We start from the raw sequence: 57,671 nt of genomic DNA on the forward strand, positions 1-57,671 counted from the left end.
GTGAATTGCTCCATGGTAAGACCAAGACCATTAATCAGGCGAACCGGCGCTGAGGTGACGTAAGCCAAAATAACTGACATCGCCAACATGCAAAGCACAGCGTGATACACAAACACTGGCTCTTTCAAAACCTGCCAATAACGAGAAGGGCTCAGCAGTTTGCCACTGCTGTCCGTGTCTGCCGGACGGGTTTCACGGAACAGAGTCAATACAAGTACCAAGGCCACCAGCGCATACGCCATCATAAAGCTGAAATTTGAACGCCAGCCAAACTGCGCCGTCAACCATGCGCCCAAAAGCGGCGCCAGCGCAGGAATGAAACAGATAGCGCCGTTAAGGTAGCTGATCATCTGCCCGCTTCGTTTACCGCCAAAACTGTCACGCACGGCAGCGAATGCACACACAGAAGTTGCACAAGCGCCTGCACCTTGCATCAGACGGGCAAAAAGCAGCGCATCCAGCGAGCTTGCAACCCAGGCAAAGCCCGAGCTCAAGCTGTAAATCACGATACCAGCTATCGCGACTGGCCGGCGACCATAGCGGTCTGCCAAAGGTCCTGCTAGAAGCTGGCCAAGACCCAGACTCACCATAAACCAGGAAATAGTGTCCTGAATTCGGGTAGAGGCCACATCAAACTCTGCCGCCATCAGTGGCATCGCAGGCAAGTAAATATCGATTGCCAGTGGGCTAAACAGCACCAGCAGGACCATGAGCGCCACAAGTCGGCTATCAGGCTTGGAAGAAGGGGTAGACATAAAGAACTCCTGATGATTTAAGGCGGAGTGTAGTGGGATTTTGATATGAACAAAAATGGTTTATATTCAGGTCAGACATTCCCATTAGGAATAATGCTTAATGAATCTTAACCAACTGCTGCGTTACGATCTCAGCCTGCTGATCTGTCTTCATGTGTTACTGGAAGAGAGCAACGTCACCCGCGCTGCGCAGCGTCTTCATCTCAGTCAATCGGCCGTCAGTAAAAACCTCGCCAAGCTTCGCGAACAGTTTGATGACCCCTTGTTTAACCGCACTTCCCGAGGCCTTTACCCAACGCCGAAAGCCTTGTCCTTAAAACCGGGACTGAAAAGCCTACTTGGGCACATTGAAGGGCTGACAGTCTCGGATGAATTCAACCCGGCAACGAGCGATCGCCGTTTTCACTTCTCACTGGTCGAAAGTGCCTATCCCCTGCTTCTTCCCCGATTTTTAGGTGAAATCCTCGACGCAGCTCCCTCAATCACGCTGGATACTCAGGCATGGAGCGGGCAAACTTTCGACGCCATGGCACGTGGTGAGGTAGATTTTGGCATTACGGGAAAAGACCTTAACCCTGCTGACGCCATGCTGACGATGATGCCGCCGAAAGGCATCATCTATGAGGAGCTTTATCAGGATGAGCAACGGGTGATTGTGAGAAAAGATCACCCCGTGCTAAATGAAGCAAGATGGGATTTGGATACCTACCTGAAACAGCGACATGTTCAGGTCAGGTGTGATGGCAGCGATCGCTGGCTGCTTGACTATAAACTTGCAGAGCGGGGCATTGAGCGCGACATCGCGATGTATGTACCGGATTTCAACAGCGCTGCGAGCCTTTGCACCCATACCGACTTGGTGTTTACCGCGCCGGCGCATTTTGCAGCAGCCGTCGCTAAGCAACTCAATTTACACGTGTTGTCATTGCCAACACCTTTACCACCCATGGCATATACCCTGTTCTGGCATCAAAGTCAGCAATCCGATCCTGGTCATAGCTGGTTACGGCAGCTGATTATTTCACGTTGTCGACATATGACAGAAATTGCAGCGGCAGATGAAAACAGATAGCTTAGACAACCAAAGACCCCTATACGATCACCCAAATAAGGACGAAGAATGCACGCCATTATTGCGCAGCGCGTCGATGCATTGAGACGCTGGCTGGAAGAACAGGCACTGGACGCTCTGATCATTCCTCATGAAGACGAATTTCTCGGCGAATACATCCCCGAGCACAATGAGCGCCTCCACTGGGCGACAGGTTTTACTGGCTCAGCGGGCGCGGCTGTTATCGCGCGAGATAAAGCCGCGATGTTTGTTGATGGCCGCTACACGGTACAGGTACGCAAGCAAGTGCCTGGTGACATTTTCGAATACCGTCATCTGATTGAAGAGCCTGCCCTGCAATGGCTGCAAGACAATCTGCCTAAAGGCAGCAAAGTGGCCGTTGACCCGCGCCTTCACAGCGCGAACTGGCTGGCATCTGCCGAGAAACTGGTCGAGGGTAAGCTGGACTTGGTGTGTGTAGATACCAACCCGGTCGATACTGCATGGCACGATCGTCCTGCACCCCTGCTGACCGATGCAAGGCTGATGGGTACCAACATTGTGGGTCAAAACAGCGAAGATAAACGCCGTGTAATCGGTACTGCGATTGCTAAATCCGGCGCTGATGCAGCGCTTTTAAGTCAGCTCGATAGCATCTGTTGGCTCCTGAATATCCGTGGTGGTGATGTATCACGTCTGCCTGTGGTGCTAGCCAGCGCTATCGTCAATGCCAAAGGCGAAGTCACCCTGTTTATCGACCCTGCGCGCCTGGCAGAAGGTTTCTCATCACATGTGGGCGAAGGCGTATCGGTCAAAGCCCCAGAAGCACTGGAATCGGCTCTGGCGGCACTCTCGGGCCAATCTGTGTTAGTCGACCCGCAAACCAGCAATGCCTGGGCAAGTCAGGTACTGAGTCAAAACGGTGCCATTATCGTTCACGCTGCAGACCCATGCATGCTGCCAAAAGCAGCCAAAAACGCGGTCGAGGTTGATGGCATGAAAGCAAGCCATATCCGCGATGGCGTGGCAGTCAGCCGTTTCCTTGCTTGGCTGGATAAAGAAGTCGCTGCGGGCAATCTGCCAAACGAAGCCGAGCTTTCTGACAAGCTCTACAGCTTCCGCAAACTGGATGAAACACTCGCTGATTTGAGCTTCGATACTATTTCAGCAGCAGGTGGCAATGCAGCTATGTGCCACTACAACCACCTGAATCAGCCAGAGCCGGGCGAGCTTGAACTGAACAATGTGTATCTGGTGGACTCAGGTGGTCAGTATCCGGATGGCACGACAGATATCACCCGCACGGTTGCGATTGGTGAGTGTGCTGATGAAGTGAAGCAAGCTTTCACTCTGGTACTGAAAGGCCATATCTCTCTGGCAACTGCACGTTTTCCGAAAGGTACCGCTGGTAGCCAACTGGATGCCCTAGCGCGTCAGCACCTGTGGGCTAACGGCTTTGACTTCGACCATGGCACAGGCCACGGCGTAGGTCACTTCCTAAGCGTCCATGAGGGCCCGCAGCGTATTTCCAAAGCCCCTAGCACAGTCGCACTACTGCCGGGCATGGTGCTGTCGAACGAGCCAGGTTATTACCGCGCAGATGCCTTTGGTATTCGTATCGAAAACCTGGAGTTGGTGGTAGAAGTGCCAACCCAGGGCGACATGACTGTGCTTGGTTTCGAGTCATTAACCCGCGCTCCAATTGATCGCCGCTTGGTGGATGTGTCTTTATTGACTGACAGCGAGATTGCATGGTGGAACGATTACCACCAGAAAGTGTGGCAGGACGTTAGCCCAGCACTGGAAGGTGATGACTTGGCGTGGCTTGAACAAGCAACTGCAGCACTTTCACGCTAGATGGTTAAACACCAAAGAAAAGAGCGCCGATTGGCGCTCTTTGTTTATACAATAACACTGTTTATTATCCAGAATATCCCTGCTCCCAATCCTTCCAAACCACCTCAAAACCTGCCGCCTTCACTGCAGTTGCAACGGCACTCGCACTGCGCTCGTCAGAGACGGAAAACTGCTCCAGCTCAGGTTCATCATCGGCGTAACCTCCAGGCTGGGTTTTAGAGGCTGCTGACATCGAAGTGATCCCAAGCGGCAATACTTTATCCCGAAATTCAGGCGACTCTCGGGTCGATAGAGAAAGCTCCACTTCTGAGTTGAGCAACCTATAGGCACAGATAAGCTGAACCAGTTGTCGGTCCGTCATCACCGACTTTGGCTGTACCGCCCCCTCACAAGGACGGAGCCTTGGAAAGGAAATCGAGTAGCGGCTTCGCCAGTAGGTGCGTTCCATGTACTCAAGGTGACTGGCGACAAAGAAGCAATCCGTTCGCCACTCATCCAGTCCAATCAGAGCACCAATGCCAATCTTGTCGATACCAGCCCGAGCAAGTCTATCCGGCGTATCAAGACGGAAAGCAAAATCCGTCTTGTTGCCACGCAGATGATGTTCGGCATAGGTCGAGCGATTATAGGTTTCCTGATAGACCATCACTGCGTCTAAACCCAGACCTTTAAGCTCAGCATAGTCCGCCGTTTCCATCGGCTGGACTTCCATAGCGAGATAGCTGAAATGCTGCTTAATGGCAGGCACTGAGGTTCGAAAGTAGTCCATCCCCACTTTGGTTTGATGCTCACCAGTTACCAAGAGAATGCTGTCAAAGTTCATTGCTTTAATCGCTTCGCACTCGCGCTCAATGTCATCCAGCGATAGGGTACGACGCTTGATACGGTTTTCCATTGAAAAGCCGCAGTAGGTACAAGCATTGGCGCAAAGGTTCGACAGATAAAGCGGCACGTAGAAATTGACCGTATAGCCGAATCGACGTCTGGTCAGCGCTGCAGCTTGCTGCGCCATCGCTTCAAGGAAGGGCTCCGCAGCGGGCGAGATCAGCGCCTTGAAGTCTTCCAAGTTACGCTTTGGCTTAGCCAATGCCCGCTGAACATCCGCTTCCGTTTTGCTGTAAATCGAGAGACGGATATCATCCCAATTGAGCGTCTGCCAATGATCAGAAAAAGCCATATCTCCTCCCGTCACGCCAGCTCATCAAGAAAAGCAGTGAGTGGGCTGGAGGCGACAGCTTGTTTTACCTGACCTGCTAAGCCTGACTCATGCGCAATGCGTCCTGCTTCTATGGCTAACTTGAAGGCCTTAGCCATCGCGACAGGGTCGGCTGCCGCAGCAATGGCTGTATTCACCAGCACCGCATCTGCACCTTTTTCCATCGCTTCAGCTGCATGGGAAGGGGCGCCTATCCCAGCATCTACCACCACTGGCACTTTGGCCTGATCGATGATGATGTCGAGAAAATCCCTTGATGCCAGACCCTTATTGCTGCCAATAGGCGCACCGAGCGGCATCACTGCAGCACAACCAGCTTCTTCCAGATGCTTACAAAGCACAGGATCGGCGTGGCAATATGGCAGCACCACAAAGCCTTCTTTGACCAGTGCTTCAGCCGCTTTCAAAGTTTCAATTGGGTCAGGCATCAGGTATTTAGGATCAGGATGAATTTCGAGCTTCAGCCAGTTAGTTCCCAACGCCTCACGGGCAAGTCTTGCGGCAAAAATGGCTTCCTTCGCTGTTTTTGCACCCGACGTGTTAGGTAACAGATTCACGCCCGACGCAATCAGCGGTGCCAGAATGTCATCATCACGCTTTTGGATATCGACACGTTTTAGCGCCATGGTAACTAACTCGGAGCCACTTTCGGCGATGCTCTCTGCCATCATCTGGGTGCTTGAGAACTTTCCTGTTCCGGTAAACAGGCGAGAGGAAAATGTTTTATCTGCAATTTTCAACATGGTTAACCTCCGGCAATGGCCTGAAACATAGCGACCTGAACACCCTCAGTCAGTGGTGTAGATTGCCACTGGCTACGTGGGATAATTTCACCGTTCAGAGCGATCGCCACCGACTGTTCAGGCAGAGATAATTCACTCACCAATGCCAGCAAATCGCTGGAAGTTTTTGGCGAGTAGGCTTCATCATTAAGCCAGATCTGCATGTGAGATCTCCTTATTTGGAAGTGCGCGAGGCTGACAAATGGCACATTCAGGATCGCGAGCAACCAGCATCTTTTTGAGCGATAGTGACTGTCCATCAAGCTGATAAAAGTTCGCAGGTAGAGATTCACCCATCAGCAACTTCAGCGCTTCTAAAGCCTGAAAGTTGCCAATGACGCCTACTACCGGCCCCACGACACCTGCACTCTGACAACTCCTCAAATGAGGGTCCTGATGGGAGGGAAATAGGCAGTGATAACAAGGCGAAGAAGAGGCTCTGAAATCGAAAGTCATCAGCTGACCTTGCCAACCAATAGCAGCACCGGTAATCAATGGCTTGCCCAGTTTCACACAGGTGGCATTCACCGCCTGCCTGGTTGCCATGTTGTCGCTGCAATCAAGCACGATATCGGCAAGGGAGACTTCAAGCTCCAGCGCCATTCCATCTAACTGACGAGTGACGGGACGACATTGGATGAGGCTATTCAACGCGTTGAGTTGTTCACTCAGCGCTTTCGCCTTACCTTTGCTCAAGTCCTTTTCACGATAAGCAATTTGCCTCGGCAAGTTTGAACGCTCCAGCACATCGCCATCAGCCAGCACTAACTGTCCGACTCCTGCCCCAGCCAAATACTGCGAAGCCGCAGTTCCAAGACCACCACATCCCACTATCAGTACTTTGGCTTGGGAAAGTTTCAGTTGCGCCTCTTCGCCCCAGTTATCCAACATGATTTGGCGACTGTAACGGTCAAACTCACAGTCTGACAGACTAGCTTTGTTCGACGACGATACGCTCATTTCTCGCCTCCTCTGTCAGCACCTCAGAGAATGATTGAAGCGTTGCCGCCAAGTCACAAGACTGGGTGACTGCCCGCACAACGGCGATCGCATCCACACCGCTTTGCCAGACTTCTGGGGCTTTAGCGAGATCAATACCACCAATAGCCACTGTCGGTACTTTCCCTGCTACTGTCGCTAAATGCTTCGACAACTGCGCCACACCTTGGGGAGGCGTAGGCATCTGTTTGGTGGGTGTTGGGAAAATATGGCCGATAGCTAAATAGCTTGGGTTAAGAGATAAGGCTAATTTCAGCTCATCAGATGTTCGGGTGGACACACCAAGGCGAATGCCAGCAGTAGCTATCGCATCTAGGTCAGCCGATTTCAAATCGTCCTGACCGAGGTGAACCCCATATGCGCCTGCATCGAGAGCCTTTTCCCAGTGATCGTTGATAAATACCTGAGCCTGACAAAGACGGCCGCAAGCAACAGCCTCTTTGATCATGGCATCAAGGTTAGGATGGTTAGCGTCTTTAACCCTAAGCTGAACCGTACGCACACCAAACGCCAGCAAACGCTTCAACAGGGCAATATCATCAACCACCGGATAGAGAGGGCCAATGCCCCCGTCCATCCTTGGAAACACGGGAGAGGTGTTCATAGCACCTCCTACGCTTTTTGATGATAGAGTTCGCTGCCTTTGGCGAGAAATTCCGCCGATTTTTGTTTCATGCCTTCAAGTGGATCTTCCAGCATTTTCACTTCAATGCCTTCGCCTAGCTCAAGGCCTTTTGCATAATCACGAACTTCATGACTGATTTTCATTGAGCAGAATTTAGGGCCACACATGGAGCAGAAGTGCGCCACTTTGCCCGACTCCTGCGGGAGAGTTTCATCGTGGTAAGCGCGTGCAGTATCTGGGTCGAGCGCCAGGTTAAACTGATCTTCCCAACGGAATTCGAAGCGCGCTTTAGACAGGGCATTGTCACGTACCTGAGCACCAGGATGTCCTTTCGCCAAATCAGCCGCGTGAGCACAGAGCTTGTAGGTAATCAGGCCGACTTTCACATCATCTTTATTCGGAAGCCCTAAATGTTCTTTCGGTGTCACGTAGCAAAGCATGGCACAGCCAAACCAGCCGATCATCGCCGCACCAATACCTGAAGTGATGTGGTCATAGCCCGGAGCAACGTCTGTCGTCAAAGGTCCAAGAGTATAGAAAGGTGCTTCGTGGCAATGCTCTAACTGCTCTTCCATATTTTCTTTGATCATGTGCATTGGCACGTGGCCAGGGCCTTCAATCATTACCTGAACGTCGTACTCCCAAGCTACCTTGGTCAACTCACCAAGAGTACGAAGTTCTGAGAACTGGGCTTCGTCGTTAGCATCGGCAATAGATCCCGGACGCAGACCATCGCCCAACGACAATGCCACGTCATACTTCGCACAGATTTCACAAATCTCACGGAAGTGGGTGTAGAGGAAACTTTCCTGATGGTGTGCTAAACACCACTTGGCGATGATAGAGCCGCCACGGGAGACAATGCCGGTAACACGTTTAGCTGTCATTGGTACGTAGCGCAGCAGCACACCAGCGTGGATAGTGAAGTAATCAACACCCTGCTCTGCCTGTTCAATAAGGGTGTCACGCATCACTTCCCACGTCAGGTTTTCAGCGATACCATTTACTTTCTCAAGTGCCTGATACATAGGAACAGTACCGATTGGCACAGGGCTATTTCTCAAGATCCACTCGCGAGTTTCATGGATGTTTCGACCGGTCGATAAATCCATGACCGTATCTGCGCCCCAGCGGGTAGACCACACCAACTTCTCGGTTTCCTCTTCAATCGATGAGGTGACTGATGAGTTACCAATATTCGCGTTCACTTTCACCAAGAAATTGCGGCCAATGATCATTGGCTCAGATTCAGGGTGGTTAATATTGGAAGGAATGATCGCGCGGCCTTCCGCCACTTCTTTACGAACAAATTCCGGCGTAATTTCTTTTGGAAGGTTAGCACCAAAGTTCTGACCCGAATGCTGACGGTTCAGTTGCTCATCTGCATATTGCTGGCGACCCATGTTTTCACGAATCGCGATGTACTCCATTTCAGGAGTAATGATGCCCCGACGTGCATAGTGTAGCTGGGTAACACACTGCCCATTTTGGGCTCGACGCACGGACGGCAGATTACCAAAGCGAAGCTCATCCAGTGTGTCATCATCCAAACGTGTCTTGGCAAAGTCTGACGTCACTCCATCAAGGAGTTCAGTATCACTGCGCTCTTCTATCCAGCGCTCTCGTAGCTTTGGCAGACCCGCATATATGTCAATTTCGTAGTCTGGATCGGTATACACACCAGATGTGTCGTAAACACGAACCGGCTCATTTTCTTCAAACTGGGGATTATCTTTAGTGCCACCGATGAGGCTTGGTGCTAGGGAGATTTCACGCATGCCCACCCGAATATCTGGACGGGAGCCCTCTAAATGAACTTTAAGAGAATTAGGAAAGGGTTGTACCGACAGGTTATCGATAAAGGCTTTTGCTTCGTTTCTGGCTTGTTTACGGTTCGACATAGCATTACTCCAATATATTTTTGGGAATAAATGCTTGCCGGATTTGCTGAGCAAGAGGTGTGGTGAAACTTATAGATATCAATATCCCAGAACACCACAATTGTTGTTCTCTTGTTCCCTTCGCAGGTATTAGCCTGATCAGGTTCAACGGATCCTGCTTTCGCAGTCTCAGCCAAATGGCACTCCGACAAGTATCAGCGAACGAGTATAGGGAATGCTTTCCGTTATCTCAACCACTCAAAGTGATTAACCGCGCATTAACAACTGAAAGCCTGCCCAAGCTGCAAAAATACAGATAACGACATTAAGCACAACATTCAGTCCCATTTTGAACCACTCACCCTGCTGAAGGAGCAAAACGTTATCCATAGAAAACGTAGAAAACGTAGTGAGCGCCCCAAGGAAGCCAAGTCCGATAAGATGGCGCCAAGGACCTGGAGAAAAGACTTCCTGCTCTAAGGCTGCAACTAATAGTCCCATGATAAACGAGCCAACGACATTAACCGTTAAAGTACCATAAGGAAAACCACGCCCTAGTAACACAACACAGAGCTCAGAAATCAGGTAACGAGAGCAAGCACCAAATGCTCCACCAATGGCTATATAAAAAAGTAGAACTGCTTGATTCATGGTGTTTAGGTCCATGTTGTCCAGAAACCAAGCTGACATGATACGCCTTAAAATGCGTATTCGCTAAGGCGATCTCTTAGCCAATTCAAATGTTGAACTGATTGAAAGAACAGTAGATACGAAAAAGCCTCAGCATTTCTGCTGAGGCTTTGAATTTGGCAGGGGTGGAGGGATTCGAACCCCCAACACGCGGATTTGGAATCCGCTGCTCTGCCAATTGGAGCTACACCCCTATACGCAGGCTATTTTAATGGTTCTCTGTCAAATAGCCAGTATTGATTGGGGAAAGCCAAATCAAGTGGACAGATTTCATACAAGGTTATGATTCTTCTGCTTATACTTATTAAATACCAACAATGCGATCACTGCAGGCCCTGCGACTAAAGCTGCAATAGCGCTACAAAGCAGAGTCATTTGAAGTAAAGCTGACAAATCATTCATCTGATGATTCCTTTATCCTTTTTAGATAAGCCGATCATACCGTGATGGTATACAAAATACGTCTCAATGATAAGAACCAAAGAGAGTAACTCTAACAGTTGCATAAATAAAAATGAGAGAAGTGTATGACGATCACTAAATGTATGCATTTCAATACATCAGATGTAGATGTAGTTTCCAGACAAATCAAATTATTGGCGTTTACCTATTCATAAAGTGTGGTCAGTCTTATGTTTTAACTTCAAGACAGCAATAGAGTGAGAAGTTTGGTGGTATGACGGATAGCAAAAAACCTCAGCCTTTCGACTGAGGTTTCTTTAAGAAGTGGCGGAGCGGACGGGACTCGAACCCGCGACCCCCGGCGTGACAGGCCGGTATTCTAACCAACTGAACTACCGCTCCACACTTAAATTGGAAGCCTGGCGATGTCCTACTCTCACATGGGGAGACCCCACACTACCATCGGCGCTGTTACGTTTCACTACTGAGTTCGGCATGGAGTCAGGTGGGTCCATAACGCTATGGTCGCCAAGCAAATTCTGCTAAGTCTTCACCTTTTTAAAAAAGGTAAAAACCAAAATCTTGGAAAGTGACTGTCTTTGTTCTCGTTCTTACACATTCAACGTTCTTATTCGAGTCCGTCAAAACCCCTTGGGTGTTGTATGGTTAAGCCTCACGGGCAATTAGTATCAGTTAGCTCAACGCCTCGCAGCGCTTACACACCTGACCTATCTACGTCGTCGTCTCCAACAACCCTTTAGAGGACTTAAAGCCCTAGGGATGACTCATCTTGAGGCTCGCTTCCCGCTTAGATGCTTTCAGCGGTTATCGATTCCGAACTTAGCTACCGGGCAATGCCACTGGCGTGACAACCCGAACACCAGAGGTTCGTCCACTCCGGTCCTCTCGTACTAGGAGCAGCCCCTCTCAATCATCCAACGCCCACGGCAGATAGGGACCGAACTGTCTCACGACGTTCTAAACCCAGCTCGCGTACCACTTTAAATGGCGAACAGCCATACCCTTGGGACCGACTTCAGCCCCAGGATGTGATGAGCCGACATCGAGGTGCCAAACACCGCCGTCGATATGAACTCTTGGGCGGTATCAGCCTGTTATCCCCGGAGTACCTTTTATCCGTTGAGCGATGGCCCTTCCATTCAGAACCACCGGATCACTATGACCTGCTTTCGCACCTGCTCGAACCGTCATTCTCGCAGTCAAGCGGGCTTATGCCATTGCACTAACCTCACGATGTCCGACCGTGATTAGCCCACCTTCGTGCTCCTCCGTTACGCTTTGGGAGGAGACCGCCCCAGTCAAACTACCCACCAGGCACTGTCCTCAACCCCGATAAGGGGCCTAAGTTAGAACATCAAACATACAAGGGTGGTATTTCAAGGTCGGCTCCACACAAACTGGCGTCTGTGTTTCAAAGCCTCCCACCTATCCTACACATGTAGGCTCAATGTTCAGTGCCAAGCTGTAGTAAAGGTTCACGGGGTCTTTCCGTCTAGCCGCGGGTACACAGCATCTTCACTGCGATTTCAATTTCACTGAGTCTCGGGTGGAGACAGCGTGGCCATCATTACGCCATTCGTGCAGGTCGGAACTTACCCGACAAGGAATTTCGCTACCTTAGGACCGTTATAGTTACGGCCGCCGTTTACCGGGGCTTCGATCAAGAGCTTCGACCGAAGTCTAACCCCATCAATTAACCTTCCGGCACCGGGCAGGCGTCACACCGTATACGTCATCTTTCGATTTTGCACAGTGCTATGTTTTTAATAAACAGTTGCAGCCACCTGGTATCTGCGACTCTCAATAGCTCCATCCGCAAGGGACTTCACCGTCGAGAGCGTACCTTCTCCCGAAGTTACGGTACCATTTTGCCTAGTTCCTTCACCCGAGTTCTCTCAAGCGCCTTGGTATTCTCTACCCGACCACCTGTGTCGGTTTGGGGTACGGTTCCTGATAACCTGAAGCTTAGAGGCTTTTCCCGGAAGCATGGCATCAATGACTTCACTACCGTAGTAGCTCGACATCGTGTCTCAGTGTATAGCGTCCCGGATTTACCTAAGACACCCACCTACGCACTTGAACCTCGACAACCGTCGCGAGGCCCACCTAGCCTTCTCCGTCCCCCCATCGCAGTTATCAGCAGTACGGGAATATTAACCCGTTTCCCATCGACTACGCCTTTCGGCCTCGCCTTAGGGGCCGACTTACCCTGCCCCGATTAACGTTGGACAGGAACCCTTGGTCTTCCGGCGAGGAGGTTTTTCACCCCCTTTGTCGTTACTCATGTCAGCATTCGCACTTCTGATACCTCCAGCAGCCCTTACAGACCACCTTCAACGGCTTACAGAACGCTCCCCTACCCAGATATAAATATCTGCCGCAGCTTCGGTGTATCGCTTAGCCCCGTTACATCTTCCGCGCAGGCCGACTCGACCAGTGAGCTATTACGCTTTCTTTAAATGATGGCTGCTTCTAAGCCAACATCCTGGCTGTCTGAGCCTTCCCACATCGTTTCCCACTTAGCGATAACTTTGGGACCTTAGCTGGCGGTCTGGGTTGTTTCCCTCTCCACGACGGACGTTAGCACCCGCCGTGTGTCTCCCGGATAGTACTTACTGGTATTCGGAGTTTGCAAAGGGTTGGTAAGTCGGGATGACCCCCTAGCCTTAACAGTGCTCTACCCCCAGTAGTATTCGTCCGAGGCGCTACCTAAATAGCTTTCGGGGAGAACCAGCTATCTCCGAGTTTGATTGGCCTTTCACCCCTAGCCACAAGTCATCCGCTAATTTTTCAACATTAGTCGGTTCGGTCCTCCAATTGATGTTACTCAATCTTCAACCTGCCCATGGCTAGATCACTCGGTTTCGGGTCTACGTCATGCAACTCATTCGCCCAGTTAAGACTCGGTTTCCCTACGGCTCCCCTATGCGGTTAACCTTGCTACATAACGTAAGTCGCTGACCCATTATACAAAAGGTACGCAGTCACCTAACAAGTAGGCTCCCACTGCTTGTACGTACACGGTTTCAGGTTCTATTTCACTCCCCTCACAGGGGTTCTTTTCGCCTTTCCCTCACGGTACTGGTTCACTATCGGTCAGTCAGGAGTATTTAGCCTTGGAGGATGGTCCCCCCATCTTCAGACAAGATAACACGTGTCCCGTCCTACTCGTTTTCACGTTAAATAAGCCGTCGTGTACGGGGCTATCACCCTGTATCGCGCCACTTTCCAGAGGCTTCCACTAACTCATAAAACGCTTAAGGGCTAATCCGGGGTCGCTCGCCGCTACTGCCGGAATCTCAATTGATTTCTTTTCCTTCGGGTACTTAGATGTTTCAGTTCCCCGAGTTCGCCTCCACACACCTATGTATTCAGTGTGGGATACTGGCTGATGCCAGTGGGTTTCCCCATTCGGAAATCCCAGACTCAAGCGGTTGTTACTACCTAATCTGGGCTTATCGCAAGTTACTACGTCCTTCATCGCCTCTGACTGCCAAGGCATCCACCGTGTACGCTTAGTCACTTAACCATACAACCCCAAGAGGTTTCGTATGTTTAAACAACCAAGGTGTTCTAATAAGAACATGTTCACCCTTTTTGCCTCTGCTTTTTCTTAAAAAGCGGAAACATAAAGTGATGAACGATTTCGCCGGACTCAAATATTGTTCATCACTTCCGAAGAAGTGATGAAACCAAGAACACTTGAATGTGTTTGGTGTTAATTCCGAAGAATCAACATTTGAGAACTTTTACAAACAAACTGAATCAGTTTGTTTAGTCAGCTTTCCAGATTTTTAAAGAGCATGTGATGTGTTCTAGTGAACAACCACTTTTTAAGAACACTCATCATTCTCTGTTCGAAGAGAAGTGTGCTTAAAGAGTGGTGGAGCTATGCGGGATCGAACCGCAGACCTCTTGAATGCAAATCAAGCGCTCTCCCAGCTGAGCTATAGCCCCACATCGATACTTAGTGCCACCAACCGAATTGATTGGTGGGTCTGAGTGGACTTGAACCACCGACCTCACCCTTATCAGGGGTGCGCTCTAACCACCTGAGCTACAGACCCATCTAAGTATGTTCTTTATCTTTTTGACCGTAGCAATCTGTGTGGACACTAGCATTAATAGTATCGTTAAGGAGGTGATCCAGCCCCAGGTTCCCCTAGGGCTACCTTGTTACGACTTCACCCCAGTCATGAACCACACCGTGGTAAACGCCCTCCCGAAGGTTAAGCTATCTACTTCTGGTGCAGCCCACTCCCATGGTGTGACGGGCGGTGTGTACAAGGCCCGGGAACGTATTCACCGTGGCATTCTGATCCACGATTACTAGCGATTCCGACTTCATGGAGTCGAGTTGCAGACTCCAATCCGGACTACGACATACTTTCTGGGATTCGCTTCACATCGCTGTCTCGCTGCCCTCTGTATATGCCATTGTAGCACGTGTGTAGCCCTACTCGTAAGGGCCATGATGACTTGACGTCGTCCCCACCTTCCTCCGGTTTATCACCGGCAGTCTCCCTGGAGTTCCCGACATTACTCGCTGGCAAACAAGGATAAGGGTTGCGCTCGTTGCGGGACTTAACCCAACATTTCACAACACGAGCTGACGACAGCCATGCAGCACCTGTCTCAGAGCTCCCGAAGGCACCAATCCATCTCTGGAAAGTTCTCTGGATGTCAAGAGTAGGTAAGGTTCTTCGCGTTGCATCGAATTAAACCACATGCTCCACCGCTTGTGCGGGCCCCCGTCAATTCATTTGAGTTTTAATCTTGCGACCGTACTCCCCAGGCGGTCTACTTAACGCGTTAGCTCCGAAAGCCACAGTTCTAGACTACAGCCTCCAAGTAGACATCGTTTACGGCGTGGACTACCAGGGTATCTAATCCTGTTTGCTCCCCACGCTTTCGCATCTGAGCGTCAGTCTTTGTCCAGGGGGCCGCCTTCGCCACCGGTATTCCTTCAGATCTCTACGCATTTCACCGCTACACCTGAAATTCTACCCCCCTCTACAAGACTCTAGCCTGCCAGTTCAAAATGCGGTTCCCAGGTTAAGCCCGGGGCTTTCACATCTTGCTTAACAGACCGCCTGCATGCGCTTTACGCCCAGTAATTCCGATTAACGCTCGCACCCTCCGTATTACCGCGGCTGCTGGCACGGAGTTAGCCGGTGCTTCTTCTGCCGCTAACGTCAAACACTGCACGTATTAAGTACAATGCCTTCCTCACGGCTGAAAGTGCTTTACAACCCGAAGGCCTTCTTCACACACGCGGCATGGCTGCATCAGGCTTGCGCCCATTGTGCAATATTCCCCACTGCTGCCTCCCGTAGGAGTCTGGACCGTGTCTCAGTTCCAGTGTGGCTGATCATCCTCTCAAACCAGCTAGGGATCGTCGCCTTGGTGAGCCTTTACCCCACCAACTAGCTAATCCCAACTGGGCCCATCCGGTAGCGAGAGGCCCGAAGGTCCCCCTCTTTGGTCCAAAGACATCATGCGGTATTAGCCACCGTTTCCAGTGGTTATCCCCCTCTACCAGGCAGGTTCCCAGCCATTACTCACCCGTCCGCCGCTCGCCGCCCAATAAATCATCCGAAGAATCTTTATTGTCGCTGCCGCTCGACTTGCATGTGTTAGGCCTGCCGCCAGCGTTCAATCTGAGCCATGATCAAACTCTTCAATTAAAGTTTTTGGCTCGATGAAATACTGTTGTGTTCTAACCCCTCTCTACAAAGTAAAGAAAGAGCAGAACGAATTGACTGTGCCGATAACTCCGTAGAGTTTTCGTTTGGTCACTCAGTAAACATCGATAAATCTTTTGTCTATCAATCACGAGTGCCCACACAGATTGCATAGGTCAAATTGTTAAAGAACGTTGACTTGAAGAAGCGCTGCTTCTCACCGTCAGGGCTGCGAATTTTACGCTGCCGGGCGATGAAGTCAAGAAGAAATTTTGAGATTTTTCAGCCTTGCTTTCGCAACCCTCAAAACACCTTGTTGACTTGCCTCTCGGGGTGAATTTCCCTTCGAAGCGGGCGGCCATTCTACTGATTCGAAACAGCGCGTCAAGCGTTTATTTCAACTCAATTTTTGAGGCCTTCGCCGTACCGATTTGAGGGGGCGTTTCCGCGGTGGGAGCCGCTCTCCGTGTCGGTGAGGCGGCATTATAGGGAGGTCTGAAATTCTGGCAAGGCCTTTTTTGAGGTTTTTTATGAAAAACGGTGCGTTCGATTATTTTTCGCCCAAAACGGTATTAAAGTGCATTAAAACGAACAAGAATTGCACTCTTTTCCGCATCAAGATAGTCTGTTTTCAATCATCCTTATTTGGAATTCTCTATGTCTTCTGTACTTCGCAGTTATAAAGGTATCTTTCCAACAGTCGGTGAACGCGTTTACCTCGACCCTTCTTCTGTATTGGTTGGCGATATTACCCTTGGTGATGACGCAAGCATTTGGCCTTTGGTTGCTGCCCGCGGTGACGTTAACCATATCCGTATCGGCCAGCGGTCTAACATTCAGGATGGCTCTGTTCTTCATGTCACCCACAAGAACAAAGAGAACCCAGGAGGCTATCCGCTGATCATCGGTGATGACGTGACTGTCGGACACAAAGTCATGCTGCATGGCTGCACTATCGGTAATAAAGTGCTTGTCGGCATGGGCGCGATTGTTCTCGATGGTGCTGTAATAGAAGATGAAGTCATGGTGGGTGCGGGCAGTTTGGTTCCGCCTGGTAAACGTTTAGAGTCTGGTTTTCTCTATGTGGGCAGTCCGGTAAAACAAGCGCGCCCTTTGAAAGAAGCAGAACGCGCTTTTTTGCAGAAATCGTCTAATAACTATGTTGTCACGAAAAATGAGTACATCGCAGAGCTCGAAGGTTAACGCACCCAGATCTCACCGGACGCATTGAAGTCTTCCTCTTCAATGGCTTCTTCTGCTAACTCTTCCAGATCGAAGCGATTCCCGGCAAACGCTGCCAGAATCGCTTCTTCTGTATTCAAAGCTACTCGCTCTCTCTTTTCCAGATCAACAATCGAGATAAAGCAGGCAATCAAGGAGCCTGCTTGCTGCGCATCAAAGCGGACAGCGCATTTTTCAGTATCGACCTCTTGGAGGTCAGGGAAAAGGATGTTCTGGTTCATCTGCACTTCATCTATTCAGCAAGATTACTGCGAAGCTCTCTCAGCACCTGTCCAGTTCCCGGCCTGATACCACGCCAAATCGTAAAACTCTCCGCCGCTTGTCCCACCAGCATACCCAATCCATCAATCACACGAGCGGCACCGTTATCCAGAGCCCACCGGTTACTGCTGGTCACGCCTGAACCATATACCATGTCATAAACTACGGTTTGACTGCCAAACACAGTCGCTGAGATTTGTGGGTGTTCTCCTGAAAGGCTGGCAGATGTAGAATTCACCACCACATCAAACTCTCCTTCCAGCGATTCAAAGCTGGTTGCCGACACACTGCCATTATCCGCAAATAGTGATGCCAGCATCTCGGCTTTACTTGCAGTGCGGTTAGCAATCACCAATTGTGCAGGCTCGTGAGCCAGTAAGGGAAGAATCACTCCCCTCGCTGCGCCACCTGCACCAAGCAATAAAATTTTAGCGCCTTCGAGTTGGACATGGTGACTCAGCAGATCTTGCACCAGCCCTTCCCCGTCCGTGTTATCGCCGAGTATGCCGCCATCATCGAGCTTTTTCAGTGTGTTCACCGCCCCAGCGAGCTTAGCCCGCTCGGTCAGCATGGTCGCCAACTTAAACGCCTCTTCTTTAAAGGGCACAGTGACATTACATCCTTTGCCGCCACTATTAAAAAAGGCAGTTACCGCTTCCTCAAAACCACCGATTGGCGCTTCGAGCGTTTCATAATCCATTGCCTGCGCAGTATGGCGCGCAAACAAGGTGTGTATAAAAGGAGACTTACTGTGTGAGATCGGGTTGCCGACAACGACATATTTATCCACGACTTTGTTTTCCTTGAATTACCATTCCCTTGGTTTCAAAAACTCTTTGTAGAGCTTCTCTTCAGCAGACCCTGGCTCAGGCTCGAATCCATACTCCCAGCGCACCAGTGGTGGCATAGACATCAGGATTGATTCTGTTCGTCCGCCGCTTTGCAGACCAAACAGAGTGCCACGATCGTAGACAAGATTAAACTCAACATAACGCCCGCGGCGATAAAGTTGGAATTCACGCTCATGTTCACCGTAAGCGGCGTCTTTGCGTTTCTGCACGATCGGGAGGTAAGCATCGAGGTAACCCTCACCCACGGCTTTTATATAATCGAAAGACGCGTCGAATCCCCACTGGTTCAAATCATCAAAGAAAAGACCGCCGACACCACGGGTTTCGTTACGGTGAGGCAAGAAGAAATAACGATCACACCAGGCTTTGTGCTCAGCATATACATCAGCGCCAAAGGGTGCACAAATAGACTTCGCCGTTTGGTGCCAATGAACACAATCTTCTTCTACTGGATAGAAAGGCGTGAGATCGAAGCCACCACCAAACCACCAAACCGGGGCTTCCCCTTCTTTTTCGGCAATGAAGAAACGGACATTGGCGTGGGAAGTCGGAACATTCGGGTTTTTAGGATGCACCACCAAAGACACACCCATGGCTTCAAAGCCTCTGCCTGCCAGTTCAGGACGGTGCGCCGTCGCCGAGCCCGGCATTTTGTCCCCAAACACATGGGAGAAATTCACGCCAGCCTGCTCAAATACATTGCCATCGCGAAGCACCCGGCTTTTACCACCGCCGCCCGCAGTTCTCTCCCAGGCATCTTCCTCAAATGTCGCACCGCCGTCTTCTTTTTCCAGCGCCGCACATATCATGTCCTGCAACGACAGTAAAAAGCGCTTAACCGCCTCTTTATCAACCTGCTGAGGAAGGTTCTGATTCTCCACGTGATTTCCTTGTACTTTTATTTAGCCCTGACGAAGCACCTTACCAGAACGCGCATCTCGGATCTCGGTGGGCTTGTCACGTCCGCCAATTTTTCCTTCTAAAACACTCGGCACACGGCTACCCAATTGCTCTACCACTTCCGCCACACTGCGACACGGCTCTTCACCGCTAAGGTTGGCACTGGTTGATGTGATGGGTTTGCCATAAGAAAGACACAGTTCGCGGACATCTGGATGATCGGAAACGCGCACAGCGACAGTATCGAACTGCCCAGTCACCCAATCAGTGATCTTTTTGCCTGCGGGCATGACCCAGGTAACAGGGCCCGGCCAGGTTGCTAAAACCTCGGCTTTCACCTCTTCACTCAGGCTATCGAAATCAATGTATCCGTCCAACTGGGAAAGCTCTGCCGCGATCAGAATAAGGCCTTTGGCCTTATCACGCTCTTTTACATCTAAAAGCGCCTGCACAGCGGCTGGGCTGTCCGGGTCACAACCCACACCAAATACCCCTTCTGTGGGGTACGCGATAACTTCCCCGCGCGCCAACGCTGCAACGCATTGCTTAACATTCGCCAATGCTCTTCTCCTGCCTCTACCCGAAAAATTCGGCTTACTATGACCAACTTTACCCGACGTTCTCAACACTTTTGTCACAAATCGAAACAGACTTTCTATCAGCCCCGTTTATAACAGGTATCCAAACAGCAGCAAACAGACTGACGCAAACGTTTTCCTTGCTGCTTTTTGCCGATATAATGCGCCCACTTTCCATGTTTCAGCGGTTAACGAGCATTTACAGGAGTTACTATGAAAGTCGGCATCATCATGGGTTCTAAGTCAGATTGGCCAACCATGAAAAACGCAGCAGATATGCTGGATCACTTCGGCGTTGACTACGAAACCAAAGTGGTTTCCGCCCACCGCACTCCTGGCCTGCTCGCAGATTATGCCAGCGAAGCTGCTTCACGTGGCCTGAAAGTGATTATTGCCGGCGCAGGTGGCGCTGCTCACCTACCTGGGATGACCGCCGCGTTTACCAGCCTTCCTGTACTGGGTGTACCGGTTCAGTCAAAAGCACTGAAAGGGATGGATTCGCTACTTTCTATCGTCCAAATGCCAAAAGGGGTGGCAGTAGGAACGCTGGCAATTGGTGATGCAGGTGCCGCGAATGCCGGCCTGCTTGCAGCGCAAATCTTGGCGACCAATGATGCAGAGCTGATGGCAAAAGTCGACGCTTTCCGTCAGAACCAAACAGACACCGTTCTCGCTAACCCTGACCCATCGGTAGATTAATCATGAATGTGCTGGTTCTCGGTGCCGGACAGCTGGCACGTATGATGGCGCTGGCAGGTGCCCCCCTAAACCTTAAGATTAGCGCGTACGATGTGCGAAGCGGCAACCTTGTACACCCAGTCACGCTGGAAGTACTTGGGCAAGGTCTGGAAAACGGGATTGCCGATGCCGACGCAATTACTGCCGAGTTTGAACACATCGCGCCGGACGTACTGGACGTCTGTCAGGCCAGCGGTAAATTCTACCCTGGTGAAACCGCCATCCTGACCGGCGGTGACCGTCGTCTGGAAAAAGCTTTGCTGGATAAAGCTGGTGTAGCCAATGCCCGTTATCAGGTGATTGAATCGCGAGAAGATTACGATTCAGCAATCGCCAACATCGGCCTGCCTCTCATCCTGAAAAGCGCCCTTGATGGCTATGACGGCAAAGGCCAGTGGCGCCTGAAGCCAGATTCAGATATTGAATCAGTGTGGCAGGATATCGACCAGTTCCTCAAAACCTCTCCACAAGGTGCGCGTCAGTGTGTGATTGCCGAAGAATTTGTGCCGTTTGACCGCGAAGTGTCATTAATCGGTGCGCGCAATGCCAAAGGTGATTTGGAAATTTACCCACTGACCGAGAATATCCACACCAACGGTATCTTGAGCGTGTCGGTGGCAGCCGGTGACAATGATGCAGTACAGGCTCAGGCTGAAGCCATGTTTAAAGCAGTGGCAGACACACTGGATTATGTCGGCGTACTGGCGATTGAGTTTTTTGATGTCGGCGGCAACCTCAAAGTGAACGAGATAGCGCCGCGCGTACACAACTCCGGTCACTGGACACAGCAAGGTGCTGAGGTCTGTCAGTTTGAGAACCATCTTCGCGCTGTCTGTGGCTTACCGCTTGGCAGTGCCAAACGCATCCGTCCGACTGCGATGATCAACATCGTCGGTGAAGTAACTGTCCCGACGGATGTCATGGGACTGGCGCATGTGCATTGGTACGACAAAGCGCCGCGACCGGGCCGCAAGATTGGCCACATCAACCTTTGCGCAGACAATGCAAAGGCGTTGGGTGAAGCACTTCAGGAAGTCGCAAAACACTTGGACGACACTGAGTTTCCCGCCCTTCAAAGTGCCGCAGAAACATTAAGCTGAATGAGCCAAGCCCAAAACGAGAAAAGCCGCTGCTAGCGGCTTTTTTTTCTAATACCAAACACGGCGAATTTGGGTCATAGCCCCTGTTTGTGTTGACACTTTTTATCCGCACAGACTTTCACAATGCCCGCCGCCAGCTTTTTCTCAAGCAGCAGCGGATATCCGCAAACCTCACAGTTGCCCTTGATAGGCTTAAGGTTCACGGCGAATTTGCATTTCGGGTAAGCGTCACACGCATAGAAGGCTTTACCAAAACGCGATTTCTTCTCGTGCAGTTTTCCTTTGCGGCACTCAGGACAGTTGATGTCCATGGTTTCCGCTTCAGGTTCCTGATCGCGCTTTTCGATATGTTGGCATTCCGGATACGCCGAACAGCCGATGAACATGCCGAAACGTCCTTGGCGGAGCACCAACTCGTTGCCACATTCCGGGCACGGCATGCCAAGCTCTTTCACTATGTGCCCATCATTGTGGTTAAGTGACTCGATGAAATCACAAGCCGGGTAGCCAGTACACGCTTTGAAAGGGCCGCGTTTACTGTGCTTGATAACAAGAGCGCTGCCACATTTAGGGCAGCGCTCTTCATTTTCCAGCGCATGTTCATGGGCGCTGAATAGGGAATCGTCAATTTTTCCAGCCAAAACAGACCAGCCTCAAATCAGTGAAGGTATTCATCTTCCGCTGTGCTGTAGAGTAACTCTTCCATTTGATCGTACGCGCGCTCGTTGCCGGGCACGTTAAACAGCACCATCAGGATCACCCATTTCAGATCTTCCAGCACAAATTCCTGCGTATCGAGCTCCATAACACGGTCAATCACCATCTCACGGGTTTCAGGGCTCAGTACACTGATTTGCTCAAGGAAAGTCAGAAAACCTCGGCTCTCGGTATCCAGTCGATCCATCTCTTTTGGGGTATAGATACGAACAGAAGTGAGCGCACCGCCAGTAAGGTATGGGGTTTTGTCGGCGTCTTGAAGTAGCGCCAGCTTTTCAAGCCAGTTCAGCGCTTTGTATATATCGTCTTGATGAAATCCAGCTCTGGAGAGTTCATCAGCCAGTTCGTCCTGATCCACCATCAACTCAACATCGCTGTGGATATAGGTTTCAAACAGGTACATTAAGATGTCCATCATGGCTATCCCCTCCTCGTTCTGACATAACCACCGGGTACCGCTGTTACCAGCCCCTGTAGCTCAAGTTCTAACAACTGCATCATGATTTCGTGAACGGGTTCATCGCAGATTTCTGCAAGCACATCGACACACCTTGCTTCATTTCCTACGTTAGCCAACAGTTCAGGAAATGGCAATTCTTCTTGCAAAACTTGGGCCTGAGCGACCTCCAACTGGTGGTTTATTGCACAGCCGGCCAATGCGCCAACCTGCTCTAAAATTTCGTCCACCGACTCCACCAGAAAAGCACCCTGCTTTATCAAGCCGTTACTGCCTTTCGCATGCGGGTTATGGATAGAGCCCGGTAGAGCAAAGACATCCCGCCCTTGTTCAAGCGCCAATCTGGCGGTGATCAGCGAACCACTCTTCATTGCCGCTTCCACCACCAGCACTCCTGTAGATAGACCGCTGATAATGCGATTTCGTCTCGGGAAAAATGCAGGTTTTGGCGGCGACCAGGGCCAAAGCTCTGACACCAGTACGCCATTATCCTTGATATCGTCAGACAGTTGGCGGTGTCTGGCTGGATAAATTTTCTCAAGCCCCGAGCCCAACACGGCAATGGTTTTCCCTTTGCCATCGAGTGCCCCACGGTGCGCCCTGCCATCAATACCCAGTGCCAAACCGCTGGTCACGACGACATCGTGAGCGGCAAGCTCTTTGGCAAACGCGTGAGCCAGTGACAAGCCATCGTTAGATGCATGGCGGCTGCCAACCATCGCAAGTTGCGGCAGTGACAGTATATGGGGATCGCCGTCGACAAATAAAAGAGGGGGAGCACCACTGATTTGTTTTAACAGATAAGGATAACGCGAGTCGGTCAAGGAAATGATGTGCCTGCCAGGTGCTGATGCCCAGGTCAGGCATTTGTCTATAATGGAAAAGTCAGGTTGTCGCAACGCCTGAATCTGAGCAGGCTTGAAGCCAAGTGCCGCGAGCTCGATATCCTCCAGCGCGTCCAGTTTGTGGGGTGGGTATCTGCTGATAACCTTAGTGACCGCCTGACTGCCGAGGCGGGGAACGGCGGCGAGCCTAAGCCACCACTCAAGCTCGCGAGACATCTTATCCTCCCGCTGCGATGACCGGCATATCCGCTTTCAGTGGCTTATCGGCTTCCACCACCATGGCAAGACTGAAGAAAGGATAACTGTGGATAACCAACAAGGTGCCTGCTGATGTTGATGGCAATACTTTCACCACATCGCCGCCACTATTGTCGATATCGCTGTCATAGCGCATCTCACCCTTAGAGCCTTTCATGGCGACACCTGGCACCACCACCGACAAGGTATGTCCCGTATTGAGGCCGTCCTGTTCACCCAGATCAACCACCACAATTTGACGATGTCCGACATAGTTGCTGCCGTAAAGGTGTCCGACCATTCTGCCTTCAACACCATCCGGCGCGGGTTTAGGGTGGAAAATCTCTCCGGTTTTCGCACCAAGTGCAGGTAACAGGATATCGTTAGGTTTAATTTCCTGGTTTTGGCGGGTCAGCGTCATTTCAGCAATGCCATCAATCGAGCGCACCAGCTTAGCTTCACCGACTTTCTTGAGGCTTATCATGCGAACCATGGCATCACCTTTCTCCCGCTCAAAGTCCGTCACGGTACGATAGATAAACCACTCTTCGCTGCCTAAAGACTTATCAACAAAAAACGGCGTGCGTTTAGAGATATAACTCCATCCTTCCTGCGCGCCCAATACTCTCGGTGCAAGCAAATATTCACGTTCATGAATGAGGGTGTCATAGGTTAAGAACTGGCGCAGAACCGATGGCGAGGTGCTGTTGATAGGTGTTGAGTCAGTACGGTTAGCGCCTGCCGTATAAGAGAGCACAGGTTTGCCATCAAGCCAGCTCAGGCCCAGTTTGTCGCCCGGATAGATAAGGTGAGGGTTTTTGATTGCCGGATTGTGTTGCCAAAGCGTCGGCCAGTGCCAAGGTTTTTCCAGATAAAGGCCCGAAATATCCCAAAGGGTATCGCCTTTTTTCACCGTATAATTTTCAGGAGCATCAGCACTCAAACGTACTTCCGACGCAGCTATCACGCCTGGCAGCCCCAGTGCCAGACAAAAAATGATAAGCTTTTTAAACATCCCTTGTCTCCAAAAGCGTACTTTCGATTTGGATGCTGTCATTTGAATTGCAAAATGTCTAGAATTAGCCCAATTACAGAAGCCGGATACGGCGCAGTTCAACATATTTAAGAGACGTTTATGAGTGTATTACAGGTTTTGACCTTCCCGGACGATCGCCTACGCACGGTGGCGAAACCGGTAGAGAGCGTCACACCAGAGATCCAGACCATTGTTGATGACATGCTGGAAACCATGTACGACGAAGAAGGTATTGGCCTTGCTGCGACCCAGGTGGACATCCACCAGCGCATCGTTGTGATTGATATTTCAGAAACCCGCGATGAGCCTATGGTGCTGATCAATCCGGAAATTATTGAGAAGCGTGGCGAAGACGGCATCGAAGAAGGCTGTCTGTCTGTTCCTGGCGCTCGCGCACTAGTATCACGCGCATCGGAAGTGACGGTTAAAGCACTGGATCGCGACGGCAACGAATACCAGTTCGAAGCGGATGACCTACTGGCTATCTGTGTTCAGCACGAACTGGACCACCTTGAAGGCAAACTGTTTGTCGATTACCTGTCGCCCCTGAAGCAACAGCGCATCAAACAGAAGCTGGAAAAAATCAAACGCGCTAACCAAAAAGCCAGCTGAGGTTTCCTTGAGCGACTCATTGAAAATCGTATTTGCCGGTACGCCGGATTTCGCCGCCCGTCATCTGGCGGCGTTGTTGTCTTCACACCACGAGGTGGTAGCGGTTTATACCCAGCCTGACCGCCCGGCGGGCCGCGGTAAGAAATTGACTGCCAGCCCAGTAAAGCTGCTAGCGCAGGAACACAACATTCCTGTTTATCAGCCAGAGAGTCTGAAAGCCGAAGACGCGCAACAAGAGCTAGCTGCCATTGGTGCAGACATCATGGTCGTAGTGGCTTATGGCCTGCTGCTCCCTAAAGTGGTGCTAGACACACCTCGCCTTGGCTGTATCAATGTTCACGGCTCTATCCTGCCGCGCTGGCGTGGCGCTGCACCTATCCAACGTTCAATCTGGGCGGGCGATGCAGAGACGGGTGTCACCATCATGCAGATGGATGAAGGTCTGGATACTGGCGATATGCTGAAAATCGCACCCCTGAACATCGACACCAAAGAAACCAGTGCCACGCTTTATAAAAGATTGGCGGAAATGGGCCCTGAAGCCTTGGTGGAATGTCTGGGTGATATCGCTTCTGGCAAAGCCGTTGCTGAAAAGCAGGACGATGAGCTTGCCAACTACGCGAAAAAGCTCAGCAAAGAAGAAGCACAAATCGACTGGGCCATGAGCGCCGACGCGATTGAGCGTTGTATCCGTGCCTTTAATCCGTGGCCGATGAGTCACTTCTCTGTGGCGAACAACAACATCAAAGTCTGGGATGCCGAAGTCGAATCAGAAGACAGCGGCAAGGCACCGGGCACCATTTTGTCCGCCGACAAGAAAGGTATCCGAGTGGCAACCGGAGAAGGCGTTTTGCGCCTGACATCCATCCAGCCACCGGGCAAAAAAGCCATGAGCGCGGCAGACATTCTGAACTCCCGCCGCGACTGGTTTGAACCTGGCACCCAACTGTAATTGAGAAGGCCAGCTTGCTGGCCTTTTTTAGTGGCTCGCATTCACGTGAGCAAACACTGAGGTATATTCATGAACGTTAGAGCTGTCGCTGCACAGGTTATTTATCAGGTTGTCGACCAAGGACAATCCCTGTCAGCCGCCCTGCCGCCTGCCCAACAAAAAGTGGCTCCGCGCGATGGCGCCCTGCTGCAGGAGATCTGCTACGGCGTGCTGCGCTGGTTGCCGCGTCTCGAATCCATCACTCAATCTCTGATGGACAAGCCACTTAAAGGCAAGCAACGCGTTTTCCATCATTTGATTTTGGTCGGTCTTTACCAGCTCAGCTATATGCGTATTCCAGCCCACGCGGCGGTTGCTGAAACCGTGAATGCCACCAAGGTACTGAAAAAGCCTCAACTCCGCGGCCTTATCAATGCCGTGCTACGTAATTACCAACGCAATCAGGAAGCTTTAGATGCCGCCGCTGTCGCGCACGACGCGGGTAAATATGGTCATCCTGGCTGGTTGTTGAAACTGCTACAAAAAGCTTATCCAAGTGAGTGGGAGCAGGTGGTTGAAGCCAACCATGAAAAGGCACCAATGTGGCTGCGTGTAAACCGCACCCATCACACCCGCGATGCTTACAAAGCCCTTTTGGATGAAGCAGGCATTGAGACCGCAATCCATCCTGAAGCGGAAGATGCACTGAAACTGGCGACACCTTGTGATGTCACCGCCCTTCCTGGCTTTTCAGAAGGCTGGGTCTCAGTGCAGGACGCTGCTGCGCAGCTGTCGGTCGACTACCTTAAACCTCAGGCAGGTGAGCTCATACTTGATTGCTGCGCCGCACCAGGCGGAAAAACTTGCCACATCCTTGAGCACGAGCCAACGGCAAAGGTTGTTGCAATGGATGTGGACGCAACCCGCCTTACCCGTGTGGAAGAAAACCTCAAACGCCTGAAGCTCGACGCACAGGTGATTTGTGGCGATGCCCGCACTCCCGGCGAATGGTGGCAGGGTGAGCAGTTTGATCGTATTCTGCTCGACGCACCTTGTTCGGCAACGGGTGTTATTCGCCGCCATCCGGACATCAAGTGGCTTCGCCGCGCCGACGATATCGACCAGTTAGTGTCGCTGCAGTCTGAAATTCTTGATGCAATGTGGGCGCAGCTGAAATCTGGTGGTACGCTGGTCTATGCGACGTGCTCGGTCACCCCGCAAGAAAACGCAGAACAGGTGAAAGCTTTCCTCGCCCGCGCGTCAGATGCGACATTGGAAACCGGCACACCTGAGCAACCGGGCAGACAAATCCTGCCCGGTCAGGAAAACATGGATGGATTCTATTACGCTGTCCTCAAAAAAGCGTAATGGAGTCAGCGCGGGCAGCAACCACGGCCCGCGATAACAATAAAAAATTGAACCGAGGTTCACGCAGACGTTATGAAAATCATCATCTTGGGGGCTGGACAAGTCGGTGGCACACTGGCTGAAAACCTAGTGGGCGAAAACAACGACATCACCATCGTCGATAAAGACCCCGAGCGACTCAGAGAGCTGCAGGACAAATATGATCTTCGTGTGGTGCAAGGCTACGCCAGCCATCCCACCACACTACTGGAAGCCGGCGCACAGGATGCCGACATGCTGGTCGCGGTGACCAACTCCGACGAAACCAACATGATCGCCTGTCAGGTTGCTTTTACACTCTACAACACGCCCAACCGTGTAGCCCGTATCCGAAGCCCGGAATACCTCGCCACTAAAGACCAACTGTTTCAGACCGACGCTTGCCCGGTTGAATATCTGATTGCGCCGGAAGAGCTGGTGACCCAGTACATTCAGCGTCTGATTGAATATCCAGGTGCGCTGCAGGTGGTGAACTTTGCCGATAACAGAGTCGGTCTGGTTGCCGTAAAAGCGTATTACGGTGGTCCACTGGTAGGTAATGCGCTGTCTGCACTTCGCGAGCATATGCCGCATGTAGATACCCGTGTAGCTGCTATTTTCCGTCGCGACCGCCCTATCCGTCCGCAAGGCACAACCATTATCGAAGCGGACGATGAAGTCTTTTTCGTGGCAGCAAGTAACCACATCCGCTCGGTGATGAGTGAGCTTCAGCGCCTTGAAAAGCCTTACAAGCGTATCATGATTGTCGGTGGTGGTAACATCGGTGCAGGCCTCGCGCGAAGCCTTGAGCGCTCCTACAGCGTGAAGCTGATTGAACGCAACCCGCGACGCGCAGAGCAGCTTTCGGAAATTCTCGAGAACACCATCGTCTTCTGTGGTGATGCTGCAGATCAGGAACTTCTGAGCGAAGAGCATATCGACCAGATTGACGTGTTCATTGCAGTCACCAACGAAGACGAATCCAACATCATGTCAGCCATGCTGGCCAAGCGCCTTGGCGCCAAAAAAGTGATGGTGTTGATTCAGCGCGGTGCATACGTGGACTTGGTGCAGGGTGGTGCTATTGATGTGGCCATATCGCCGCAGCAAGCCACCATTTCAGCGCTGCTGACCCACGTGCGCAAAGCCGACATAGTGAACGTGTCATCGCTACGCCGCGGCGCAGCAGAAGCGATTGAAGCCATTGCCCACGGCGATTCCAATACCTCGAAAGTGGTGGGACGTGCTATTGGCGACATCAAACTGCCGCCGGGTACCACCATTGGAGCGATCGTAAGGGAGGAGGAAGTCCTGATCGCACACGATAAAACCGTTATTCAGCAGGATGATCACGTAGTGATGTTCTTGGTGGATAAGAAATACATCCCTGACGTGGAAAGGCTGTTCCAGCCAAGTCCATTCTTCCTCTAAAGACAAAACGCATCACAGTGTATGGTTAACTTCAAACCGGTACTGTTCGTCATAGGGCTGGTCTTATCCAAGATCGCCCTATTTATGTATGTACCCACCCTTACTGCCTTTTTCACCGGTACCGCCGGTTTTCTCGACTTTGGCCTTGCGGTCATCATCACCCACGTCGCCGCATTTGCTTGTCTGACACTCGGTAAAACCGAAGATTTCCGTCTCAATGCACGCGACATGTTTGTTATCACCACCATGGTATGGCTGATTGCCAGTGCTTTCGCTGCCCTGCCGTTTGTCTTCATTAACCACATCAGTTTTACTGACGCCTACTTTGAGACCATGTCCGGTATCACCACTACGGGCTCTACGGTACTGAGTGGTCTAGATAATATGGCGCCGTCGATTCTGCTTTGGCGCTCTATCTTGCAATGGCTCGGTGGCGTCGGGTTTATCGTGATGGGCGTGGCCATCCTGCCTTTTTTGAATGTCGGTGGTATGCGTCTGTTCCAGACCGAGTCTTCCGACTGGTCAGCGAAATCCAGTCCACGCACCAAGAACGTCGCTATCAGTATCATGAAGGTTTATGTCTCGCTTTCCGCACTATGTTTTGTCGCCTACTGGCTAACGGGCATGACAGCATTTGAAGCAGTGAACCACGCCATGACGACGCTATCGACAGGTGGTTATTCCACGTCAGATAGTTCAATGAACCACTTCAGTCATGCCGCGCATTGGGTCGCCACCTTGTTTATGTTCGCCGGCGGCCTGCCGTTTCTTTTGATGATTAACGCGCTGCGCCGGCGCAAGCCGAGCATGTTGGTGAACGATGCGCAGGTTCGAGGGTTTACTTACCTAGTGCTGGCAACGGCGCTGATGGTGTCACTCTGGCTCGTGCTCACCAAAGACTATGTGGTGATGGATGCCATCCGAGTATCGCTGTTTAACATCATCTCAGTGGTGACAACCACCGGCTTTGGATTGGATGATTTCACCGCCTGGGGGCCTTTCGCATCAGTGATTTTTGCTTTTATGTTGCTGGTGGGAGGATGCTCAGGTTCTACCGCAGGCGGTGCGAAAATTTTCCGTTTTCAAATTGCGTTGGCTTTGCTGAAAAAACAGATTCAGCAACTGGTGCACCCTTCGGGCGTCTTCATCCAGCGCTACAACGGACGCCCGGTCAACGAAGACATCGTGCGCTCTGTGGTGGCATTCGCCATTACCTACATTATGACCATACTGGTGGTTGCGATGGTGCTGGCCGCCACCGGGCTCGATGGTATCACCAGTCTAACAGGGGCAATGACTGCAGTTGCTAACGTGGGACCAGGTATGGGTACCATGATTGGGCCAACAGGGAATTTCGCCGGATTATCTGATACCGCTAAGTGGGCACTCAGTATCGGCATGTTGATGGGACGATTGGAGATCCTGACGGTTTTGGTTTTACTGTTTCCAATTTTCTGGCGCGACTAAGCGCGCCAACCAAATCACACGGGCTGTACGTACCAGTAAATGGCGAGAAAGTGCAGTACCGTGCCGCCCAGCACAAACAAGTGCCAGATAGCATGGTTGTAGGGAATACTCTGTTTCACGTAGAAAATCACGCCCAGCGAATACACCAAACCGCCTAAGCCCAGCAATACCATGCCAGCTGTCGGCATCACCTGAGCCAGCTGATACACCACCACCAAAGACAACCACCCCATCGCCAGGTAGGTCGCCAGCGACAGCGATTTAAACCGGTAGACAAAGGCAATTTTCAGGACAACCCCGACCAGCGCAATCCCCCAAATCAAAGCCATCACCCAGTTTGCCAGCGGCGTTCTGAGGCATATCAGCATAAACGGGGTATAGGTGCCTGCGATGAGCAGATAGATGGCGCAATGATCGAACGTTTTGAGTGCACGTTTCGCGCCAGCAAACGGGATAGCATGGTAAAGGGTGGATGCCAGATAAAGCAGGATGATACTGCCACCATATACGCTGTAGCTGGCAATACTGAGCGCATCGGCATGTTCACCAAAAGCTTTCACCAACAGCAGCACTAAAGCCACGATGCCAAAAATCACACCCAGGCCATGGCTGACACTGCTGGCGATCTCTTCTTTTACCGAATATGGAGCCGCTGTTGTCATGCGACAGTATCCTTATTGATAACGCATTTGATGAGTTCAGCAGCGAGTATGACACATTTAAGCTTACACGTGTAAGCTTAAATTATTGGGAGATTTGAGCTAGCAATGTTTTGACTTCAGATGCTACTTCTTCTGGCCCGCCTGACAGGGTTAATTCACGGGAAAGCTTGTTAGCGCCCACCAAGCGACCCACTGCTGCCCCAATACCTTCACCTTGCCGGCAAAATGTTATCGCAAGATGAAGCCCATCTTTCGGTCTCGTTGCCACCAGTGTCATTTCCCTGAACACAGATTGGTAAGGCTCTGAAACAGCTGTCCACTCGAACTGCTGCTCAAATGGTAAGGGCTGTCGCTCGACCTCTTCGTTTTTCACCTTTTCGATGCGAAAGCCTGATTCCTCAAACGCGGAGAAAGACGCATCCAGTTGGTTATCTGGTTTCACCGTCAACTCGGTTTTTGATGAGGTATCTTTACCCATCGGAATATCGAGGTTCGCTTCAAGCCAAATTTTGCCATCTCCCATCGACAAGGGTGTATTCAGCGGAAGGGTCATTGCTGATTCGAAATGCACAGATTTACCCGGCTCAGTGGTAAATGCATCCGGGAGAGACCATTTCGCCAAAACATGAGTTTTACGACGACGTTGCTTCTTTCTGCCTTGTTCGCCTTGGGTTCTTAGCTCTTCCCATCCCATGTAGTCGCAGCAAACCGACAGTTCAATCGCATCGACTGGTTGGACAACATCACCGCCACTGACGGTCACCAACACCTTGGTTTGTTCACCCTGTATCAAGGTTGTGGAGCCCAATTCGACGCTGACTTCTGCGCTGCCAAACCCCACTTTCGCCAACGTTTTTTTCAACCATCCCATGTTTTTCAGTCCTTTCAGTTACGCGTGATAGGTTGCTTTCGGATACTAGACATAAAACAACTACTATGCTGTCACAGCAACGCGCCAAATTCAGTCTAAAATTAAAAGACTGGTAATCGATGGCGTTTTTGCCTCGGAAAATTACGGAGAATAAGCCAGCCATGTCAAAAGAGAATTTTGCGCTAAGTTCTGGATATTTGAAGAAAGTTGTACCCCTTCTGATGAAGTACCAAGTCCCTGCAACACCACCGAATTACGCCCTTTGGTATACCTATGTGGCAAATGCTGATGCTGAGCTCGCCAAGAGAATTGATGAGTCGATCAAAGAGACAGGAACACTCAGTCCAACGCTCTGCGAAGAGCTCTACAGCAGCCATGTCGCGGATGAAAAGGTCAAAGACGGTGATGAATTTCAACGCGGGCTTCAAGCGCTGGCCCTGGAAATGAGTAACACCATGGAAGACACGTTAAAAGACACCGCGACTTTCCAAAATACATTGGACAAAACCTTCTCACAACTTGCCCGCGTCGGAGAAGAAACCCTGTCGATGGAAGAAACCGTCGCCATGGTCAAAAAAGCCGTAAAAGGTTCCAATGAACTGCGTCAGTCAACCAACTTCTTCAAAAGCCAGCTAGCCGATGCACAAAAAGAAATATCCCGACTTAAAGAAACACTACAGCAGGCTAATGATGATGCTTTGCACGATGCACTGACAGGCATATACAACCGCCGCGCCTTTGACTCTGAGTTGGAAACGTTGGCAGCCAAACCACCATCGAAAGGTTTCACCCTTTTACTGTGCGATTTGGATCACTTTAAGAGTTTCAATGACACCTATGGTCACTTGATGGGCGACCAAGTGTTGAAGCTCACCGCCAAGCGTTTGTCTGATTACTGCCGCGACGGCATCAATGCTTACCGTTATGGTGGGGAAGAGTTCGCCCTGCTGGTGCCAAATCGCGCGCTAAGTGGAGGCTGTAGAGTCGCGGAAACCATCCGCGCTACCATCGACAAGCTGGCAATCAAGGACAAGAAAACCGGCAAGAAGCTCGATAACATCTCGGTCTCAATTGGCGTTGCGGAATATGAAAAGGGAGAAAGTATCCGTAACCTCATCAGCCGTGCCGATGCTCAGTTATATGAGGCCAAAAACTTGGGTAGAAACCGTGTTATGCCCGTGACATAAGAGCGAGACACTCACTGTAAAGGCGGATTTACTCCGCCTTTTTTTCTACGCGAATTATTTTTATCACTGCTGCTTTTTTCGGCAATTTTTTCCTGTTATTATCCGCCCGATTTCGCAATTCGCGAACCCCAGAGTGAGCACGCGGTAAGGCTAGCAGCCATTGGAATTCCTAACGTCACTCTGTAAGAGAACCCCGTCATGGATGCGCAACCAATGAGAACCTTAAATGCGCCCTGCTACTGTTCGACCTGTACGTGTTAACCGCACTCCATCACGCATGCGTGCACATTTTTTTGCGCCAGTATTCAAAAGCAAAACCAACACGAATATGAATGGCACTCCAGATCTGACTCTGGTGCGTCCAACACCTGTCGTGGTTGAAATGCCAGAAGGTGAAGCGGCTTAATTGACCCTTGCTTTGATTGGTCTGCCCGTCTGAATCTGGTACTTTAAGCAGATAAGTCACATAAAAAGTAAGGCCAAAATTCGGCCAGTTGGAGTCTTCAAAAATGAAATGTCATCGAGTTAATGAACTTATCGAACTGCTTCATCCTGAGTGGCAGAAAGAGCCAGAACTGAACTTGCTTCAAATGATCAGTAAATTGGCAGAAGAAGCTGGATACGAAGGTAAGCTTGAAGATCTGACCGATGACGTGTTGATTTATCATCTGAAAATGAGTAACAGCCAAAAAGATGAAATGATCCCAGGCTTGGCAAAAGACTGTGAAAACGACTTCAAAACTGCCATTTTGCGCGCGCGCGGTATTATCAGCTAACAGCTGCGCAATAAACCAAACATATACCCAAAAGACCTAGCGATGCTCGTATTCAGGTTATTTGGGTATAAAGGCGAAGCCTCTGGCTTCGCTTTTTTATTTTTAAAACAAAAGGCTGTTACACATTAGCCGTGTGATTGTCCGGTTATTTTCCCACCATACGCACAGAATTTCTCTTTCCTCCTCAGATATAATCTGGCGTCTATCATTTAATTGAGTGATAGATATCTATCAGAGTGTTAATCGATGAAAGACACTGACAACGTATCAGTGTCGGCAATGTTCGGGTAATCCCGATTGACCCAAGGAATGCAGGTGTCATGAGCAAGGATAAAATTGACGTCAAAGACGTTACCCCCAAAGAGTTCAACCCTAAAACCCATAAAAACAGTGGCGATCGTTTCAACCCAGGCAACCGCATCTATGTGCGGGCAATGACTGGGGTGTTCCAAAAGCTTCGACAGAAAATGGGCTGGTTCTTTATGCTGCTGTTTGTGCTGACCCCATGGATCCCATATGGCGACCGCCAGGCGATCCTGATTGATATCGGCAAACAGCAATTCAACTTCTTCGGCACCACCCTTTGGCCTCAGGATCTGACCCTGCTTGCCACCCTGTTTATGATCGCCGCCTTTGGTCTTTTCTTTATTACCACCTTTTTAGGGCGGGTCTGGTGTGGGTATCTCTGCCCGCAAACAGTCTGGACGTTTATCTACATCTGGTTCGAAGAAAAGCTCGAAGGTACGGCCAACAAACGAAAGAAGCAGGACTCGCTGCCAATCACGAAAGAGTTATTCCTTCGAAAAACGGCTAAACATATCTGCTGGTTTGCCGTCGCACTCCTCACCGGTCTCACATTCGTTGGCTACTTTGTGCCGGTCAAAGAGCTCTTCATTGATTTCTTTACCTTCAACAGCAGTTTCTGGGTCGCTTTCTGGGTGCTGTTTTTCAGTGTCTGTACTTACGGAAACGCTGGCTGGATGCGCTCTATAATGTGTATTCACATGTGTCCTTATGCACGCTTCCAGTCCGCTATGTTCGACAAAGACACCTTTATCGTGGGTTACGACCAAAAACGCGGAGAAGCGCGGGGCCCAAGACCACGGAAAAAAGATCCTAAAGAGTTAGGCCTTGGTGATTGTATCGATTGCAACCTTTGCGTGCAGGTGTGTCCGACAGGTATCGATATCCGTGATGGCCTGCAATATGAGTGCATCAACTGCGGTGCCTGTATTGATGCCTGTGATGAGACCATGAGCAAAATGAACTACGCCAAAGGCCTCATCAGCTACACCACCGAGCACAAACTCGAAGGCCATAAAGTCGATATCGTCAGACCTAAGCTGATTGGCTATGGGATTGTGATGGTGGCTATGCTGGGGCTGTTTGTGATGCTTTTTTCCGCGGTGCAACCAATGGGATTGGACGTTATCCGTGACCGCACACAGCTGTTCAAAACCAACAGTGATGGCCTGATTGAAAATACCTACACCCTGAAAATTCTCAACAAGACCCAATCACCGGAAACCTATTCACTCTCCGTGAAAGGGCTGGATGGTGTGGAATGGTACGGCAAGCAGGAAGTGACCCTGACCGCCGGAGAGATCTTTACCCTGCCAATCAGTCTGGGGGTTGACCCTTATGAGCTGAGCGCGCCAGTGGCCAATATCACCTTCGTGTTGGAGCGCCAATCGGGGGACGATAAGAAAATCATCGAAACAGAAAGCCGCTTTATCAGTAAGATGTAGCGCACTTTCCCGAAAAAACGGACGCCAGCTGAGCGTCCGTTTTTTATCTTCGACGGTAAACTCTGCTACCATCACAACCCACACACCTTAACCTAGCCAACCCTATGAGCGACGCCCAATTTAGCTATGAACATCTCACGCCAGACACCTTGCTCAATGCATTGGAGTCGGTTGGCATTCGCCCGGAGTCAGGCCTGCTGGCATTGAACAGCTACGAAAACCGGGTCTATCAGTTTCAGGATGAAGAACGCCGTCGATTGGTGACTAAGTTTTACCGACCACAGCGCTGGAGCCGAGAGCAAATCCTCGAAGAGCACGCCTTTGCCGATGATCTCGAGCAGGCTGAAATTCCAGTCGCCGCACCAATGAAAATCGACGGAGAAACTCTGTTCAACTTCGAAGGCTACCAGTTTGCGGTTTTCCCAAGTGTCGGCGGCCGAACGTTCGAAGTGGACAACTGGGATCAGCTTGAAATGGTGGGCCGCTTTTTAGGTCGTATCCATAAGGTCGGCGCCAGTAAACCTTTTGTGCACCGCCCGACCATTGGTCTGGATGAATACCTTTTTGCACCACGCAAAGCGCTGGAAAATTCAAGCTTCATCCCAATGCATCTCGAAAATGCCTTCTTTGCTGATCTTGACCGTCTAATCAGCGTATTAAAGGAGCGCTGGAACCACAACGTGAACACCCTGCGTTTGCATGGTGACTGTCACCCCAGCAACATTCTCTGGCGCGATGGCCCTATGTTTGTGGACTTGGATGATGCAAGGAACGGCCCCGCCATTCAGGATATCTGGATGCTGCTCAACGGTGACCGACACGACCAGCTCGCACAGCTGGATACGATTTCCGAGGCATATTCAGAATTTCACGATTTTCCCACCAATGAGTTGCAACTTATTGAACCATTGCGCGGTCTGAGAATGGTGCATTACATGGCATGGCTGGCAAAACGCTGGGAAGATCCGGCATTTCCGCGTGCATTCCCATGGTTTGCTGAGGCAAAATACTGGGAAAATCAGGTACTCGCCTTTAAAGAACAATTGGCCGCCCTTGAAGAACCACCACTAACACTGGCTCCTCAATGGTAAGCAGCCATGAATAACACTCAGGGAGAAAAGACGTTATGTTGAAAAAAATGTTGGCTGTAGCTGCAGCGGCAATGCTGGCCTTTTCGGCGCAGGCAGCGCGCTTCAACGCAGGGGAAGACTATCAGGTACTCGACCTGCCAAAGAGCGACACACCGAGTGTGGTTGAGTTTTTCTCGTTCTATTGCCCACACTGCTTTAAAAGCGAACCGCTGATGCAGGAGCTGAAGAAGAATATCCCGGACAATGCCAGCTTCACTAAAAACCATGTGTCCTTTATGGGCGGCAACATGGGTAAAGCACTGAGCAAAGCCTATGCGACGGCTGTGATGCTAGATGTAGAAGACAAGATGGTGCCGGTGATTTTTAACCGTATCCATCTGATGCAAAAGCCACCACGCAATGAAGAAGAACTGCGCCAGATGTTTATCGATGAAGGCGTAGAAGCAGACAAGTTTGACGGTACCTTCAACAGCTTCGCTGCAAATGGCATGGCAAACCGTTTCGATAAAGCCTTCCAGGATTCGGGCCTTCGTGGCGTGCCAGCACTGATTGTGAACGGCAAATACCACGTGACACCAAAAACCGTGAAGACCAAAGAAGATTACTTCGCGCTGGTTAACTTCCTGCTGACCCAGTAAGAGAACCTAGCAACATGAAAAAAGGGCCATCAGGCCCTTTTTTGTTATCTATGACTTTTTCAGCCTTAGCTTTCTAAACTGCGGTTTTCCGTCGCTCCGTAATATCGACTTCAGGCTGCTCATTCCCATAGATTCCATCAAGTCTGACATCTTTCTCTTCCCAAACATCATTGAGCCACTGATGGAAGCGGCGCTTGAACGCTTTGTCGTTGAAGTAATCGCCTTTGACGTTTTCATCCACTGGAAGCGTATCGATGCGCACCACAATCTTTTTCATCTTCCCGCTGAGCAAATCTCTAAAGGGCAAATGGTGGTTATCCGGATACGCCACCGTGACATTAATGATGGCATCAAATTGATCGCCCATTGCGCCCAAGGTGTAAGCAATGCCGCCAGTTTTAGGGGGCAGTAGGTTGTTATACGGCGATCGCGTCTGACGCTTCTTTTCATTGGTGAAGCGGGTACCTTCAACAAAGTTGACCACAGTGGTAGGGGTGTGGCGAAAACGCTCGCAAGATTTTCGTGTAGTGTCCAGATCGCTGCCACGCTTCTCTGGATGTTTTAACAGGTACTGGCGCGAATAGCGTTTCATGAATGGCATATCCACTGCCCAGCAAGCCATGCCAAGAAACGGGACGTATAAAAGTTGCTGCTTTAAGAAGAACTTCGCCATCGGAATGCGGTTTCGGAATACCGAAAAAATCACAACAATGTCAGTCCAACTGAGGTGGTTACAGATAAGCAGATACCAACCGTCTTTTCTCAGATTCTCACCCCCCTGAATATCCCATTCTACGTTAGAGGTCAGGTTCAGAAGCTTCTGGTTTACGGTTGCCCATGCCCACATCATCCCATTGCAAAGGCGTGTAACCCCACTTTGCAAAACCGGAATGGGTAACAACATTTTGATCAGGGCAAAACAGCAGATCAGCACTGACCAAAACGCAGTATTCAAGCAGACCAGAAATGAGTTCAGATAAAGTAACAATGTCTCAATCTCGCGGTATATTCACTGAGTTGTCATCCAAAGGTCATAATACGACGCAGAAATAAAAAACACCATTCAGTTACAAGTGGTCACATCAGTCTGCGCCTACCTTGAACACACTAACTTGCCAATGCCGTCAGTTGTTTAAGAAGCCTATCCATCGAGCGATACCCCAAGGCTTCAGCCAGATGACCGCGCTGGATATTCGCCTCACCGGACAAATCCGCAATGGTACGTGCCACTTTAATAATCCGATGATATGCGCGGATAGACAGCCCTAATCGATGCAGCGCCGTTTCCAGAAAATCCGCATCGGCTTTATCGAGCGGACAGTAAGTTTCAATCTCCCGGCTCGACAGCAGGCTGTTCACCTTGCCCGACCGTTCGAGCATCACCGCTCTTGCTCTTTCTACCCGCGCTTTGATCACTTCGGTTGGTTCTCCGCGATCACCGCCTTCCGTTAACGTGCCTCGCGGCAGTGCGGGGATTTCAATCGAAAGATCAAATCTGTCTAGAAACGGACCAGATAAACGATTTAGATAACGAAGCGTCGCCTGTGGATTGGATCGCGCCAACTGGCCTTCATAATGTCCAGTCGGACTGGGGTTCAGGGCACCAATAAGCTGGAAGCGGGCAGGAAAGCAGGTTTTACCGTTGGCACGGGAAATAACCACCTCACCAGATTCAAGAGGTTCACGCAGTGAATCCAACACCTTCCTTTCAAATTCAGGCATTTCATCGAGAAAAAGTAAGCCATTGTGTGCCAGCGATATTTCACCCGGTTTCGGGATGCTACCACCGCCCACCAATGCCGCCATTGAGCTGGAGTGGTGCGGCGTGCGAAAAGGTCGCTTACGCCAGTTACCTTCGTGCAAGGGCTTTTCTGTCAGAGAAGTGATCGCCGCGGTTTCGAGCGCTTCTTTGTCACTCATTGGCGGTAACAGATCTGCCATACGTGATGCCAGCATGGTTTTTCCGGTTCCAGGCGGGCCGAGAAAAAGTAAATTGTGCGAACCTGCAGCTGCAATCTCCAGCGCCCGTTTTCCCTGCTGCTGGCCGATAATATCCTGCATACAACGTCCAGCGGTATTTGGCGTTACTTCATTATCTTCAGGTTCTTTCAGCATCAGGCTGCCCTGTCCGCTTAAGTGACGACAAACGGAAATCAGATCAGGCGCAGACACATGAATATCCCGACCCACCAGCGCCACCTGACCACCATTTTCATCTGGCACCACCAAACTTCTCTTCGCTTCTCGACATGCAACGGCAGCAGGCAAAGTGCCTTTTACTGCGCGTAGCTGGCCGGAAAGAGCCAGTTCTCCCGCAAATTCATGGCTATCGAGCTTGGTCATCGGAATTTGCCCAGAAGCCGCCAAAATACCGAGAGCGATGGGTAGATCAAAGCGCCCCCCTTCTTTGGGTAAATCCGCAGGGGCTAGGTTGACTGTGATGCGTCTTGCCGGAAACTCAAAGCCCGAGTTCACAATGGCGCTTCGCACCCTGTCGCGGGCTTCCTTGACTGTGGTTTCGGCAAGGCCAACTAAGGTGAAGGCGGGTAATCCGTTGCTGATATGAACTTCGACGGTCACCTGTGGCGCTTCGACGCCGACACAGGCGCGACTTTGAATAATGGCAAGATTCATAGGATATAATCAGTAACTATTTAACTATCAATAGGTTATTTGCATAAACCATTAGTATTACTGCATTACGAAGCAGAAATTAGAAATTCCGGCCACTTTTTGCTTGTCATGCGACAGAAGTCTGTGATACCACTATGAGCAGACAACATCTGTGCAAACAAACGTTGACATAAACATACAGCACCGACTCAAACGGTGCTTAAAGAGACAAAATGAATCATCTATCTCGCGCCCTAGTCATTATTATTTCAATTATCGTGGTGGTACTACCGCGAGGGGCAGCGACGGCTAGAACATAGCAAACAGACATCGCAACAGCCCCCGCATCGAAAGGTCCGGGGGCTTTTTTCACATTTGGACGTGCGGTTGCAAGACGCAAAAAGGAAAACGCGGTATGGGACCATATCAGGAAGCAGAGCAAACAACCTCCCTCACGGGATTTAACGGGAGGCCACAATGACAGGTGCACAACTGGTTGTTGAAGCCTTGCGGAAACAAGGCGTAACAACGCTCTTTGGTTATCCGGGCGGTGCAATCATGCCCGTGTATGATGCTCTTTATGACGGCGGCGTCGATCACGTCCTTTGTCGTCACGAGCAAGGCGCAGCCATGGCCGCTATCGGTTATGCGAGATCAACGGGCGGTGTTGGTGTGTGTCTTGCCACGTCTGGTCCTGGTGCCACCAACCTTATTACGGGTCTCGCGGATGCCATGATGGACTCTGTACCCGTCGTCGCTATCACAGGTCAGGTTGCCAGCCCACTTATCGGCACCGATGCCTTTCAGGAAGTTGATGTTCTCGGTCTTTCCCTTGCCTGCACCAAACACAGTTTTCTGGTGACCGACACATCTAAACTCGTTTCTACACTGGCAGAAGCCTTCGTGGTGGCGAAAGAAGGCCGCCCCGGCCCTGTGTTGGTGGATATCGCTAAAGACGTGCAGCTTGCCCTAATCGAAGAGGCGTTTGCGGCTATCGTGCATCAGCCAGCGTCGCCACAAGTATCTGAAGCCTCGCTGCAGGAAGCCAATGCTCTGATCGCAGAAGCCAAGCAACCAATGGTGTATGTAGGTGGCGGCGTGCAGCTGGCCCATGCGACAGACACCCTTCGTCAGTTTTTAAACCACAGTCAAATTCCAGCCACCAGCACCTTGAAAGGGCTTGGCTCGGTCGACAAAGATTATCCCTACTATCTCGGCATGCTCGGTATGCATGGCACCAAAGCAGCTAACCTCGCGGTGCAGAAGTCTGATTTATTGATTGCCATTGGTGCGCGTTTTGACGATCGCGTTACAGGCAAGCTGGATACCTTCGCGCCCAACGCCAAAGTCGTTCACATCGATATCGACGCCGCTGAATTCGACAAACTGCGCCGCGCCAATGTGGCACTTCGCGGTGAGCTAAATACTGTGTTGCCGCAGTTGGGCGAACCTTCAGATATCCAAGCGTGGCAAGACAGCGTGCTGACCATGAAAAAGGACTTCGGCTGGCGTTATGACCACCCGGGTGATCTGATTTTCGCGCCCCTGCTCCTTAAACAGCTCTCTGACATGATGCCGGACTCCACCGTCGTCGCGACCGATGTTGGCCAACACCAAATGTGGGTGGCGCAGCACGTTGAGCCGCGTCGCCCGGAAAACCTGTTAACCTCCGCAGGTCTTGGCACCATGGGCTTTGGTTTACCTGCCGCTATGGGCGCCAAAATGGCCCGCCCTGATGATGAAGTTGTATTAGTTTCTGGAGATGGTTCATTTATGATGAACATTCAGGAGCTTGGTACCCTGAAACGCCGTAATATTCCGGTTAAGATGGTGCTGCTGGATAACCAGCGATTAGGTATGGTGCGTCAATGGCAACAGCTTTTCTTTGAAGAGCGCTACAGCGAAACCAACTTATCGGATAACCCTGACTTCGTCACACTGGCTTCAGCCTTTAATATCCCAGGGAAAACCATTACCCGTAAAGACGAAGTCATCCCTGCTCTGCAGGAGTTACTGGCAAGTGACACAGCCTACCTGCTGCATGTTGCTATCTCAGAGGAAGAGAATGTATGGCCACTGGTTCCACCCGGTGCCGCTAACCAGGATATGTTGGAGCGCACATGAGCCAATCACACACCCTGTTAATCAATGCAGAAGACCAACCAGAATTGCTGGAACGTCTGCTGCGCATTGTCCGTCACCGTGGATTCCGCCTGACGAGCCTAGATATGCATCATACCGATGACACCAATGCGGTTGAAATTACCCTGCAAGTGAAGAGCGATCGTCCTATCGCCAATCTTCAGAGCCAGTTAGACAAATTATGGGATGTCTCACGCGTACGTCTGCTCCCGCTAGAACAACAGTAATGCGTTATAAGGATTAATAAGAATGGCAAACACAGCGGATTATATTTGGTCAAACGGCGAACTGATCCCATGGCAAGACGCCACGGTTCACGTACTGACCCACGCCATGCATTATGGCACCTCGGTTTTTGAAGGGATTCGTTGCTACGACACCCCGAATGGCCCGGTCGTCTTCCGTCATCGCGAACACATGCAACGTCTGAAAGACAGCGCAAAAATCTACCGCTTCCCTATCCCGTACTCAGTCGAGGAATTGATGGAAGCGTGCCGCGAAACACTGCGCGCCAATAACCTGAATTCTGCGTACATCCGCCCACTGGGTTTTGTCGGTAACGTTGGTCTGGGCGTTTGTCCGCCGCCAGACACCAAAATGGACCTTATCATTGCTGCCTTCAGCTGGGGCACTTACCTCGGCGAAGATGCCCTGGCAAATGGTGTCGATGCCATGATTTCAAGCTGGAATCGTGCAGCACCAAACACTATCCCAACCGCAGCTAAAGCAGGGGGTAACTACCTGTCGAGTCTGTTAGTCGGTGGCGAAGCCCGTCGTCATGGCTACGCTGAAGGTATCGCCTTGAGTGTAGATGGTTACCTGTCAGAAGGTGCTGGTGAGAACCTGTTCGTGATAAAAAATGGCGTGATTTCAACACCTCCTGCGACCAGCGCCATACTGCCGGGCATCACCCGCGATTCCATCATGACCATCGCCAAAGACATGGGTTACGAGGTGCGTGAAGAGAACATCGCGCGTGAAGCCCTCTATCTGGCAGATGAAGTCTTCATGACGGGTACAGCGGCGGAAATCGTACCGGTTCGCAGTGTTGACCAAATTACTGTGGGTGAAGGCAAACGCGGCCCAGTCACAGAGAGAGTACAAACCGCCTTCTTTGGCCTATTCAACGGTCAAACAGAAGACAAATGGGGATGGCTGGATCCGGTCTCTCCGGACGCCAAATAAGTAGTTTTAGAGGAATAAGGAAATGCCTAAGTATCGTTCAGCCACCACCACCCACGGCCGCAATATGGCCGGTGCCCGCGCCCTTTGGCGTGCAACCGGCGTAAAAGATGAGGATTTTGGTAAGCCTATCATCGCCGTGGTGAACTCTTTCACGCAGTTTGTACCAGGTCACGTGCACCTGAAAGATCTCGGCCAACTGGTGGCGAAAGAAATTGAAGCCGCTGGTGGCATCGCCAAAGAATTTAACACCATCGCCGTGGATGACGGTATCGCAATGGGTCACGGTGGTATGCTTTACAGCCTGCCATCACGTGAAATCATCGCAGACTCTGTGGAGTACATGGTGAACGCGCACTGTGCCGACGCCATGGTATGTATCTCCAACTGTGACAAGATCACCCCGGGAATGCTGATGGCGGCAATGCGCTTGAATGTCCCAGCGATCTTTGTCTCTGGTGGTCCAATGGAAGCAGGTAAAACCAAGCTTTCCGATCAGATCCTGAAACTGGATCTGGTAGATGCCATGATCCAGGGCGCCGATCCAAACGTGTCCGACGAACAAAGCGAGCAGATCGAACGCTCAGCGTGTCCTACCTGTGGCTCTTGCTCTGGCATGTTCACCGCCAACTCCATGAACTGTCTAACCGAAGCACTGGGCCTCAGCCAGCCGGGTAACGGTTCTATGCTGGCGACCCATGCCGACCGTGAGCAACTGTTCGTCACCGCAGGTCAGCGCATTGTTGAATTGACCAAGCGTTACTATGAGCAAGATGACGAGTCCGCTCTGCCTCGCAACATTGCCAGCAAAACTGCGCTGGAAAATGCCATGGCATTGGATATCGCCATGGGTGGCTCGACCAACACCATTCTTCACCTGCTTGCAGCCGCACAGGAAGGTGAAATCGATTTCGACATGTCAGACATCGACCGTCTGTCCCGTCAGGTGCCGCATCTGTGTAAGGTGGCCCCTTCCACCCAGAAATACCATATGGAAGACGTTCACCGCGCGGGTGGCGTAATGGGTATCCTGGGTGAACTTGATCGCGCTGGTCTTCTGAAAACCGACGTGCCAAACGTCTTGGGTGAGACTCTGGCTGACACGCTGGCGAAGTACGACATTGCGGTCACAGACAATGAAGATGTGAAAACCTTCTACCGCGCAGGCCCAGCAGGTATCCGTACTACCAAAGCCTTCTCTCAGGATTGCCGTTGGGACACACTCGATGACGATCGCACTGAAGGCTGTATCCGTACCAAAGAAAATGCTTATAGCCAGGACGGCGGTCTTGCCGTACTGAGCGGTAACATTGCTATCGACGGCTGTATCGTGAAAACCGCCGGTGTCGCAGAGGAAAACCTCACCTTCCGTGGTCCTGCCCATGTATTTGAAAGTCAGGAAGATGCGGTCAACGGCATTCTTGGTGGTGCAGTGAAAGCCGGTGAAGTGGTAGTTATCCGCTATGAAGGTCCAAAAGGTGGTCCAGGTATGCAGGAAATGCTGTACCCAACCACGTATCTTAAATCTATGGGTCTTGGTAAAGAGTGTGCTCTGATCACTGATGGCCGCTTCTCCGGCGGTACCAGTGGTCTGTCAATTGGTCATATCTCTCCAGAAGCAGCAAATGGCGGCACCATCGGCTTGGTCAAGCAAGGTGATATCATCGCCATCGACATTCCAAACCGCTCAATCGTGCTGGAAGTTGATGATGCAGAGCTCTCTGCCCGTCGCACCGAGCAAGATGCGAAAGGCTGGAAGCCTGAGTCCCGAGTACGTGAAGTGTCATTTGCACTGAAAGCGTATGCCAGCATGGCAACCAGTGCCGATAAAGGTGCTGTGCGCGATAAAAGTAAGCTGGAGGGGTAGTCATGAGTCAGGCACGCCAACAACACAGTGACCCTGCACCGCTTAGTAATGCCGATTACCTGCGTGATATTTTGCGCGCACCTGTGTATGAGGCAGCGATTGTCAGCCCGTTGCAGGATATGCCGCGAATTTCGCAGCGTTTGGGCAATACCATCCAGCTGAAGCGTGAAGATCGCCAGCCGGTGCATTCATTCAAGTTGCGCGGCGCCTACAACATGATGTCGCAGCTCACTGAAGCTCAGCAAAAAGCCGGTGTTATTGCCGCGTCTGCAGGTAACCATGCGCAAGGCGTTGCAATGTCTGGGCATAAACTGGGCATCAAGGCCACCATCGTTATGCCACGCACAACGCCAGACATCAAAGTGGCGTCTGTGCGCGGTTTTGGCGGTAACGTGGTTTTGCATGGCAACAACTTCGATGAAGCTAAAGCCAGAGCGGTAGAGCTATCAGAAGAACATGGTTACACCTTTGTTCCCCCTTTTGATCACCCGTTGGTGATTGCAGGTCAGGGCACCATGGGCATGGAAATGCTGCAACAGAATGGTCACCTGGAGTATATCTTCCTGCCTGTGGGCGGAGGTGGTATTGCAGCGGGCGTGGCCGTCATCGTCAAACAGCTGATGCCGCAGGTCAAACTCGTCGCGGTTGAAGCAGAAGACTCGGCCTGTTTGAAAGCCGCACTGGATGCTGGAGAGCCAGTCACCTTGGACAATGTCGGCACGTTCGCTGATGGCGTGGCAGTAAAACGCATTGGTGATGAAAGCTTCCGTCTATGCCAGGAACACCTTGATGACATCATCACGGTATCGAGTGATGAAATCTGCGCGGCCGTGAAAGATATTTTCGAAGATACCCGTGCGATTTCAGAGCCTGCTGGCGCTTTATCGCTGGCGGGCCTCAAGAAATACACCGAGCAGCATCAGCTGAAAGGCAAGAAGATGGCAGCCGTTCTTTCAGGTGCGAACACCAATTTCCATAGCCTGAGATATGTCTCTGAGCGCGCTGAGCTGGGTGAGAAACGTGAAGGCCTGCTCGCCGTTACCATTCCAGAACGCACCGGTGCTTTCCTCGAGTTTTGCAAAATTCTCGGAGGCCGTGCCGTGACCGAGTTTAACTATCGTCATAGCGATGACACATTGGCGAATATCTTCGTAGGTGTGCGTTTGCAAAATGGACAGGAAGAGCTCGATGGCATCATTGCCGATTTGCGTAAAGGTGGATATCCGGTACAGGACTTGTCTGATGATGAAATGGCGAAGGTTCACATCCGCTATATGATTGGCGGGCGACCAACCAAAGCGATGAAAGAGCGCCTTTACAGCTTTGAGTTTCCGGAATACCCGGGAGCGCTGCTGCGCTTTCTCAACACGCTGGGAACGCATTGGAATATCAGCATCTTCAATTACCGCAATCACGGTTCTGATTATGGTCGCGTATTGTGTGGTTTTGAACTGGATGACAAAGACATCTTGTCGTTTACCTCCCACCTACGCGAGCTGGGATATGCGTGGAAGGATGAAACTGATAACCCTTCCTACAAGTTTTTCCTTGCTAAATCTCAGTAACTCAGTAATACAAGAAAGACAAAAAAGCCCAGCAATGCTGGGCTTTTTGTTCTTCTACTTATTGGTCTCTTTCCGGCGACGTCATGTTTATCATGTACTGTGCCAGCAGCAACGCCTGATCCATCACAAGGTTACGCGCTGACTCGGGTAACTGACTGAATAGCGCCAACAGGGTATTGAGATCATCCCTGTGCGTAAACGCGATGTCGCTTCGCGTGCTTTCGCCGTACAAAAACCAGTTTAATGGACGGCCAGTTACATCAGCGATGATTGCCAGGGAAGACACTTTGGGCTCTGTTTTACCAGACTCAATATCTAAATAGGTTTGACGGGCAACGTCTAAGTGCTGCGCCATCTCCACCTGTGTGATATCCCGATACTCCCGCGCTTCCCTGATGCGCTGCGCAACATGAGCTTTGACAATAAACATCGCTTGCCCCACAACTCGGCGCCAAGGAACAGACTGATTAGCGCTGTTCACAGTGACGCACTTTACTGCTAGATCCTGCATTATGCACAGGGTTGTTTTCTACACATGTAAAGTGTTGTTGAAGTGTGAATCAGGGCTGCTGTTGCCTAAGCCAGATGACAACGAAAATACGCAATACCTATTTTGGCAGGCAAGGCTATACCGAGCTTGCCAAGTAAGTAAGTGCTTAACCTCGTTGCGCTGATTTCGAGTAATTTACCAGGAACGATGCCATGTTTACGCTCTGATTCAGGATTGCTGTGCGTGCCTCATGAGGCAGCTTGGAGAAATGTTCCAACAAGCGGTTTACATCCTGTTTGTACTGCACGTCGTGCAGTTCAACATCAGCATCACCATAAACGAACCACACCAGTGGGCGCTCGGTGATTTCTGCAATTTCCGACAACATGCGAACGCGAGGCTCAGTTTTACCCGTTTCGATGTCCAGATATGTTTGGCGCGCTACTTCGAGTAGTTTGGCCATTTTCACCTGAGTGATCCCTTTCCACTCACGTGCTTCTTTAATACGTTTTGCTACTTGTGCTTTCGAGTCGATCATACTTCACTCCCTACGACTTACAGCTATCTGTTATGTAGTTGTGCTGTTTATCGACAATATGCACAATGCAGGCCAACTATTTAGACATTAAATAAAATGTTTAATATCAATACTTTATTGTTCATCAAAATAGCAATGTTAATCTTTCTGGGCTCAGTGTCTTATTATGACTGCGAAATGATTTGCAAAATGCAAATAACAAGAGGACATCGCCAATTGCAAAAAGCAAATCAGACAGACTCTGTACTGTATACAAGACATAAAAAGGAGCCATACGGCTCCCTTTCGATTTAGCCATCTCATTAATAAGCAGTATTATTCTACTGTGACAGCCTTGGCTAGGTTGCGTGGCTGATCGACATCTGTGCCTTTAATTAGCGCTACATGATAAGACAATAACTGCATTGGCAAGGTGTAGAAGATTGGTGCACAGACTTCGTCAACATGCGGCATGGCCACAATAGTCATGCCTTCACTGGCTTCAAAGCCGGCGTCTTTGTCTGCAAACACATAAAGCTGTCCGCCACGGGCACGCACTTCCTCAATGTTGGACTTAAGCTTTTCAAGCAGTTCATTATTTGGAGCAACAACAATAACGGGCATGTCCGCATCAATCAGCGCCAATGGACCATGTTTAAGCTCACCAGCAGCATAAGCTTCAGCATGAATATAAGAGATTTCCTTCAACTTCAACGAAGCTTCCATGGCAATCGGATAGTACTCTCCACGCCCCAGGAACAGTGCATGGTGTTTGTCTGCAAAATCTTCTGCCAGCTGTTCAATCTCTTTATCGAACGCCAGTGCTTGCTCCATAGTCGCTGGCAAACGATTCAGCGCTTCAACAATGGCTTTTTCTTTTCCTGCGTCCACGTTGCCTTTTCGTTTACCCACAGCAGTTACCAGCATCAACAGTGTCGCCAACTGGGTGGTAAACGCTTTGGTCGACGCCACACCTATCTCGGCTCCTGCGCGGGTCATGAACGCCAAATCGGATTCTCGAACCAGTGAAGAGCCCGCTACGTTACAAATTGTCATCGCCCCCATAAAGCCACGCTCTTTGGCTTTGCGCAGTGCCGCCAATGTATCTGCGGTCTCACCAGACTGGGATAGGGTGATCAACAGGCTGTTAGGGCGGGTGACGAAGTTGCGATAGCGGAATTCCGAAGCGATCTCCACGTCACAGCTCACGCCTGCAATATCTTCGAACCAGTAACGTGCCACCATGCCTGCGTTATAAGAAGTACCACAAGCTACAATCTGAATGTGCTCGGCTTTAGTCAGAATCTCCGCCGCACCGTGGCCGATACTATCCACCAGCACGCTGTTGCCATCAATGCGTCCTTCCAGGGTGTTGATAAGTGCTGAAGGCTGCTCAAAGATTTCTTTTTGCATATAGTGGCGGTATGGGCCTTTGTCAGCAGCATCATGTTCAATGGATGACTCATGAGTCTTGCGCTCAACGATTTCACCTTGGACGTCGACGATATTGACGCTCCGACGCGTAATTTCTGCGACATCGCCTTCTTCGAGGAAAATAAAACGGCGGGTGACATTGAGCAACGCCAACTGATCAGATGCCAGGAAGTTTTCGCCGATGCCAAGACCAATCACCAGCGGACTGCCAGAACGTGCAGCAATAAGTCGCTCGGGATCCCGTCTATCCATCACCACGGTTCCGTAAGCGCCTTCTAGCTGTTTGACCGTGCGTTGGAAGGCTTCCATAAGGCCGCCTCCCTGGCCCAGTTCCCAATCCACAAGATGAGCAATGACCTCAGTGTCAGTTTGGGATGTAAAAACGTAACCGCGGCCTTTGAGCAGCTCTCGGAGCAGTTCATGGTTTTCAATGATGCCGTTGTGGACGATGGCAATGTTATCGCCTGACATGTGTGGGTGTGCATTGGCTTCACTTGGTTCACCGTGGGTTGCCCAACGGGTGTGAGCAATACCGGTACCACCAAGGACTGGTGTTTCGTCTAGAGCTTCCGCCAGATTCTGTACTTTGCCCAATCGGCGCAACCGACGCAGTTGTTGTTCGCTATCAGTCACCGCTAGACCCGCAGAGTCATAGCCGCGGTATTCAAGTCTACGTAAACCTTCCAGTAAGATTTCAGCAACGTCCCTTTGCGCAACCGCGCCAACAATTCCACACATATCTTTCCCCGTTTTTAATCTGGGGCGCAGATGACCTCTGTGCCCGTATTTTCAATGGCAAGTTTGGTAGTAGCATCAAGCTTACTGTCGGTGATCACCGTGGTGATCACTTCCCAGGGAAGTTCAAGATTAGGGATCTTGCGGCCGATTTTGTCGGACTCAATCAAAACCACGACTTCCCGGGACACCTCCGACATGACCCGGCTCAGGCCGACAATTTCATTAAACGTTGTCGTACCGCGATTAACATCGATGCCATCAGCGCCAATAAACAGTTGGTCAAAGTCATATGCACGCAATGCTTGCTCTGCAACCTGACCCTGAAATGCTTCAGAATGCGGGTCCCATGTGCCGCCTGTCATCAGGAGCGTCGGCTCGTTTTCCAACTCCTTAATGGCCTGTGCCACATTCAAGGAGTTGGTCATCACTACCAGACCACGCTTTTGATTGAGAAGTGGGATCAAAGCTGCCGTCGTTGAACCACTGTCCACCACAATTCGATTATGGTCGCGGATCCGGGTTGCCGCCATTTTTGCGATTGATAACTTTTGTTCCGAAACTTTTACTGCGCTTTCCGAAACCATTTCATGAGGAACCGGAACTGCCCCACCATAACGACGCAGCAGAAGTCCATTTTTCTCAAGCTCAGCAAGGTCTTTACGGATCGTTACCTCTGATGTTTCAAACAGCGTTGAAAGCATATCTACGCTGACTTCACCCTTTTCAGTCAGCATGGCAACAATCGCATGGCGACGTTGTTGAGTATTACGTTTCGACATGTAACCACCAAACTTTCGTTTCGAAAGATAATATAAACTTTAAATCAAAGATCAAGGATGAAATGCGATACACATCACTTCGGGCATGATCTACAGCACAGATTGAGAATTATACAGAGAGTTAGGCGCAGAGAGCGCGAGAAAAGAAGGTAAGAGAGTCGTTTGTAAACTGCAGATAGAAAAAAAGCAGGCTAAAAAGCCTGCTTTCAATCATGGTGCGGAAGGAGAGACTTGAACTCTCACACCTTGCGGCGCCAGAACCTAAATCTGGTGCGTCTACCAATTTCGCCACTTCCGCAAATTGTTGTACCTAATCCTTCTTATTGAAGGCTTAAGTGATGTTTGGTGCGAAGGGAGAGACTTGAACTCTCACGTCCGTAAGGACACTAACACCTGAAGCTAGCGCGTCTACCAATTCCGCCACCATCGCAATTTTTTTGCCTGATATTGAGTTTATAACCCGTAGACACTGGTAGTGTGTCTTATCTGGCAGAAAGTCAGAGACTTTCGAAATAAGTGGTGGCTACGACGGGATTCGAACCTGTGACCCCATCATTATGAGTGATGTGCTCTAACCAACTGAGCTACGTAGCCAACCTGAAATATGGCTGGGGTACCTGGATTCGAACCAGGGAATGGCGGCATCAAAAGCCGCTGCCTTACCGCTTGGCGATACCCCAACAGCAACCACGCTCGAAAGCATGATCTTAAATAATGGTGCGGAAGGAGAGACTTGAACTCTCACACCTTGCGGCGCCAGAACCTAAATCTGGTGCGTCTACCAATTTCGCCACTTCCGCATACCTAATTGTTCATCTCACCTCTGGAAAGGAAGAGATGGCGCGTCCGGGAGGATTCGAACCTCCGACCGCCTGGTTCGTAGCCAGGTACTCTATCCAGCTGAGCTACGGACGCGTTGTTGGCTGGGGTACCTGGATTCGAACCAGGGAATGGCGGCATCAAAAGCCGCTGCCTTACCGCTTGGCGATACCCCAACAGAGGCGCGTATGATATTGCGGATTCAGAGGAGCGTCAACCCCCTATTTTTCGTTTGATGACGATTTAATCGCTTCAATAAAAAAACACCGCTTTTGCGGCGTTTTTTTATGCATAACAGGTGTTATTTCTGCTTAACCGGTCTCTTCCAACCATCAATTGCACGCGCTTTTGCGCGGGTAATAACGAGTTGGCCCTCTTCCACATTACTGGTCAATGTCGTACCTGCACCAATGGTCGCCCCTTTTTTGATGGTCACGGGCGCCACCAGCTGGCTGTCAGAGCCAACAAATACATCATCTTCAATCACTGTCTTGTATTTATTCGCGCCGTCGTAATTACAGGTGATAGTACCTGCACCGATATTCACACGCTCACCGATTTCCGCATCACCAAGGTAAGTCAGATGGTTTGCCTTAGAGCCTTTACCGACACGTGCATTTTTCACTTCAACAAAGTTACCCACATGTGCATCTTCCACCAGCTCAGCACCCGGGCGCAGACGAGCAAACGGACCGACGGTACAGTCCTCACCAACAGAAGCACCTTCAATCACGCTGTATGGGCGAACGACGGTGTTGTCATCGATTTCACAGTCTTTCAGTACACAGCCGGCACCAATGACCACGTTGTCGCCTAAAGTGACTGAACCTTCAATCACCACATTGACGTCAATTTCGACATCAGTGCCACACTGTAGCTGACCACGCAGGTCAAAACGCGCAGGGTCGCGAAGCATCACACCACTTTCCAGCAGCTTCTCTGCTTGAGCGGCTTGGTAAGCGCGCTCCAGACGTGCCAACTGAATGCGGTTGTTAACACCTTCCACTTCAATGGCACTTTCCGGGTGAACCGCTTCAACAGCGCGACCTTCATCATGGGCAATTGCAATCACGTCAGTCAGGTAGTATTCACCCTGTGCGTTGTCGCTTTTCACTTCGTTAAGCCAACGGCGCAGATCACGTCCGGTTGCGACCATCACACCAGTGTTAATTTCTTTGATCAGCTTTTGCTCTTGAGTGGCATCTTTATCTTCCACGATCGCCACCACAGGTCCGTTACGGCGAATGATACGTCCGTAGCCCGATGGTTTATCCAGTACCACAGTCAGCAATGCAATGCCGCCATCTGGCTGCGCATCCAACAGGTTTTCAATGGTTTGTTCTGAAATCAGCGGTACATCGCCATATAGAATCAAAACCTGTTCATCATCAGCAAATTCTGGGGCAGCCTGATTAACCGCGTGTCCGGTACCTAACTGTTCTGCTTGAAGGACCCAGTTTACCGGCTCTTCTGCCAGTGCTGCTTTCATGGCATCCCCACCGTGACCATAAACAAGGTGAACGTTTTTGGCACCTAGTGAAGAGCAGGTATCGATAACGTGCTTAGCCATAGGTTTTCCAGCAAGGGTATGCAGTACCTTTGGCAGGTTAGAGTACATACGGGTTCCCTTACCCGCAGCCAGAATCACAGCACTGAAATTCATGGAGAGTTGTCCTTGGTGTTGAGGGTCTACTTCAAATAATGGCGCTTATTGTAACGGTTCGCTTTGTAAAACGGGATTCAAACCTATAAGAAATTCATAAATTTCCGTCACCTTGTAAAAAGCTTCAGGCGATAGCTCGCATATAGCAACGCCAAGAGAATGACGTAAATAAACAAGTAAATTACTGATAGAAATAGAAAATAAACGAAAGAAAATGTCTTGAAGCCATGCCTAATAGATAACACATTATTAAAATGGTTAATCCAGCGACAAACGTAAAAAAAGGCGACCAATTAGGTCGCCTTTTTAGCTTTGGGTGATACCTGGTACTTAGCGTGCCTTTTTGGTCAGCTCGATAACTCGTAGCTGGGCAATCGCCTTGGCCAGATCACTGGCCGCCTGAGCAAAGTCCATATCGCCATGTTTATTGAGGATACGATCCTCTGCACGGCGCTTCGCTTCTTCTGCCTTAGCCTGATCCAGATCGACGCCGCGAATTGCGGTATCTGCCAGCACAGTCACTGCGCTTGGTTGCACTTCGAGCATACCGCCAGAAAGGTAAATTACCTCTTCGTGGCCATGTTGCTTAGTAATGCGGATCATGCCTGGCGTGATAGCGGTCAGCAGCGGGGTGTGGCTTGGGTAAATACCCAATTCACCTTCGCTACCCGTTACCTGAATTGCTTCAGCACGGCCAGAAAACAGTTGTTTCTCTGCGCTTACTACATCCAGGTGAAAGGTCATCGCTGCCATGTCGCCTCCTACCAGCTATTACAGGTTCTTCGCTTTTTCCAGTACTTCTTCGATACCGCCACAGTACAGGAATGCCTGCTCAGGGATATCGTCGTACTCACCGCTCAGCAGACCTTTAAAGCCTGTGATGGTTTCTTTCAGCGAAACATAAACACCTGGCTGACCTGTGAAGACTTCTGCTACGTGGTAAGGCTGAGTCAGGAAACGCTCAATCTTACGTGCACGGGCTACTGCCAGTTTGTCGTCTTCAGACAGTTCATCCATACCCAGAATGGCAATGATGTCTTTCAGCTCTTTGTAGCGTTGCAGTACAGACTGCACACCACGTGCAACATCATAGTGCTCTTGACCGATAACCAGTGGATCCAGCTGACGTGACGTCGAATCCAGTGGGTCGATGGCTGGGTACAGACCCAGTGCAGCGATGTTACGCGAAAGTACAACGGTCGCATCCAAGTGCGCGAACGTGGTTGCTGGAGATGGGTCAGTCAAGTCATCCGCAGGTACGTATACCGCCTGTACAGATGTGATAGAACCACTCTTGGTTGAGGTGATACGCTCCTGAAGAACACCCATCTCTTCTGCCAGTGTAGGTTGATAACCTACTGCAGATGGCATACGACCCAACAGTGCCGATACTTCGGTACCTGCAAGGGTGTAACGATAGATGTTATCGATGAACAGCAGTACGTCACGGCCTTCATCACGGAACTTCTCAGCCATTGTCAGGCCAGTCAATGCAACACGCAGACGGTTACCCGGTGGCTCGTTCATCTGACCGTAAACCATCGCTACTTTCGATTCTGCTGGATTCTCAACGTTTACAACGCCCGCTTCCTGCATCTCATAGTAGAAGTCGTTACCTTCACGAGTACGCTCACCAACACCTGCGAATACAGACAGACCAGAATGCTGAAGTGCGATGTTGTTGATAAGCTCCATCATGTTGACGGTCTTACCAACACCTGCACCACCGAACAGACCGATTTTACCACCCTTCGCGAATGGACAAACCAGGTCGATAACCTTAACGCCGGTTTCCAGCAGTTCGGTTGCATTTGATTGGTCTTCGTAGCTTGGCGCTTCACGGTGAATAGAGTAACGCTCTTTCTCACCGATATCGCCACGCTCGTCGATTGAGTCACCCAGTACGTTCATGATACGTCCTAGGGTCTCAGTGCCTACTGGCACTTCAATCGGCTTACCAGTATTTTCTACTTCCAGTCCACGACGCAGACCATCAGACGAACCCATCGCGATGGTACGAACGATACCACCACCAAGCTGCTGCTGAACTTCCAGCACCAGACGCTCGCCTTCACGTTTCACGTTCAGGGCGTCATATACCTGAGGTACAGACTCCTGTGGAAACTCTACGTCGACTACCGCACCGATGATCTGAACGATCTTACCTGTAGCCATCGTTATTCCTCTAAAATAGTTCGTTGGCCCTTGCCTTACACCGCAGCAGCACCGGAGACAATCTCCGACAGCTCTTGGGTAATTGCAGCCTGACGGGCTTTGTTATACACCAGTTGCAGTTCATCAATCAGATTCCCTGCATTGTCTGTTGCAGCCTTCATCGCAACCATTCGCGCTGCTTGTTCACAGGCGAGGTTTTCTACCACACCTTGATAAACCTGAGATTCAACATAGCGAACCAACAGGGTATCAAGCAGTGGTTTTGGCTCAGGCTCATAGATGTAGTCCCAAGCATGGTTGCGCTGCATTTCTTCGTCTTCCGACTTAGGCAAAGGCAGCAATTGATCGATCACTGGGTCCTGCGTCATGGTGTTCACAAACTTGTTGTAAACCAGATACAGACGATCCAGTTGGCCTTCATCATATTTCTTCAGCATCACACCGACGGTACCGATCAAATCTTCCAGTGATGGGCTGTCACCCAGACCAGAAACTTGCGCGGATACGTTGCCGCCGTAGCTGTTAAAGAATGCAGTCGCTTTAGCGCCGATCAGTGCAGTTTCAACTTCTACACCTTTTTGGCTGTAAGCCTGCATATCTGTGATAGCACGTTTGAACAGGTTAATGTTCAGGCCACCACACAGACCACGGTCTGAAGATACGATGATGTAACCGACGCGCTTGGCTTCACGCTCTTCCAGATATGGATGGCGGTATTCAAGGTTACCAAGTGCGACATGACCGATCACTTTGCGCATAGTAGTCGCGTATGGACGGGAGGCTTCCATTGCGTCTTGCGAACGACGCATTTTAGAAGCGGCAACCATTTCCATCGCTTTGGTGATCTTCTGTGTACTTTTTACACTTCCGATCTTGTTACGAATTTCTTTTGCGCCGGCCATCGTTACTCTCCGTTATTAGAAGGCCGCAGAGCGGCCTTCTACGCATTACCAGGTTTGCGTTGCTTTGAAGTCTTCAACCAGCTTAGCCAGTTGCGCTTCAATGTCGCCGTTGTAGTCGCCAGTCTCATCGATCTGTGCAACCAGCTCAGCAAACGTACCTTTAGCGTATGCAAGCAGAGCAGATTCGAAATCAGCCAGTTTGGTCAGCTCAACGTCTGACAGGTAGCCTTTTTCCGCAGCAAAAATCATCAATCCCTGCTCAAACACAGACATTGGTGCGTATTGCTTCTGCTTCATCAGTTCAGTTACTTTCTGACCGTGATCCAGCTGCTTCTTAGTTGCATCGTCCAGGTCAGAAGAGAACTGAGCAAATGCTGCCAGTTCGCGGTACTGAGCCAGAGCGGTACGAATACCACCAGATAGCTTCTTGATGATCTTGGTCTGTGCTGAACCACCTACACGGGATACTGAGATACCTGGGTCAACTGCTGGACGGATACCTGCGTTAAACAGTTCCGATTGCAGGAAGATCTGACCGTCAGTGATCGAGATAACGTTGGTTGGTACGAACGCAGATACGTCACCCGCTTGGGTTTCGATGATTGGCAGTGCGGTCAAAGAACCTGTTTTACCAGTCACTTCACCATTGGTGAACTTAGCAACGTAGTCAGCGTTAACACGTGCAGCACGCTCCAGCAGACGAGAGTGGAGATAGAAAACGTCACCTGGGAATGCTTCACGGCCTGGTGGACGACGCAGCAACAGAGAAATCTGACGGTAAGCAACAGCTTGCTTAGACAGATCATCGTATACGATCAGCGCGTCTTCACCACGGTCACGGAAGTACTCACCCATCGCACAACCCGCGTAAGGCGCAAGGTATTGCAATGCCGCTGCTTCAGAAGCAGATGCAACAACAACGATGGTGTTTTTCAGTGCGTCGTGCTCTTCCAGTTTGCGAACCACGTTAGCAATGGTTGACGCTTTCTGGCCGATAGCAACATAGATAGAGAAGATACCAGAGTTCTTCTGGTTAATGATCGCATCGATTGCCAGCGCCG

General features: G+C 50.6%; 50 protein-coding genes, 11 tRNA genes, 3 rRNA genes and 1 riboswitch (2 of these 65 only partly in view). Of the genes, 21 read left to right on the top strand and 43 right to left on the bottom strand.

The annotated features are described in order from the left end of the window. A protein-coding gene (locus tag K6Q96_RS16545; RefSeq protein WP_251876888.1) for a multidrug effflux MFS transporter crosses the window boundary here: on the bottom strand, window positions 1-755 show its 5' portion. 442 nt of this gene lie to the left of the window's left edge; 755 of the gene's 1,197 nt are visible here — the first part of the coding sequence; its start codon is at window positions 753-755; the stop codon falls past the left edge of the window. A 100-nt stretch (window positions 756-855) separates the two neighbouring features. Here K6Q96_RS16545 and K6Q96_RS16550 point away from each other — a divergent pair, with 100 nt between their 5' ends. Further along, a complete protein-coding gene (locus K6Q96_RS16550) occupies window positions 856-1,827 on the top strand; it encodes a LysR substrate-binding domain-containing protein (RefSeq protein ID WP_251876889.1) in 972 nt (323 codons plus the stop codon). A gap of 48 nt (window positions 1,828-1,875) precedes the next feature. Beyond that, window positions 1,876-3,663, top strand: a complete 1,788-nt coding sequence (locus K6Q96_RS16555; protein ID WP_251876890.1) for an aminopeptidase P family protein — start codon at window positions 1,876-1,878, stop codon at window positions 3,661-3,663. Window positions 3,664-3,727: 64 nt separating this feature from the next. On the opposite strand, the gene thiH is transcribed toward K6Q96_RS16555, so the two are convergent. The 14 genes from thiH to K6Q96_RS16625 all read right to left on the bottom strand — a co-directional run bounded on the left by thiH (window position 3,728) and on the right by K6Q96_RS16625 (window position 15,965). After that, window positions 3,728-4,840, bottom strand: a complete 1,113-nt coding sequence (thiH, locus tag K6Q96_RS16560; RefSeq protein ID WP_251876891.1) for a 2-iminoacetate synthase ThiH — start codon at window positions 4,838-4,840, stop codon at window positions 3,728-3,730. A gap of 11 nt (window positions 4,841-4,851) precedes the next feature. Continuing rightward, entirely contained in the window at window positions 4,852-5,622 is a 771-nt protein-coding gene (locus tag K6Q96_RS16565; protein WP_251876892.1) for a thiazole synthase, read from the bottom strand. Between the two features lie 2 nt (window positions 5,623-5,624). Next, window positions 5,625-5,825 carry a sulfur carrier protein ThiS gene (gene thiS, locus K6Q96_RS16570; RefSeq protein WP_251876893.1) on the bottom strand — a complete coding sequence of 67 codons (201 nt, stop codon included), beginning with the start codon at window positions 5,823-5,825 and terminating at the stop codon, window positions 5,625-5,627. After that, a complete protein-coding gene (locus K6Q96_RS16575; RefSeq protein ID WP_251876894.1) occupies window positions 5,809-6,621 on the bottom strand; it encodes a HesA/MoeB/ThiF family protein in 813 nt (270 codons plus the stop codon). The genes thiS and K6Q96_RS16575 overlap by 17 nt, the downstream gene beginning before the upstream one ends. Then, window positions 6,593-7,264 (bottom strand): thiamine phosphate synthase, encoded by a 672-nt coding sequence (gene thiE / locus K6Q96_RS16580; protein ID WP_251876895.1) that lies wholly within the window; start codon window positions 7,262-7,264, stop codon window positions 6,593-6,595. The genes K6Q96_RS16575 and thiE overlap by 29 nt, the downstream gene beginning before the upstream one ends. An 8-nt stretch (window positions 7,265-7,272) precedes the next feature. Continuing rightward, complete coding sequence (gene thiC, locus K6Q96_RS16585; RefSeq protein WP_251876896.1) at window positions 7,273-9,186, bottom strand: phosphomethylpyrimidine synthase ThiC; 1,914 nt, start codon at window positions 9,184-9,186, stop codon at window positions 7,273-7,275. 98 nt (window positions 9,187-9,284) lie between these two features. Then, window positions 9,285-9,383, bottom strand: a riboswitch (TPP riboswitch). A gap of 49 nt (window positions 9,384-9,432) precedes the next feature. Then, window positions 9,433-9,816, bottom strand: coding sequence for a fluoride efflux transporter CrcB (gene crcB / locus K6Q96_RS16590; protein ID WP_062667493.1), 384 nt, complete (start codon window positions 9,814-9,816; stop codon window positions 9,433-9,435). Window positions 9,817-9,972: 156 nt separating this feature from the next. Further along, window positions 9,973-10,049: transfer RNA gene (locus tag K6Q96_RS16595), tRNA-Trp, on the bottom strand. Between the two features lie 533 nt (window positions 10,050-10,582). Next, window positions 10,583-10,659: transfer RNA gene (locus K6Q96_RS16600), tRNA-Asp, on the bottom strand. A 15-nt stretch (window positions 10,660-10,674) separates the two neighbouring features. Then, window positions 10,675-10,790, bottom strand: a 5S ribosomal RNA gene (rrf, locus tag K6Q96_RS16605). A 129-nt stretch (window positions 10,791-10,919) separates the two neighbouring features. Then, window positions 10,920-13,807: ribosomal RNA gene (locus tag K6Q96_RS16610) — 23S ribosomal RNA — on the bottom strand. Between the two features lie 352 nt (window positions 13,808-14,159). Next, a tRNA-Ala gene (locus tag K6Q96_RS16615) sits at window positions 14,160-14,235 on the bottom strand. Between the two features lie 33 nt (window positions 14,236-14,268). Further along, a tRNA-Ile gene (locus tag K6Q96_RS16620) sits at window positions 14,269-14,345 on the bottom strand. A gap of 67 nt (window positions 14,346-14,412) precedes the next feature. Continuing rightward, window positions 14,413-15,965: ribosomal RNA gene (locus K6Q96_RS16625) — 16S ribosomal RNA — on the bottom strand. Together the 16S, 23S and 5S rRNA genes with 3 tRNA genes alongside form the textbook arrangement of a ribosomal RNA operon. 654 nt (window positions 15,966-16,619) lie before the next feature. Between K6Q96_RS16625 and K6Q96_RS16630 the strand changes: the two genes are divergently transcribed. Further along, window positions 16,620-17,165 carry a gamma carbonic anhydrase family protein gene (locus K6Q96_RS16630; RefSeq protein ID WP_251876897.1) on the top strand — a complete coding sequence of 182 codons (546 nt, stop codon included), beginning with the start codon at window positions 16,620-16,622 and terminating at the stop codon, window positions 17,163-17,165. Here K6Q96_RS16630 and K6Q96_RS16635 read toward each other — a convergent pair. The 4 genes from K6Q96_RS16635 to tsaC are packed head-to-tail and all read right to left on the bottom strand — an operon-like array spanning window position 17,162 to window position 19,776. Further along, window positions 17,162-17,425, bottom strand: a complete 264-nt coding sequence (locus K6Q96_RS16635; protein WP_251876898.1) for a DUF1488 family protein — start codon at window positions 17,423-17,425, stop codon at window positions 17,162-17,164. The genes K6Q96_RS16630 and K6Q96_RS16635 overlap by 4 nt on opposite strands. An 11-nt stretch (window positions 17,426-17,436) precedes the next feature. Then, the gene (gene aroE, locus K6Q96_RS16640) at window positions 17,437-18,255 is read right to left on the bottom strand and encodes a shikimate dehydrogenase (RefSeq protein ID WP_251876899.1); all 819 of its coding nucleotides are present in this window, start codon (window positions 18,253-18,255) and stop codon (window positions 17,437-17,439) included. An 18-nt stretch (window positions 18,256-18,273) separates the two neighbouring features. Next, window positions 18,274-19,197 carry an oxygen-dependent coproporphyrinogen oxidase gene (gene hemF / locus K6Q96_RS16645; RefSeq protein ID WP_256481803.1) on the bottom strand — a complete coding sequence of 308 codons (924 nt, stop codon included), beginning with the start codon at window positions 19,195-19,197 and terminating at the stop codon, window positions 18,274-18,276. A gap of 21 nt (window positions 19,198-19,218) precedes the next feature. Beyond that, complete coding sequence (tsaC, locus tag K6Q96_RS16650; RefSeq protein WP_251876900.1) at window positions 19,219-19,776, bottom strand: L-threonylcarbamoyladenylate synthase type 1 TsaC; 558 nt, start codon at window positions 19,774-19,776, stop codon at window positions 19,219-19,221. A 231-nt stretch (window positions 19,777-20,007) separates the two neighbouring features. Here tsaC and purE point away from each other — a divergent pair, with 231 nt between their 5' ends. Both purE and K6Q96_RS16660 read left to right on the top strand, forming a co-directional pair. Then, window positions 20,008-20,493, top strand: a complete 486-nt coding sequence (gene purE, locus K6Q96_RS16655; protein WP_062667673.1) for a 5-(carboxyamino)imidazole ribonucleotide mutase — start codon at window positions 20,008-20,010, stop codon at window positions 20,491-20,493. A gap of 2 nt (window positions 20,494-20,495) precedes the next feature. Beyond that, a complete protein-coding gene (locus K6Q96_RS16660) occupies window positions 20,496-21,632 on the top strand; it encodes a 5-(carboxyamino)imidazole ribonucleotide synthase (RefSeq protein WP_251876901.1) in 1,137 nt (378 codons plus the stop codon). Window positions 21,633-21,706: 74 nt separating this feature from the next. Here K6Q96_RS16660 and K6Q96_RS16665 read toward each other — a convergent pair whose 3' ends face one another. From K6Q96_RS16665 to K6Q96_RS16680, 4 genes are read right to left on the bottom strand one after another with little or no spacing between them, the layout of a single operon-like run. Further along, entirely contained in the window at window positions 21,707-22,273 is a 567-nt protein-coding gene (locus tag K6Q96_RS16665) for a DNA topoisomerase family protein (RefSeq protein ID WP_251876902.1), read from the bottom strand. A gap of 17 nt (window positions 22,274-22,290) precedes the next feature. Continuing rightward, window positions 22,291-22,767, bottom strand: coding sequence for a DUF494 family protein (locus K6Q96_RS16670; RefSeq protein ID WP_046302764.1), 477 nt, complete (start codon window positions 22,765-22,767; stop codon window positions 22,291-22,293). Between the two features lie 2 nt (window positions 22,768-22,769). After that, window positions 22,770-23,867, bottom strand: coding sequence for a DNA-processing protein DprA (gene dprA / locus K6Q96_RS16675; protein ID WP_251876903.1), 1,098 nt, complete (start codon window positions 23,865-23,867; stop codon window positions 22,770-22,772). A gap of 1 nt (window position 23,868) precedes the next feature. Next, window positions 23,869-24,903 carry a LysM peptidoglycan-binding domain-containing protein gene (locus K6Q96_RS16680; RefSeq protein ID WP_251876904.1) on the bottom strand — a complete coding sequence of 345 codons (1,035 nt, stop codon included), beginning with the start codon at window positions 24,901-24,903 and terminating at the stop codon, window positions 23,869-23,871. Window positions 24,904-25,023: 120 nt separating this feature from the next. Here K6Q96_RS16680 and def point away from each other — a divergent pair, with 120 nt between their 5' ends. The 5 genes from def to K6Q96_RS16705 all read left to right on the top strand — a co-directional run bounded on the left by def (window position 25,024) and on the right by K6Q96_RS16705 (window position 30,751). Further along, entirely contained in the window at window positions 25,024-25,536 is a 513-nt protein-coding gene (gene def / locus K6Q96_RS16685; RefSeq protein WP_002540849.1) for a peptide deformylase, read from the top strand. 7 nt (window positions 25,537-25,543) lie between these two features. Next, a complete protein-coding gene (gene fmt / locus K6Q96_RS16690) occupies window positions 25,544-26,488 on the top strand; it encodes a methionyl-tRNA formyltransferase (protein WP_251876905.1) in 945 nt (314 codons plus the stop codon). 69 nt (window positions 26,489-26,557) lie between these two features. Beyond that, on the top strand, window positions 26,558-27,835 hold the full coding sequence (rsmB, locus tag K6Q96_RS16695) for a 16S rRNA (cytosine(967)-C(5))-methyltransferase RsmB (RefSeq protein ID WP_251876906.1): 1,278 nt from the start codon (window positions 26,558-26,560) through the stop codon (window positions 27,833-27,835). A 72-nt stretch (window positions 27,836-27,907) separates the two neighbouring features. Then, complete coding sequence (gene trkA / locus K6Q96_RS16700; RefSeq protein ID WP_251876907.1) at window positions 27,908-29,284, top strand: Trk system potassium transporter TrkA; 1,377 nt, start codon at window positions 27,908-27,910, stop codon at window positions 29,282-29,284. A gap of 21 nt (window positions 29,285-29,305) precedes the next feature. After that, complete coding sequence (locus tag K6Q96_RS16705) at window positions 29,306-30,751, top strand: TrkH family potassium uptake protein (protein ID WP_251876908.1); 1,446 nt, start codon at window positions 29,306-29,308, stop codon at window positions 30,749-30,751. A gap of 14 nt (window positions 30,752-30,765) precedes the next feature. Here the strand turns inward: K6Q96_RS16705 and trhA are convergent, their stop codons facing one another. Both trhA and K6Q96_RS16715 read right to left on the bottom strand, forming a co-directional pair. Then, window positions 30,766-31,413 (bottom strand): PAQR family membrane homeostasis protein TrhA, encoded by a 648-nt coding sequence (trhA, locus tag K6Q96_RS16710; protein WP_251876909.1) that lies wholly within the window; start codon window positions 31,411-31,413, stop codon window positions 30,766-30,768. 82 nt (window positions 31,414-31,495) lie between these two features. Beyond that, a complete protein-coding gene (locus K6Q96_RS16715; RefSeq protein ID WP_251876910.1) occupies window positions 31,496-32,284 on the bottom strand; it encodes a sporulation protein in 789 nt (262 codons plus the stop codon). Between the two features lie 161 nt (window positions 32,285-32,445). Here K6Q96_RS16715 and K6Q96_RS16720 point away from each other — a divergent pair, with 161 nt between their 5' ends. From K6Q96_RS16720 to K6Q96_RS16745, 6 genes are all read left to right on the top strand, one after another. Then, the gene (locus tag K6Q96_RS16720) at window positions 32,446-33,471 is read left to right on the top strand and encodes a diguanylate cyclase domain-containing protein (protein ID WP_251876911.1); all 1,026 of its coding nucleotides are present in this window, start codon (window positions 32,446-32,448) and stop codon (window positions 33,469-33,471) included. A 226-nt stretch (window positions 33,472-33,697) separates the two neighbouring features. Beyond that, on the top strand, window positions 33,698-33,877 hold the full coding sequence (locus K6Q96_RS16725; protein WP_251876912.1) for a hypothetical protein: 180 nt from the start codon (window positions 33,698-33,700) through the stop codon (window positions 33,875-33,877). Window positions 33,878-33,980: 103 nt separating this feature from the next. Beyond that, window positions 33,981-34,247, top strand: a complete 267-nt coding sequence (locus K6Q96_RS16730; RefSeq protein ID WP_251876913.1) for a YihD family protein — start codon at window positions 33,981-33,983, stop codon at window positions 34,245-34,247. 320 nt (window positions 34,248-34,567) lie between these two features. Continuing rightward, the gene (gene ccoG / locus K6Q96_RS16735; protein WP_251876914.1) at window positions 34,568-35,995 is read left to right on the top strand and encodes a cytochrome c oxidase accessory protein CcoG; all 1,428 of its coding nucleotides are present in this window, start codon (window positions 34,568-34,570) and stop codon (window positions 35,993-35,995) included. A 104-nt stretch (window positions 35,996-36,099) separates the two neighbouring features. Next, complete coding sequence (locus K6Q96_RS16740) at window positions 36,100-37,086, top strand: serine/threonine protein kinase (protein ID WP_251876915.1); 987 nt, start codon at window positions 36,100-36,102, stop codon at window positions 37,084-37,086. Window positions 37,087-37,121: 35 nt separating this feature from the next. Next, a complete protein-coding gene (locus K6Q96_RS16745; RefSeq protein WP_251876916.1) occupies window positions 37,122-37,724 on the top strand; it encodes a thiol:disulfide interchange protein DsbA/DsbL in 603 nt (200 codons plus the stop codon). 73 nt (window positions 37,725-37,797) lie between these two features. On the opposite strand, the gene yihG is transcribed toward K6Q96_RS16745, so the two are convergent. Both yihG and K6Q96_RS16755 read right to left on the bottom strand, forming a co-directional pair. Then, window positions 37,798-38,721, bottom strand: a complete 924-nt coding sequence (gene yihG, locus K6Q96_RS16750) for a 1-acylglycerol-3-phosphate O-acyltransferase, YihG family (protein ID WP_491899755.1) — start codon at window positions 38,719-38,721, stop codon at window positions 37,798-37,800. Window positions 38,722-38,831: 110 nt separating this feature from the next. Beyond that, on the bottom strand, window positions 38,832-40,358 hold the full coding sequence (locus K6Q96_RS16755; protein WP_251876918.1) for a YifB family Mg chelatase-like AAA ATPase: 1,527 nt from the start codon (window positions 40,356-40,358) through the stop codon (window positions 38,832-38,834). A 456-nt stretch (window positions 40,359-40,814) separates the two neighbouring features. Here K6Q96_RS16755 and ilvG point away from each other — a divergent pair, with 456 nt between their 5' ends. The 5 genes from ilvG to ilvA are packed head-to-tail and all read left to right on the top strand — an operon-like array spanning window position 40,815 to window position 47,093. Continuing rightward, entirely contained in the window at window positions 40,815-42,461 is a 1,647-nt protein-coding gene (ilvG, locus tag K6Q96_RS16760) for an acetolactate synthase 2 catalytic subunit (protein ID WP_251876919.1), read from the top strand. Next, window positions 42,458-42,706, top strand: coding sequence for an acetolactate synthase 2 small subunit (gene ilvM, locus K6Q96_RS16765; RefSeq protein ID WP_251876920.1), 249 nt, complete (start codon window positions 42,458-42,460; stop codon window positions 42,704-42,706). The genes ilvG and ilvM overlap by 4 nt, the downstream gene beginning before the upstream one ends. Window positions 42,707-42,728: 22 nt before the next feature. After that, window positions 42,729-43,664: a branched-chain amino acid transaminase gene (locus tag K6Q96_RS16770; RefSeq protein WP_251876921.1), complete on the top strand. Its 936-nt coding sequence runs from the start codon at window positions 42,729-42,731 to the stop codon at window positions 43,662-43,664. Between the two features lie 22 nt (window positions 43,665-43,686). Beyond that, window positions 43,687-45,528: a dihydroxy-acid dehydratase gene (ilvD, locus tag K6Q96_RS16775; protein ID WP_251876922.1), complete on the top strand. Its 1,842-nt coding sequence runs from the start codon at window positions 43,687-43,689 to the stop codon at window positions 45,526-45,528. A 2-nt stretch (window positions 45,529-45,530) separates the two neighbouring features. Further along, window positions 45,531-47,093, top strand: a complete 1,563-nt coding sequence (gene ilvA / locus K6Q96_RS16780) for a threonine ammonia-lyase, biosynthetic (protein ID WP_251876923.1) — start codon at window positions 45,531-45,533, stop codon at window positions 47,091-47,093. Window positions 47,094-47,151: 58 nt separating this feature from the next. Here the strand turns inward: ilvA and K6Q96_RS16785 are convergent, their stop codons facing one another. The 16 genes from K6Q96_RS16785 to atpA all read right to left on the bottom strand — a co-directional run. Continuing rightward, window positions 47,152-47,523: a helix-turn-helix domain-containing protein gene (locus K6Q96_RS16785; RefSeq protein ID WP_062667768.1), complete on the bottom strand. Its 372-nt coding sequence runs from the start codon at window positions 47,521-47,523 to the stop codon at window positions 47,152-47,154. 226 nt (window positions 47,524-47,749) lie between these two features. Further along, complete coding sequence (locus K6Q96_RS16790; RefSeq protein ID WP_002540823.1) at window positions 47,750-48,121, bottom strand: helix-turn-helix transcriptional regulator; 372 nt, start codon at window positions 48,119-48,121, stop codon at window positions 47,750-47,752. 315 nt (window positions 48,122-48,436) lie between these two features. Continuing rightward, a complete protein-coding gene (gene glmS / locus K6Q96_RS16795; RefSeq protein WP_251876924.1) occupies window positions 48,437-50,272 on the bottom strand; it encodes a glutamine--fructose-6-phosphate transaminase (isomerizing) in 1,836 nt (611 codons plus the stop codon). A 14-nt stretch (window positions 50,273-50,286) separates the two neighbouring features. Next, on the bottom strand, window positions 50,287-51,051 hold the full coding sequence (locus K6Q96_RS16800; RefSeq protein WP_251876925.1) for a DeoR/GlpR family DNA-binding transcription regulator: 765 nt from the start codon (window positions 51,049-51,051) through the stop codon (window positions 50,287-50,289). Between the two features lie 213 nt (window positions 51,052-51,264). Beyond that, window positions 51,265-51,349 (bottom strand) — tRNA-Leu (locus K6Q96_RS16805). A 45-nt stretch (window positions 51,350-51,394) separates the two neighbouring features. After that, window positions 51,395-51,481: transfer RNA gene (locus tag K6Q96_RS16810), tRNA-Leu, on the bottom strand. Window positions 51,482-51,568: 87 nt separating this feature from the next. Next, window positions 51,569-51,645, bottom strand: a tRNA-Met gene (locus K6Q96_RS16815). Window positions 51,646-51,656: 11 nt separating this feature from the next. After that, a tRNA-Gln gene (locus K6Q96_RS16820) sits at window positions 51,657-51,731 on the bottom strand. Window positions 51,732-51,766: 35 nt separating this feature from the next. Then, window positions 51,767-51,851, bottom strand: a tRNA-Leu gene (locus tag K6Q96_RS16825). A 38-nt stretch (window positions 51,852-51,889) separates the two neighbouring features. Continuing rightward, window positions 51,890-51,966, bottom strand: a tRNA-Arg gene (locus K6Q96_RS16830). A 5-nt stretch (window positions 51,967-51,971) separates the two neighbouring features. Beyond that, window positions 51,972-52,046 (bottom strand) — tRNA-Gln (locus tag K6Q96_RS16835). 125 nt (window positions 52,047-52,171) lie between these two features. Beyond that, window positions 52,172-53,533 carry a bifunctional UDP-N-acetylglucosamine diphosphorylase/glucosamine-1-phosphate N-acetyltransferase GlmU gene (glmU, locus tag K6Q96_RS16840; RefSeq protein WP_251876926.1) on the bottom strand — a complete coding sequence of 454 codons (1,362 nt, stop codon included), beginning with the start codon at window positions 53,531-53,533 and terminating at the stop codon, window positions 52,172-52,174. Window positions 53,534-53,863: 330 nt separating this feature from the next. After that, window positions 53,864-54,286: a F0F1 ATP synthase subunit epsilon gene (locus tag K6Q96_RS16845; protein WP_046303098.1), complete on the bottom strand. Its 423-nt coding sequence runs from the start codon at window positions 54,284-54,286 to the stop codon at window positions 53,864-53,866. Window positions 54,287-54,304: 18 nt separating this feature from the next. Continuing rightward, a complete protein-coding gene (atpD, locus tag K6Q96_RS16850) occupies window positions 54,305-55,708 on the bottom strand; it encodes a F0F1 ATP synthase subunit beta (RefSeq protein WP_062667717.1) in 1,404 nt (467 codons plus the stop codon). Window positions 55,709-55,743: 35 nt separating this feature from the next. Continuing rightward, window positions 55,744-56,610 carry a F0F1 ATP synthase subunit gamma gene (gene atpG / locus K6Q96_RS16855; RefSeq protein WP_062667719.1) on the bottom strand — a complete coding sequence of 289 codons (867 nt, stop codon included), beginning with the start codon at window positions 56,608-56,610 and terminating at the stop codon, window positions 55,744-55,746. A gap of 45 nt (window positions 56,611-56,655) precedes the next feature. Next, a protein-coding gene (gene atpA, locus K6Q96_RS16860) for a F0F1 ATP synthase subunit alpha (RefSeq protein ID WP_251876927.1) crosses the window boundary here: on the bottom strand, window positions 56,656-57,671 show its 3' portion. 526 nt of this gene lie beyond the right edge of the window; the window shows 1,016 of its 1,542 coding nt (coding positions 527-1,542); the start codon falls outside the window, past its right edge — the gene reads right to left on this strand; its stop codon occupies window positions 56,656-56,658.

Origin of the sequence: Grimontia kaedaensis, from assembly GCF_023746615.1 — a bacterium.
Taxonomy (GTDB): Bacteria; Pseudomonadota; Gammaproteobacteria; order Enterobacterales; family Vibrionaceae; genus Enterovibrio; species Enterovibrio kaedaensis.

Bases quoted from the DNA above. Each gene is read 5' to 3' on its own strand.
- trhA (WP_251876909.1), bottom strand. From the start codon at position 31,413: ATGACAACAGCGGCTCCATATTCGGTAAAAGAAGAGATCGCCAGCAGT.
- ilvD (WP_251876922.1), top strand. From the start codon at position 43,687: ATGCCTAAGTATCGTTCAGCCACCACCACCCACGGCCGCAATATGGCC.
- K6Q96_RS16770 (WP_251876921.1), top strand. From the start codon at position 42,729: ATGGCAAACACAGCGGATTATATTTGGTCAAACGGCGAACTGATCCCA.
- K6Q96_RS16740 (WP_251876915.1), top strand. From the start codon at position 36,100: ATGAGCGACGCCCAATTTAGCTATGAACATCTCACGCCAGACACCTTG.
- ilvM (WP_251876920.1), top strand. From the start codon at position 42,458: ATGAGCCAATCACACACCCTGTTAATCAATGCAGAAGACCAACCAGAA.
- thiH (WP_251876891.1), bottom strand. From the start codon at position 4,840: ATGGCTTTTTCTGATCATTGGCAGACGCTCAATTGGGATGATATCCGT.
- trkA (WP_251876907.1), top strand. From the start codon at position 27,908: ATGAAAATCATCATCTTGGGGGCTGGACAAGTCGGTGGCACACTGGCT.
- K6Q96_RS16755 (WP_251876918.1), bottom strand. From the start codon at position 40,358: ATGAATCTTGCCATTATTCAAAGTCGCGCCTGTGTCGGCGTCGAAGCG.
- thiE (WP_251876895.1), bottom strand. From the start codon at position 7,264: ATGAACACCTCTCCCGTGTTTCCAAGGATGGACGGGGGCATTGGCCCT.
- atpD (WP_062667717.1), bottom strand. From the start codon at position 55,708: ATGGCTACAGGTAAGATCGTTCAGATCATCGGTGCGGTAGTCGACGTA.
- dprA (WP_251876903.1), bottom strand. From the start codon at position 23,867: ATGTCTCGCGAGCTTGAGTGGTGGCTTAGGCTCGCCGCCGTTCCCCGC.
- K6Q96_RS16630 (WP_251876897.1), top strand. From the start codon at position 16,620: ATGTCTTCTGTACTTCGCAGTTATAAAGGTATCTTTCCAACAGTCGGT.
- K6Q96_RS16555 (WP_251876890.1), top strand. From the start codon at position 1,876: ATGCACGCCATTATTGCGCAGCGCGTCGATGCATTGAGACGCTGGCTG.
- glmU (WP_251876926.1), bottom strand. From the start codon at position 53,533: ATGAATTTCAGTGCTGTGATTCTGGCTGCGGGTAAGGGAACCCGTATG.
- K6Q96_RS16845 (WP_046303098.1), bottom strand. From the start codon at position 54,286: ATGGCAGCGATGACCTTTCACCTGGATGTAGTAAGCGCAGAGAAACAA.
- K6Q96_RS16800 (WP_251876925.1), bottom strand. From the start codon at position 51,051: ATGTCGAAACGTAATACTCAACAACGTCGCCATGCGATTGTTGCCATG.
- ilvA (WP_251876923.1), top strand. From the start codon at position 45,531: ATGAGTCAGGCACGCCAACAACACAGTGACCCTGCACCGCTTAGTAAT.
- purE (WP_062667673.1), top strand. From the start codon at position 20,008: ATGAAAGTCGGCATCATCATGGGTTCTAAGTCAGATTGGCCAACCATG.
- K6Q96_RS16635 (WP_251876898.1), bottom strand. From the start codon at position 17,425: ATGAACCAGAACATCCTTTTCCCTGACCTCCAAGAGGTCGATACTGAA.
- atpG (WP_062667719.1), bottom strand. From the start codon at position 56,610: ATGGCCGGCGCAAAAGAAATTCGTAACAAGATCGGAAGTGTAAAAAGT.
- K6Q96_RS16660 (WP_251876901.1), top strand. From the start codon at position 20,496: ATGAATGTGCTGGTTCTCGGTGCCGGACAGCTGGCACGTATGATGGCG.
- glmS (WP_251876924.1), bottom strand. From the start codon at position 50,272: ATGTGTGGAATTGTTGGCGCGGTTGCGCAAAGGGACGTTGCTGAAATC.
- K6Q96_RS16785 (WP_062667768.1), bottom strand. From the start codon at position 47,523: ATGTTTATTGTCAAAGCTCATGTTGCGCAGCGCATCAGGGAAGCGCGG.
- K6Q96_RS16550 (WP_251876889.1), top strand. From the start codon at position 856: ATGAATCTTAACCAACTGCTGCGTTACGATCTCAGCCTGCTGATCTGT.
- ccoG (WP_251876914.1), top strand. From the start codon at position 34,568: ATGAGCAAGGATAAAATTGACGTCAAAGACGTTACCCCCAAAGAGTTC.
- K6Q96_RS16575 (WP_251876894.1), bottom strand. From the start codon at position 6,621: ATGAGCGTATCGTCGTCGAACAAAGCTAGTCTGTCAGACTGTGAGTTT.
- def (WP_002540849.1), top strand. From the start codon at position 25,024: ATGAGTGTATTACAGGTTTTGACCTTCCCGGACGATCGCCTACGCACG.
- thiC (WP_251876896.1), bottom strand. From the start codon at position 9,186: ATGTCGAACCGTAAACAAGCCAGAAACGAAGCAAAAGCCTTTATCGAT.
- K6Q96_RS16725 (WP_251876912.1), top strand. From the start codon at position 33,698: ATGCGCCCTGCTACTGTTCGACCTGTACGTGTTAACCGCACTCCATCA.
- crcB (WP_062667493.1), bottom strand. From the start codon at position 9,816: ATGAATCAAGCAGTTCTACTTTTTTATATAGCCATTGGTGGAGCATTT.
- K6Q96_RS16715 (WP_251876910.1), bottom strand. From the start codon at position 32,284: ATGGGATGGTTGAAAAAAACGTTGGCGAAAGTGGGGTTTGGCAGCGCA.
- K6Q96_RS16565 (WP_251876892.1), bottom strand. From the start codon at position 5,622: ATGTTGAAAATTGCAGATAAAACATTTTCCTCTCGCCTGTTTACCGGA.
- rsmB (WP_251876906.1), top strand. From the start codon at position 26,558: ATGAACGTTAGAGCTGTCGCTGCACAGGTTATTTATCAGGTTGTCGAC.
- thiS (WP_251876893.1), bottom strand. From the start codon at position 5,825: ATGCAGATCTGGCTTAATGATGAAGCCTACTCGCCAAAAACTTCCAGC.
- K6Q96_RS16705 (WP_251876908.1), top strand. From the start codon at position 29,306: ATGGTTAACTTCAAACCGGTACTGTTCGTCATAGGGCTGGTCTTATCC.
- K6Q96_RS16730 (WP_251876913.1), top strand. From the start codon at position 33,981: ATGAAATGTCATCGAGTTAATGAACTTATCGAACTGCTTCATCCTGAG.
- K6Q96_RS16670 (WP_046302764.1), bottom strand. From the start codon at position 22,767: ATGATGGACATCTTAATGTACCTGTTTGAAACCTATATCCACAGCGAT.
- ilvG (WP_251876919.1), top strand. From the start codon at position 40,815: ATGACAGGTGCACAACTGGTTGTTGAAGCCTTGCGGAAACAAGGCGTA.
- K6Q96_RS16680 (WP_251876904.1), bottom strand. From the start codon at position 24,903: ATGTTTAAAAAGCTTATCATTTTTTGTCTGGCACTGGGGCTGCCAGGC.
- K6Q96_RS16720 (WP_251876911.1), top strand. From the start codon at position 32,446: ATGTCAAAAGAGAATTTTGCGCTAAGTTCTGGATATTTGAAGAAAGTT.
- K6Q96_RS16790 (WP_002540823.1), bottom strand. From the start codon at position 48,121: ATGATCGACTCGAAAGCACAAGTAGCAAAACGTATTAAAGAAGCACGT.
- K6Q96_RS16745 (WP_251876916.1), top strand. From the start codon at position 37,122: ATGTTGAAAAAAATGTTGGCTGTAGCTGCAGCGGCAATGCTGGCCTTT.